Origin of the sequence: Candidatus Pantoea soli (assembly GCF_007833795.1) — a bacterium.
In the GTDB taxonomy this organism is placed as follows: Bacteria; Pseudomonadota; Gammaproteobacteria; order Enterobacterales; family Enterobacteriaceae; genus Pantoea; species Pantoea soli.
In genome coordinates this window covers 516,956-574,626 of record NZ_CP032702.1, presented here as the reverse complement: position 1 = coordinate 574,626, position 57,671 = coordinate 516,956, and the positions used below count along the sequence as shown (strand labels likewise).

47 protein-coding genes, 4 tRNA genes and 2 pseudogenes (2 of these 53 running past the window's edge) are annotated in these 57,671 nt (G+C 57.6%); 22 read left to right on the top strand and 31 right to left on the bottom strand.

All coding sequences use genetic code 11. From position 1 onward, the window contains the following. The 12 genes from tssC to D8B20_RS02560 form a co-directional block, all read right to left on the bottom strand. On the bottom strand, positions 1-992 hold the 5' portion of the coding sequence (tssC, locus tag D8B20_RS02615; RefSeq protein WP_145886861.1) for a type VI secretion system contractile sheath large subunit. Its footprint begins 508 nt before the window's first position; only the first 992 of its 1,500 coding nucleotides appear in the window; its start codon is at positions 990-992; the stop codon falls past the left edge of the window. Then, positions 992-1,522: a type VI secretion system contractile sheath small subunit gene (tssB, locus tag D8B20_RS02610; protein WP_145886859.1), complete on the bottom strand. Its 531-nt coding sequence runs from the start codon at positions 1,520-1,522 to the stop codon at positions 992-994. The genes tssC and tssB overlap by 1 nt, the downstream gene beginning before the upstream one ends. Before the next feature lie 79 nt (positions 1,523-1,601). After that, on the bottom strand, positions 1,602-2,618 hold the full coding sequence (tssA, locus tag D8B20_RS02605; protein ID WP_145890350.1) for a type VI secretion system protein TssA: 1,017 nt from the start codon (positions 2,616-2,618) through the stop codon (positions 1,602-1,604). A 17-nt stretch (positions 2,619-2,635) separates the two neighbouring features. Next, the gene (gene tagF / locus D8B20_RS02600; protein WP_145886857.1) at positions 2,636-3,346 is read right to left on the bottom strand and encodes a type VI secretion system-associated protein TagF; all 711 of its coding nucleotides are present in this window, start codon (positions 3,344-3,346) and stop codon (positions 2,636-2,638) included. Between the two features lie 14 nt (positions 3,347-3,360). Next, positions 3,361-6,990 (bottom strand): type VI secretion system membrane subunit TssM, encoded by a 3,630-nt coding sequence (gene tssM / locus D8B20_RS02595; RefSeq protein WP_145886855.1) that lies wholly within the window; start codon positions 6,988-6,990, stop codon positions 3,361-3,363. A gap of 3 nt (positions 6,991-6,993) precedes the next feature. Beyond that, positions 6,994-8,235 carry a DotU family type VI secretion system protein gene (locus D8B20_RS02590; RefSeq protein ID WP_145886853.1) on the bottom strand — a complete coding sequence of 414 codons (1,242 nt, stop codon included), beginning with the start codon at positions 8,233-8,235 and terminating at the stop codon, positions 6,994-6,996. A gap of 19 nt (positions 8,236-8,254) precedes the next feature. Continuing rightward, positions 8,255-9,595 (bottom strand): type VI secretion system baseplate subunit TssK, encoded by a 1,341-nt coding sequence (gene tssK, locus D8B20_RS02585; protein ID WP_145886851.1) that lies wholly within the window; start codon positions 9,593-9,595, stop codon positions 8,255-8,257. Positions 9,596-9,604: 9 nt separating this feature from the next. After that, positions 9,605-10,102 (bottom strand): type VI secretion system lipoprotein TssJ, encoded by a 498-nt coding sequence (gene tssJ / locus D8B20_RS02580; protein ID WP_145886849.1) that lies wholly within the window; start codon positions 10,100-10,102, stop codon positions 9,605-9,607. A gap of 26 nt (positions 10,103-10,128) precedes the next feature. Then, entirely contained in the window at positions 10,129-10,719 is a 591-nt protein-coding gene (locus D8B20_RS02575) for an SH3 domain-containing protein (protein WP_145886847.1), read from the bottom strand. 863 nt (positions 10,720-11,582) lie between these two features. Beyond that, entirely contained in the window at positions 11,583-12,263 is a 681-nt protein-coding gene (yjjG, locus tag D8B20_RS02570) for a pyrimidine 5'-nucleotidase (RefSeq protein WP_145886845.1), read from the bottom strand. A 19-nt stretch (positions 12,264-12,282) separates the two neighbouring features. After that, entirely contained in the window at positions 12,283-12,723 is a 441-nt protein-coding gene (gene rimI, locus D8B20_RS02565) for a ribosomal protein S18-alanine N-acetyltransferase (protein ID WP_145886843.1), read from the bottom strand. Next, positions 12,695-13,105 carry a DNA polymerase III subunit psi gene (locus tag D8B20_RS02560; protein WP_145886841.1) on the bottom strand — a complete coding sequence of 137 codons (411 nt, stop codon included), beginning with the start codon at positions 13,103-13,105 and terminating at the stop codon, positions 12,695-12,697. The genes rimI and D8B20_RS02560 overlap by 29 nt, the downstream gene beginning before the upstream one ends. A gap of 106 nt (positions 13,106-13,211) precedes the next feature. Here D8B20_RS02560 and rsmC point away from each other — a divergent pair, with 106 nt between their 5' ends. From rsmC to D8B20_RS02540, 4 genes are all read left to right on the top strand, one after another. Then, positions 13,212-14,243 carry a 16S rRNA (guanine(1207)-N(2))-methyltransferase RsmC gene (gene rsmC, locus D8B20_RS02555; protein WP_145886839.1) on the top strand — a complete coding sequence of 344 codons (1,032 nt, stop codon included), beginning with the start codon at positions 13,212-13,214 and terminating at the stop codon, positions 14,241-14,243. 144 nt (positions 14,244-14,387) lie between these two features. Beyond that, positions 14,388-14,474, top strand: a tRNA-Leu gene (locus D8B20_RS02550). A 30-nt stretch (positions 14,475-14,504) separates the two neighbouring features. Next, positions 14,505-14,591 (top strand) — tRNA-Leu (locus D8B20_RS02545). Positions 14,592-14,619: 28 nt separating this feature from the next. After that, positions 14,620-14,706 (top strand) — tRNA-Leu (locus tag D8B20_RS02540). Between the two features lie 85 nt (positions 14,707-14,791). On the opposite strand, the gene D8B20_RS02535 is transcribed toward D8B20_RS02540, so the two are convergent. Further along, entirely contained in the window at positions 14,792-15,076 is a 285-nt protein-coding gene (locus tag D8B20_RS02535) for a DUF1435 domain-containing protein (RefSeq protein WP_145886837.1), read from the bottom strand. Positions 15,077-15,303: 227 nt separating this feature from the next. Here D8B20_RS02535 and D8B20_RS02530 point away from each other — a divergent pair, with 227 nt between their 5' ends. From D8B20_RS02530 to D8B20_RS02520, 3 genes are all read left to right on the top strand, one after another. After that, complete coding sequence (locus tag D8B20_RS02530) at positions 15,304-16,398, top strand: GGDEF domain-containing protein (protein WP_145886835.1); 1,095 nt, start codon at positions 15,304-15,306, stop codon at positions 16,396-16,398. 147 nt (positions 16,399-16,545) lie between these two features. Beyond that, positions 16,546-17,340, top strand: coding sequence for a siderophore-iron reductase FhuF (gene fhuF, locus D8B20_RS02525; RefSeq protein ID WP_145886833.1), 795 nt, complete (start codon positions 16,546-16,548; stop codon positions 17,338-17,340). A 95-nt stretch (positions 17,341-17,435) separates the two neighbouring features. Continuing rightward, entirely contained in the window at positions 17,436-17,900 is a 465-nt protein-coding gene (locus D8B20_RS02520) for a YbaK/EbsC family protein (RefSeq protein WP_145886831.1), read from the top strand. Here D8B20_RS02520 and D8B20_RS02515 read toward each other — a convergent pair. From D8B20_RS02515 to D8B20_RS02500, 4 genes and pseudogenes are all read right to left on the bottom strand, one after another. After that, on the bottom strand, positions 17,897-19,117 hold the full coding sequence (locus tag D8B20_RS02515) for an MFS transporter (protein WP_145886829.1): 1,221 nt from the start codon (positions 19,115-19,117) through the stop codon (positions 17,897-17,899). The two genes, D8B20_RS02520 and D8B20_RS02515, sit on opposite strands and share 4 nt — an antisense overlap. Positions 19,118-19,332: 215 nt before the next feature. Beyond that, complete coding sequence (locus tag D8B20_RS02510; protein WP_145886827.1) at positions 19,333-20,322, bottom strand: nucleoside hydrolase; 990 nt, start codon at positions 20,320-20,322, stop codon at positions 19,333-19,335. Between the two features lie 12 nt (positions 20,323-20,334). Further along, positions 20,335-21,357 (bottom strand): annotated as a pseudogene (locus D8B20_RS02505) (LacI family DNA-binding transcriptional regulator). A 74-nt stretch (positions 21,358-21,431) separates the two neighbouring features. Then, entirely contained in the window at positions 21,432-22,823 is a 1,392-nt protein-coding gene (locus D8B20_RS02500; protein WP_145886825.1) for an MFS transporter, read from the bottom strand. A gap of 561 nt (positions 22,824-23,384) precedes the next feature. Between D8B20_RS02500 and D8B20_RS02495 the strand changes: the two genes are divergently transcribed. After that, a complete protein-coding gene (locus D8B20_RS02495; protein ID WP_145886824.1) occupies positions 23,385-23,939 on the top strand; it encodes a histidine phosphatase family protein in 555 nt (184 codons plus the stop codon). A gap of 13 nt (positions 23,940-23,952) precedes the next feature. On the opposite strand, the gene D8B20_RS02490 is transcribed toward D8B20_RS02495, so the two are convergent. Further along, positions 23,953-24,903 (bottom strand): beta-propeller fold lactonase family protein, encoded by a 951-nt coding sequence (locus tag D8B20_RS02490; protein WP_145886822.1) that lies wholly within the window; start codon positions 24,901-24,903, stop codon positions 23,953-23,955. Positions 24,904-25,318: 415 nt separating this feature from the next. Between D8B20_RS02490 and D8B20_RS02485 the strand changes: the two genes are divergently transcribed. After that, positions 25,319-26,338: a glycosyltransferase family 32 protein gene (locus tag D8B20_RS02485; protein WP_145886821.1), complete on the top strand. Its 1,020-nt coding sequence runs from the start codon at positions 25,319-25,321 to the stop codon at positions 26,336-26,338. On the opposite strand, the gene D8B20_RS02480 is transcribed toward D8B20_RS02485, so the two are convergent. Continuing rightward, on the bottom strand, positions 26,312-27,235 hold the full coding sequence (locus D8B20_RS02480; protein WP_145886819.1) for a LysR family transcriptional regulator: 924 nt from the start codon (positions 27,233-27,235) through the stop codon (positions 26,312-26,314). The two genes, D8B20_RS02485 and D8B20_RS02480, sit on opposite strands and share 27 nt — an antisense overlap. Positions 27,236-27,355: 120 nt before the next feature. Between D8B20_RS02480 and D8B20_RS02475 the strand changes: the two genes are divergently transcribed. Together D8B20_RS02475 and opgB are read left to right on the top strand one after the other, a co-directional pair. Next, entirely contained in the window at positions 27,356-27,745 is a 390-nt protein-coding gene (locus D8B20_RS02475; RefSeq protein WP_145886817.1) for a tautomerase family protein, read from the top strand. A 199-nt stretch (positions 27,746-27,944) separates the two neighbouring features. Then, on the top strand, positions 27,945-30,236 hold the full coding sequence (opgB, locus tag D8B20_RS02470; protein WP_261388049.1) for a phosphatidylglycerol--membrane-oligosaccharide glycerophosphotransferase: 2,292 nt from the start codon (positions 27,945-27,947) through the stop codon (positions 30,234-30,236). 43 nt (positions 30,237-30,279) lie between these two features. Here the strand turns inward: opgB and D8B20_RS02465 are convergent, their stop codons facing one another. Continuing rightward, positions 30,280-30,990, bottom strand: a complete 711-nt coding sequence (locus tag D8B20_RS02465; RefSeq protein WP_145886813.1) for a GNAT family N-acetyltransferase — start codon at positions 30,988-30,990, stop codon at positions 30,280-30,282. Positions 30,991-31,199: 209 nt separating this feature from the next. Then, entirely contained in the window at positions 31,200-31,694 is a 495-nt protein-coding gene (locus D8B20_RS02460) for an RcnB family protein (RefSeq protein WP_145886812.1), read from the bottom strand. Between the two features lie 260 nt (positions 31,695-31,954). Here D8B20_RS02460 and D8B20_RS02455 point away from each other — a divergent pair, with 260 nt between their 5' ends. Continuing rightward, positions 31,955-32,632 carry a YecA/YgfB family protein gene (locus D8B20_RS02455; protein ID WP_145886810.1) on the top strand — a complete coding sequence of 226 codons (678 nt, stop codon included), beginning with the start codon at positions 31,955-31,957 and terminating at the stop codon, positions 32,630-32,632. Between the two features lie 90 nt (positions 32,633-32,722). On the opposite strand, the gene D8B20_RS02450 is transcribed toward D8B20_RS02455, so the two are convergent. Then, positions 32,723-33,769: a DUF1176 domain-containing protein gene (locus tag D8B20_RS02450; protein WP_145886808.1), complete on the bottom strand. Its 1,047-nt coding sequence runs from the start codon at positions 33,767-33,769 to the stop codon at positions 32,723-32,725. A gap of 283 nt (positions 33,770-34,052) precedes the next feature. After that, positions 34,053-37,571: an AAA domain-containing protein gene (locus D8B20_RS02445; RefSeq protein ID WP_145886805.1), complete on the bottom strand. Its 3,519-nt coding sequence runs from the start codon at positions 37,569-37,571 to the stop codon at positions 34,053-34,055. 249 nt (positions 37,572-37,820) lie between these two features. On the opposite strand from D8B20_RS02445, the gene D8B20_RS02440 reads away from it, so the two are divergent. Together D8B20_RS02440 and D8B20_RS02430 are read left to right on the top strand one after the other, a co-directional pair. Next, positions 37,821-38,941, top strand: a protein-coding gene (locus D8B20_RS02440) for an IS3 family transposase (RefSeq protein ID WP_145886803.1) whose coding sequence is annotated in 2 segments (ribosomal slippage) — positions 37,821-38,079 and positions 38,079-38,941 — 1,122 coding nt in all. Because the reading frame shifts where the segments join, the coding sequence is not laid out codon by codon here. Positions 38,942-39,085: 144 nt separating this feature from the next. Continuing rightward, positions 39,086-39,385, top strand: coding sequence for a colicin immunity domain-containing protein (locus tag D8B20_RS02430; protein WP_186454394.1), 300 nt, complete (start codon positions 39,086-39,088; stop codon positions 39,383-39,385). A gap of 442 nt (positions 39,386-39,827) precedes the next feature. On the opposite strand, the pseudogene D8B20_RS02425 reads toward D8B20_RS02430, so the two are convergent. Then, positions 39,828-40,172: pseudogene (locus D8B20_RS02425) on the bottom strand (DUF6538 domain-containing protein); the annotation flags it as partial. 89 nt (positions 40,173-40,261) lie between these two features. After that, positions 40,262-40,346, bottom strand: a tRNA-Leu gene (locus D8B20_RS02420). 239 nt (positions 40,347-40,585) lie between these two features. On the opposite strand from D8B20_RS02420, the gene D8B20_RS02415 reads away from it, so the two are divergent. Further along, a complete protein-coding gene (locus tag D8B20_RS02415; protein ID WP_145886799.1) occupies positions 40,586-41,104 on the top strand; it encodes a YjjA family protein in 519 nt (172 codons plus the stop codon). Positions 41,105-41,217: 113 nt separating this feature from the next. Here D8B20_RS02415 and pdxR read toward each other — a convergent pair whose 3' ends face one another. Then, on the bottom strand, positions 41,218-42,630 hold the full coding sequence (pdxR, locus tag D8B20_RS02410; RefSeq protein WP_145886797.1) for a MocR-like pyridoxine biosynthesis transcription factor PdxR: 1,413 nt from the start codon (positions 42,628-42,630) through the stop codon (positions 41,218-41,220). Between the two features lie 198 nt (positions 42,631-42,828). Here pdxR and D8B20_RS02405 point away from each other — a divergent pair, with 198 nt between their 5' ends. From D8B20_RS02405 to D8B20_RS02395, 3 genes are all read left to right on the top strand, one after another. Beyond that, complete coding sequence (locus D8B20_RS02405; RefSeq protein ID WP_145886796.1) at positions 42,829-43,308, top strand: carboxymuconolactone decarboxylase family protein; 480 nt, start codon at positions 42,829-42,831, stop codon at positions 43,306-43,308. Positions 43,309-43,404: 96 nt separating this feature from the next. Then, positions 43,405-44,040 carry a hypothetical protein gene (locus D8B20_RS02400; protein ID WP_145886794.1) on the top strand — a complete coding sequence of 212 codons (636 nt, stop codon included), beginning with the start codon at positions 43,405-43,407 and terminating at the stop codon, positions 44,038-44,040. Positions 44,041-44,107: 67 nt separating this feature from the next. After that, positions 44,108-44,785 carry a MarC family NAAT transporter gene (locus D8B20_RS02395; RefSeq protein WP_145886792.1) on the top strand — a complete coding sequence of 226 codons (678 nt, stop codon included), beginning with the start codon at positions 44,108-44,110 and terminating at the stop codon, positions 44,783-44,785. Between the two features lie 89 nt (positions 44,786-44,874). Here D8B20_RS02395 and D8B20_RS02390 read toward each other — a convergent pair whose 3' ends face one another. Genes D8B20_RS02390 through D8B20_RS02380 form a run of 3 tightly spaced genes read right to left on the bottom strand, consistent with a single transcriptional unit; the run spans position 44,875 to position 48,662 of the window. Further along, a complete protein-coding gene (locus D8B20_RS02390) occupies positions 44,875-46,125 on the bottom strand; it encodes a c-type cytochrome (protein WP_145886790.1) in 1,251 nt (416 codons plus the stop codon). A gap of 4 nt (positions 46,126-46,129) precedes the next feature. Next, positions 46,130-47,899 (bottom strand): GMC family oxidoreductase, encoded by a 1,770-nt coding sequence (locus tag D8B20_RS02385; protein ID WP_145886788.1) that lies wholly within the window; start codon positions 47,897-47,899, stop codon positions 46,130-46,132. Between the two features lie 31 nt (positions 47,900-47,930). Beyond that, entirely contained in the window at positions 47,931-48,662 is a 732-nt protein-coding gene (locus tag D8B20_RS02380) for a gluconate 2-dehydrogenase subunit 3 family protein (protein WP_145886786.1), read from the bottom strand. 531 nt (positions 48,663-49,193) lie between these two features. On the opposite strand from D8B20_RS02380, the gene D8B20_RS02375 reads away from it, so the two are divergent. The 3 genes from D8B20_RS02375 to D8B20_RS02365 all read left to right on the top strand — a co-directional run bounded on the left by D8B20_RS02375 (position 49,194) and on the right by D8B20_RS02365 (position 53,732). Next, positions 49,194-50,765, top strand: coding sequence for an ABC transporter substrate-binding protein (locus D8B20_RS02375; protein ID WP_145886784.1), 1,572 nt, complete (start codon positions 49,194-49,196; stop codon positions 50,763-50,765). A gap of 132 nt (positions 50,766-50,897) precedes the next feature. Next, entirely contained in the window at positions 50,898-52,400 is a 1,503-nt protein-coding gene (locus D8B20_RS02370) for a helicase HerA-like C-terminal domain-containing protein (protein ID WP_145886782.1), read from the top strand. Between the two features lie 54 nt (positions 52,401-52,454). After that, positions 52,455-53,732, top strand: a complete 1,278-nt coding sequence (locus D8B20_RS02365; RefSeq protein ID WP_145886780.1) for a DUF445 domain-containing protein — start codon at positions 52,455-52,457, stop codon at positions 53,730-53,732. A 167-nt stretch (positions 53,733-53,899) separates the two neighbouring features. Here D8B20_RS02365 and lptG read toward each other — a convergent pair whose 3' ends face one another. Both lptG and lptF read right to left on the bottom strand, forming a co-directional pair. Next, the gene (lptG, locus tag D8B20_RS02360) at positions 53,900-54,976 is read right to left on the bottom strand and encodes an LPS export ABC transporter permease LptG (protein WP_145886778.1); all 1,077 of its coding nucleotides are present in this window, start codon (positions 54,974-54,976) and stop codon (positions 53,900-53,902) included. After that, positions 54,976-56,076 carry an LPS export ABC transporter permease LptF gene (gene lptF / locus D8B20_RS02355; protein WP_186454393.1) on the bottom strand — a complete coding sequence of 367 codons (1,101 nt, stop codon included), beginning with the start codon at positions 56,074-56,076 and terminating at the stop codon, positions 54,976-54,978. The genes lptG and lptF overlap by 1 nt, the downstream gene beginning before the upstream one ends. 267 nt (positions 56,077-56,343) lie before the next feature. Between lptF and pepA the strand changes: the two genes are divergently transcribed. Then, on the top strand, positions 56,344-57,671 hold the 5' portion of the coding sequence (pepA, locus tag D8B20_RS02350; protein WP_145886775.1) for a leucyl aminopeptidase. Its footprint extends 184 nt past the window's final position; 1,328 of the gene's 1,512 nt are visible here — the first part of the coding sequence; its start codon is at positions 56,344-56,346; the stop codon falls past the right edge of the window.

Genomic DNA, 57,671 nt, shown 5'->3' with positions numbered 1-57,671 from the left:
GGACACTTCATGTCTACGCCGCCATCATCGCTCGGGAAGGTGTGACAAGGCAGGTTTTCTACCGCGCCACCAGATTCCACGCCGCGGATCGCGGTGCACCAGCCGTACTCTTTAAATGAGCGGTTAATGTTCGCCGCCATCGCGTAGGCCGCATTGCTCCAGGTGTAGCCGTTGTGATCGGAGCCGTCGGTCTGCTCTTCAAAGTCAAAGCTGTCAACCGGGTTGGTGCGGATACCATACGGCAGGCGCGCCAGGAAGCGCGGCATCACCAGGCCGAGATAACGTGCATCTTCGGATTCACGCAGGCTGCGCCAGGCAGCGTACTCGGTGTTCTGGAAAATTTTGGTCAGGTCGCGCGGGTTTGCCAGCTCCTGCCAGGATTCCATCTGCATGACTGTCGGCGCGGTACCGGTGATAAACGGGCAGTGCGCAGCCGCGCCGATGCGCGCCATCTCACCCAGCAGCTCAACATCCTGCGGGCTGTGGTCGAAATAGTAATCCCCGACGAGGCAGCCAAACGGCTCGCCGCCGAACTGACCATACTCCTGCTCGTAGATTTTTTTGAACAGCGGGCTCTGATCCCAGCCCGCGCCCTTGAAGCGCTTCAGGTTCCGGCCCAGCTCCTGCTTGGAGATGCTCATAAAGCGGATTTTCAGCATCTCATCAGTTTCGGTGTTGTTAACCAGATAGCTCAGGCCGCGCCAGGCGCTTTCCAGCTTCTGAAACTCTTCATGATGAATGATCTGGTTGATCTGCTGCGACAGCTTCTCATCGATTTCCGCGATCAGCGCCTGAATGGTGCGGTACGTATCACTGGAGACGGTAACGGTGTTTTCCAGCGCCTGCTGCGCCAGCGTTTTTACCGCGCTCTCTACTGCCTCACGCGCCTGATCGCTGGTTGGCCGAAACTCTTTATTCAGCAGTGCGCTCAGTTCATCCTGGCTGAAGCTGGCAGCGCCCTGCGCCTGTTGCTGCTGTGAAGTCTGCGCCATTATTGCTCCTCCTTCTCTTCGGCGGCATCGCCCTGATTTGGCAGATGCGTCAGCGACTGCAGCAGAGTAGGATCCTGCAGGATTTTACCAATCAGCTCTTCTGCGCCGTTTTTGCCATCCATATATGTCAGCAGGTTGGAAAGCTGCGTGCGCGCCTCCAGCAGCTTGCTCAGCGGTTCAACTTTGCGCGCAATCGCATCGGGCGAGAAATCATCCATGCTTTCAAACGTCAGCTCGACGTTCAGCTTGCCTTCGCCATTCAGGGTATTATCCACCTGGAAGGCAACGCGGGGCTTCAGGGCTTTCATACGTTCATCGAAGTTATCGATATCGATGTCCATAAATTTGCGATCGTCGATGCTGGCCTGCGGCTCCAGGGGTTTCCCCACCAGATCGGCCATTACACCCATCACAAACGGCAGCTGAATTTTGCGTTCCGCGCCATAAATTTCCACGTCATATTCAATCTGAACGCGAGGCGCGCGATTGCGGGCAATGAACTTCTGCCCACTGGATTTCGTTGGTGCCATGGTTTTCTCCATTAATGATGCGCGGGTAAAGTCTCGCAGGAGGCGCGCAGGTCTCGCTGCGTTGAGGAGTTACGCTCGCTTAATCGCGGCGTCCAAAGATGGTTTCCAGCTGGTGCACGCCATCAGGGGCCAGATCGCGGATGATGTCCATGAAGTCACGTTCAATCAGCCGCTGTACGCGGTCGATCATCAGCGGAGCCGGATGGCTGGGCTCATGCTGGGCGAAGTACTGTTTTACTTTCTCCAGCATCAGCTGTGCGTCGGCACGTGAGCCGATCTGCACGCTGCGCCAGTCCTGCACGGCGCGGGCAGGCGCAGGGGCGGACGCGGCGGCGGCCGGCTGGTCAGCGCCCTCTGCGGACACCGTAACCTGCAGCGCGCTGAGATCCGTTGCCTGACAACGTTCAGCAATCAAAGCGATTTGCCTGCGCAGCTGCGTCAGTTCCGGTACCGCGCTGGCGTCCAGACGTTCTGCCAGGGTTTCACAGATAGTTTGCAACCGCTCACTTATCTGTAAAACCGCTTCAATACCGGGTTGTTCGCCGCGTGCCAGTTCATCTGTCAGGCGTGCCAGCCCGCCGGGATAGTCGGCGATCTCGGTTTTACTGCCGTCACAAAGCGCGGCTGCGTCGCGCAGCGTAATGCCGTCCGAGGCGTAGCGCAGCAGCCATGACTGGCGCACTGCGCTGGTCAGCGCGGATTTATCTCCCAGCAGCGCCACGGCGTTGATGCGATAGAAGGGATCTGTTTCGCCAAACTCCTCCAGCCGTGGCCACAGCGGCTCCCAGTAGAGCAGCAGTGATTGTTCAATCAGTTTTAATCCCTGCGCATAACCCGGCAGACCACGCAGCTCTGTCCATGCGTGAGTAAGTGCTAACATCACGCGCAGGTCTTTGCTGCGGCCAAGCAGGTCAATCGCCAGCTTCTCAACTTTATTCCAGTCGGCGGGTTCGGCCGGGATGATGGTATCGCCGAACTGCTGTTCGGCTTTGCCCTGACTGGCCTGTTCCATCGCCTGAAAGTCAGCATGGTATTCAAGGTTTTCCCCGCAGGGATTGTCACTGCTGACCGGTGCCAGCAGCGCGTCGGCATTCATTGTCATGGGCTCAGGTCTCAGGATTCAAACATCGGGGGATAAAGTCCGTTTCGTCCGGGTTTCGCCCCGCCGGCCGGGTCAAACAGCAGGGAGAACAGCTGAGCGGTAAAGTTGCCGCTGTGCACCTGCGTATAAAGCGGAAAGCCATCACTCTGGTTCGTCCACCAGAAGCTGGTGTAGAACTGCGGGTCGAAACTTTCGCCCGGCACTTTCCAGTTCAGCGTCGGAGCGGATTCGCCATTGCCAATCACATCCAGGATGTCCGACGGTTCGCCCTGCACCGGCTGCGGTTGCGGAATGCTGAGCAGCGCCTGATCCAGCTGTTCCGGCGTCCCCCCGTTTTGCACCACGCGCAGCAGGGTATTACCCATTTGCTGATACCACTCACCTGAGCGTGCCAGCAGCGCGGGTGACCACTCCGCCGGCGTGTAATGGCGCAACGCACACAGCGGATAGTTACGCCCTACGCTATCGCGTGCGGCAATCAGGCAGCCCATCTGAATCAGCTGGCTGCCGAGCATCGGCGGTACCACAAAATTCCATACCGGCGCTTTAAGAAATGCGCGCGCCGGGGCATTCTCCTTCTCTTCACTGCTCTGCCAGTGATGCAGGCCGATCTGAAACCAGCCGGACCATTGCCGGTAAAGCACATCAGGGAAACGGCGCTTCACAAAGTCACCCGAGCTGGGCAATTTGCCGTACCAGCCGGGCGCTGCGTAATGAGTCATTGTCGGGTCCTGTTTCAGGGGCAACTAAAGCCGGGAAGCTGGAACGGATTACGAATACTGCCAGGCGTAAACGACAGCGTGACCTGGTGGCCATCCACGTTAAAGCTGGCTTCACGCGTTAAGCCGCCGACGGAGGTCACGCGTGCACGATCAAAGAAACGGTTCAGCGCCCATGGGCCACTGGTGACCAGCGTAGACGTGGTGCCATTGGTCAGTCCAAGCTGCATGCGCACCTGGCTGGTGCCGCCCGGGCCGGGCCAGCTCACTATCTGCACGGCCTGTGGGCCGTGGCTGTAACGCAGTTGCTGACCGTCAACGTCCAGCGTCATGTTGAGGATATCGTTGTCCATTTTGACGGTGCGCAGCGTGACGCGGAATGATGGCGTGGTGGCACCGCTGGTAAAGAACGCATCACGAATCGCCTGCGCCTGCTGGAACGGACGCAGTAACGCTTCACCACCCGGCAGGGTTTTGCCGTCGATTCCCGGCGTGAAACGCCACGCCGTTCGGGTGGTATCCACTTTACTGGCGAGGTTATCGCGGAAGAAGCTATCCATCAGCCCGCTGCCGGGGGCGAACATACGCGCCAGATCGTCCGGGGTCACTTCACTGCGGGCACTGCGCACCAGCGGATAGCGACCGGCAATCGCCTGACGACAGAAGCTGCCCACTTCCATGGTGATGCGCTTGCGCACGTTGTCCATATCCCGGCGCTGCGCATCACTGCTGGCCCCTATCGCCATGCCCGACACCATATTCTGCAGCGATCCCGGCAGGCGACCGGCGCTGGCCTGCAGGCGGCTGATGGCATCACCTGCGGGAGGCGGCATGCCGCTATTGGCGGCGTCCTGCACCGCGGTGAGATAGCGATACAGATCGTCAATCTGGTGCAGGAAGTCATCCACCGCCAGCACCTTACTGCCCTGCTGCAGCGGCTGCGCCAGTTCAAGAAGCGGCGCAAAGTGCAGCGCGACCGCCTGCTCCGGTGCCTGCTGTGCCGCGCCCTGCCCGCTGGCAGCCCGGGCACCCGGGCTGCTGAACAGCGCTTCGAGAGTTCGGGTGGCGCTGTTATCGCTGGCGGATTGCGGTGGCGGCGTTTTGTCGTCTGGCTGGGCCTGGGTCAGCGTCAGCAGTTTGCTCAGGTTGATTACCAGCTGGCGCAGTGGCGAGTGCGTGCCGGAAAGCAGACGCGCCGTGTTAATACGCTGTGACAGATCGGCGCTGCTGTTAAGCTGAATATCGCTGAGGAACTGCTCCCACTGGCGGATGTAATCCTGTACATAGAGCTGCCGCACCGCGAGATCGGTCTGCTGGCTGTTTTCCTGCGTGGCGACAGCGCCCAGCACCCATGCATCATCGCGATACAGTGCCTGCGTGACCGGGGCGATTTGCTTATCCACGTGCTGCCAGTAACCGTCCGGCGTAAACAACCCCGGCACACCCTCGTTTATCGATTTACCACTTTTACGCGAGAACACCAGTTCACTCTGCGGCCCGCCCAGCGCCGAAAGCGTAACCGGTTGCAGGCTGCCGTCGCGTTGCAGCAGGCGTTTCAGGCGTCCGTAGACGCGCTGAGACAGCGGCATTTGGTTAATCAGCGCCTGCTCGCGCTTTACCAGCGCATCATCTTTCGCATACGGAGAAGACTGAATCTGCGTCTCCAGCAGCTGCTGCAGATGCCACGCCAGCTGCTTCACTTCCTGCTGCGTCACATTCTGCGGTAGCTCACGGGAAATATTGAGCATCAGCCAGGCGTGCAGGAATTTGCCGTCGTAATGTTTCGGCTGATACAGCATCTGGTAGGCTTTCAGCGCTTCGTAGCTGTAATCAGCGTCGCTGCCGTTATCGTTGCGCAGCCAGCGCGTGATGTTTTGCGCCACCTGCGGCATCAGCAGCTGTTTCAGCGCCTTATCGTACAGCGCCTGCGTGGCATCACTGACTTCCGTGCCGCGATACAGCCCCATGCGGCGCGTCAGCGGCGGATCCTCCAGCGAAAAATCTGCACTTTTCGGCAGCTGCAGCAGCGTATTCAGGTAGGGCACCAGCGCAAACAGATCGCCGCTGCTTTCACGCTGCAGCTGCGCGCCCAGCCGTTCCACCTGCGGCGTTTTACCTGCCATCTCCTGCAGATACGCTTTGTTTTTGCTGTAGCTGGTCAGCCATAGCGCACCGGCAATCAGCACCAGTACCAGCAGCGCCAGATAACCTGACCATAAGCCGGCACGATTGCGCAGTTCCCACCAGCGGTTACTGCCCGCCAGCCCCGCTTCCTGGAAGATAACGTTTTCCAGCACGCCCTTCAGGAAGAAGCTCTGGCCTTTGTTCGGCGGGATAGGCGCCTCTTTATCCACCTGATCCCAGCTGCCGGATTCACCCGGACGCTGTCCCGGCAGATGCAGCGCACGGCTCAGCTCGCCCATTACGCGGTCAAACGGCAGACCCTCCTGGGTGCCGCTGGCGAAGTAGATGCCGCGTGGTGCAAACTGGGTTTCGAAATCAGAACGGGCAAACAGCGTATCCAGCGCATCCGCCAGCAGCGGCCGCAGCGCCGCGAACTCCTGCGGGAACAGATAGCTTTCCGCACGCGACTGCGCATCGCTTTCGGCCAGCAGCGTATCAGCAAGCCCCGCCTCCAGCCGCTGCTGCAGCAGGGCATACTCCTGCTGAAACTGACTGTTAAGCTCGAAATCCGCTGTTGAAGCCTGCGCCCAGGGGAAAGTGAAGCCCCAGATTTGTTCGCGCTGCGTTTTATCCAGCGAAGCAAAATAGCTGCGGAAGCCTTTGAGCAGATCCGCTTTGGTCACCAGCACATACACCGGGAAGCGAATACCCAGCCGGTCATGCAGCTCCATCAGCCGCTGGCGCAAAGCGATGGCCTGATTGCGCATCGCCTCCGGTGACTGCGTGAGCAGATCGGAAACGCTCAAAGTGACAATAACGCCGTTAACCGGCTGACGTCCGCGGTATTTGCGCAGCAGATCGAGGAAGTGATGCCATTCGCTGGCATCGCGCTCCTGCTGGCTCTCCTGCGTGGTATAACGGCCGGCGGTATCCAGCAGAACCGCTTCGTTTGTGAACCACCAGTCGCAGTTGCGCGTGCCGCCAATGCCCCGCAGCGCCGCTTTGCCAAACTTATCCGCCAGCGGGAACTGCAGGCCGGAATTGACCAGCGCGGTGGTTTTACCGGCACCGGGTGCGCCGATGATCATGTACCAGGGCAGTTGATAGAGATACTGATGGCTGAAGCGCTGCGCCCAGAACGGCGCGCCTTTACCGCTGCTGCGCTGGAAATGCGCCTTTTTCAGCAGTTCCGTGGCTTCAGAAAAGCGGCTGGCCAGTACCTGCTCTTCATTGGTCAGTTGCTTGCGGTCCTGCGCCGGCGCGTCGCTTTTGCCGGCATCCAGGCTCGACATGAGCTTGCGATTCAGCCAGAAATTATACAGCCGCGGGATCGCCTGACTTAACCCCCAGACCAGGTACAGCAGAGCAATACTGATGATGCGATTCTGCTCCGGCTCAAGCGGACGCGAATCAACAATAGAGAACACCGGGCCAATCACCCAGATGATAAAGGAGAGTGCGGTAATACCCACAAAGCCCCACGCGAGGCGGCTGGTGAGCACCGCAAAAAGCATGTTCAGCATGGATTAGTTCCCTCTCGCCAGGCCGTTAAGTTCCGCTTGCGTTGCGTCCGGTGCCACCCGCAGCGTAATTTCAACGCGGCGGTTGCGGGCACGATTTTCTGCACTGGTGTTCGGCACCAGCGGATGGCTTTCGCCACGCCCTTCGGCTTTCACCCGTGCCGGATCGGCCAGCTGCTGTTGCAGCAGCATCTGCACTGACTGCGCACGCGCCAGCGAGAGTTCATAGTTCGAAGCAAAACGGGCGCTGCGGATCGGCACGTTGTCGCTGTAACCAATCACCAGAATTTTCCCGCTGACGTTGTTCATTGCCGCGGCGATGCGCTGAATTACCGCATCGTAACGTCCGCGCACTTCGGTTGACGCCGAAGCAAACAGGCCGTCCCCCTTCAGCGTCACGACGCTCTGGTCCGCTTCATCACGTACCGCCACCAGCCCGGCGTCGATTTCCGGTTTCAGGAACGCTTTCAGGTTAAGCGTGGCCGGCGGCGGTGGCGCTGGGTTACGAATCTGGACTTCCGGCAGTGTTGTCTGGTAGATGCTGGCCAGCACCGGTGAGGTGTAATCGCCGAGCCGCCAGTTGAGCACGATATAGAACAGGCAGGCAGCGAAGCCCGCCACGGCCGCGCAGGCCCACAGCGGGATCATCGGCCGCCACAGTTTGCGCAGCACCGGCTGATCGGCAGGATGAGGTGACAGCGCTGCGGCGTAACTGCCGCGCACGCTTTTGATCATCTGCAGCAGGCGCTGTTTGATGGTCTCCAGCTGCGAACGGCCGTTATCCAGCACGCGATAGCGCCCTTCGAAGCCCAGCAGCAGGCAAAAGTAGATCAGCTCCAGCAGCAGGATATGCTGGCGCGGGTTTTGCGACAGCTTCGCCAGCAGCTGGAAAAACTTCTCACCGCCCCAGGTTTCATTGTGGAATGTCACCAGCAAGCCATTGCTGGTCCAGACGCCACGGCTGCCCCACGGCGTCAGCGCAGCGGCTTCGTCCAGCGCGGTACACAGACAGTAGCGGGCACCGACGATCACTTCGTAACTCAGGCCCGCCTGCTGGCACTGCAGTTCAAAACGGCGGATCTGGTCGATCAGTTGCTGACGCAGCCGCGCCGGATCGTCATGCGACACGGAGTGGCGAATCTGCGGAATGGCATTGATGAGCGGGTTTGCGGCCGCAACCAGTCCATTCTGATGGCTGACATCCTGCTGTGTGACGTCACTGTTCAGTTTCTGTTGTTCCTGCATCATGCGGCGTGCTCAGTTTTGATTATTCTGACTGACTACGAATGGCCCAAAACTCCATGTTCAGGCCCGGAAACTCACCGGCCAGATGCAGCGCAAACGCTCCGGAGCGCTCCATCTCTTTCCACAGCTCGCTGTTTTTATCCAGCTCAAAGTAGCTGTAACCGGCATGCCACGGAATTTGCGGCGGTGCGCCCGGCATCGCTTTCATCGCCAGCCCGGGCAACTGCAGCTGTACCAGATCGCGAATGCGGGTTACCGGCGCAACTTTCATCTGCGCCGGGAAGTGGGTTTTCAGCGCCTCAGCAGGCACGCTGGCTTTTACTGCCAGCACAAACCAGAACTCGCGCACCATGCTGCTTTCCGGCACGGTGGCCACATTCAGCCCGTGGGAGCGCTGCGTCAGCGGCAGCTGAATAGCACTCTCTTCCATCACCTGTGACAGCCCCTGGCGCAGCAGCAGCGTCAGCCGGCTGAAACAGCCGTGCAGATCGTCATGATCGTAAAGCGGCAGGGTATCCGGCGTACGGGCCGGCATCCAGGTGCTGAGTTCTGCTGCCAGCTGCAGCCAGTGGCTGTACAGCGTTTCCGGATGCAGCAGCGGCAGGTGTTGCAGATGCGCATGCAGACCAAGCTGACGGTTCAGCAGGGCCAGCAGCATAAAATCCACCATGTCGGCGCTGTTAAAACGCCCGGTGCCCGGCGTGCGCTGGCTCAGCTGCTGGCTGCGCTGCTGAATCAGCCCGTGCAAATCGTTCAGCAGGCTTTGCAGCGGACGGCTGCCGCTAAGGCTCAGCATCGGCGGGATGTAGTCGCTATCAAGACGCACGTGGTTATCGCTGCGCTTTTCAATCACCTGCGCCACGCCCATGGCGGTCCACTCTGCGGTGAGATCCTGTTCCAGCATCAGCCGCAGTCGCAGCCTGCCAAACTGGACGGTGGCGGTGCCCACCGCCTGCGCGTTGTCATCTTCCACTTCGGCTTCCCAGGCAAGGTAGCGCGCCAGGGAGTCCTGCGCGTCCTGAAACGCTACCGCCTCGCGGCCGTTGCGGCGCGCCGGGATCGCCAGCACCACTTTGCTGCGGTCGACGTTCGCGGGCAGGTCCAGTGGCGCGGGGCCGTGCTGCGGCTGGCTGAAGGCGAAAAACGTGCCGTCGGGCAGGCAGCCACTGGCGGCACTCAGCGCCAGTTTGCCCTGACGCAGCAACGCCTCATCAAACTCCAGTTCAAAGAAGCCCCAGGTGTAGGCGCGCTGTGACTGGCCCCACTCACGCAGCGTGCTGTGCAGATAGTTTTCTGATTGCTGAAAATGATGAGGGCGTAAAAACATCCCCTCAGTCCAGACGACTTTTTCGGCTCTGTTCATAGGCATCCTTTACTGCTTCGCCACGCGAAGGCCGTTGATATCCGCCACAATGCGGGCGTTCAGCTCGCCGTCGTTGCTTTTCCAGAACTGCCAGAAGGCGCTGTTTTCACCCTCCGGGAACGGCAGTGCCAGACGCCAGACTTTGCCGTCCAGCGCCTGATACTCGGCCATAATGCCGATATAGCGCGCTTCCGGCAGACTTCTGGCATTGAGCGTTTTATCCAGCTGGCCTGCCATCAGGAAAAACTGCTGATTGTTCAGCAGCGTGCTGCCGAGGGCAGTGGCCGGCTGATTTTGCAGGGAGTAGAAATCGGCGGACATAAACTCCGCGTCTGAAGTCAGCAGCATCACCCGTACCTTGAGCGGCGCGCCGCCGTTGATCTGCGGATGCGCCTGAAAATGCAGGTTATAACGTGCAACGGCTTCCGGGCTGTGGCTGCTGCACGCGGTCAGCAGCAGTGCCAGCAACGGTAACCATGCATAACGCAGCCGTGTGAGTGTCATCATCCTTCCGCCCTCCCTGCTCCATGCGATTAATTAATGATCCAGGTGCCGCTGTTGCTGTTCTGGCAGGCTTTGCTATCGCCATCCACCGACACGCAGGTTTTCTTTTTGCTGCTGGCGCGGGCGCGACGCTTTGGCTGATCGGCTTTCAGGGTCTGATCGTACAGTTCGCTTTTCACCACGGCGCGGAACGGCACATAGCCAATCAGGCGTGCAGTAGCGGCTTGCGGTGCAGCGGTTTTGCTGTCGCTGCTTTTCGCGGCATCGTCCTGCGGCTCAGCAGCCTGCGCGGCATCGCCCAGCGCCAGCCAGTTATTCTCAACCTGACCAATCACGGTGTAGGTTTCACCGCTTTTCAGCGTATCCACGACTTTGCCGCCGAAATCAGGGCGCGTCATGATGGAAGCCGGATAAAGCGCGCGATAAGCCTCATTAACCGGTGTGAACTGCGCCGGCGGCTTCACCGCATAGCGGTGGCTGAACGTCACACCCTCCACCGTGCTGTTGACAATCGTGTCGTCGGTCATTTTCGGCGGCGCTTTACAGCCCGCCACAGCAAAAACAAACATCAGGCTCAACGCGATGCGAAGGTTCACCATTTTCTTCATGTTTAGTTCCATTAATGCCTAAAAGTGGCCGGAGGCCGGTTAACAGCACAATGAATCGCGCATACAGTTTTCACTGGCTGCGATTCAGTACCAGTAAAGAAAGCAATCGGTAAAAACCGCTGGCTGCCGCGCGCACTCTGCGCTGGAAAAATGATCAGCCTGAATTAAGTATGTCAGACGGCGTTTTTGTGACAGGGAAAATAACAAGGGGTATCTGATTTTCATGCTGAAGATCAGAAACATGATCGAATTTCTGCTAAGCGAAGCGGGTGTTGTGCGGAACAAACCAACTTTTCTTATGCCATCCCTGGTCCAAAAACTATCACGTTCAGTGAAACTGACTAATCGATTTCGATTAAGAAGATAACAGCAACAACTTACAGCATTTGCTTACAGGCGTGCTATTTATATAGATATATCAACTACATATAAAAGACTGGAAACATCATAGCTACCGCACGAGCCAGGTAAAACCTGCCCGCGAGTGCAAAATCATCATCCATTTGTTAATGCCTGACGGAAGTTTACATAACACTGACGAAATTACAACGCACCGCTAGCAGACGAAGTTAATTCAGTAAAGCTTAACAAAGATTTTTAATGCAAATATGTGTCACTTTTGCGCTACGGATTAGGAATACTCCTAAGAAATCATTAAAACCATGAAGGATTGTAAATGAGAGAGGGGTTTTCAGCCAAAATTTCATTAAAAAAAGTCATGAAAAAAATGGCACTGGTTTTTGCGCCATTAACCAGAGCAAAGCGATAATGCGCGGCGTGGTCTGATATCGGTTGGTAAAGAAAACCAGCAGCAAAAAAAACCAGCGACAGAGCGCTGGCTGGTTTTATTCACTAAAAAACAGCGTTGAGCATTGTTAAGCAGTGAGAATGGATTGCAGTGCGGGGAGGTTTTTAACCTGCCAGGTGGGCGTGATATGGGGTGGCAGCGGCCGGGTGCCGTGGTCGATCCAGCAGGTTTTCACCCCGGCATTCATTCCGCCGAGGATATCCGATTCCGGCGTATCGCCGACCATGAGCACGCGATTGCGATCCGGATTGCCCAGCAGCTGCAGCGCATGATCGAAAATGGCAGCATCCGGTTTGGGCACGCCCACCTGTTCGGAGATCACCAGTGCATCAAAGTAATCGCGGAAACCGGTGCGCTCCAGACGCGCCTGCTGCAGAGCGGTGAACCCGTTGGTAATAATGGCGATTTTGACCTTTCCTTTCAGGGCCTCCAGCAACGCTGCAGCTCCGTCGAGTGGCAGGCAGATTTCAGCCATGGCGTTCAGGAAGTCGCTGTTCAGCACTTCCGGCGCCACGCTGAGCTTTTCCCCCCACAGCGTGAAGCGGCGTGTCTGCAGCTGAACCGCAGAAATCGTGCCGTTCTGATAATCCACCCACAACGGCTTATTTACCGCCTGGTAGTCCGCATAATCCTGTTCAGTAAAGTGCACGTCGTAGCGGGTAAACATCTGCTGCAAACCAGCAAAGGCGTCAAAATGGAAAAGTGTATCGTCTGCATCAAACAGGATGCAGTCCCAGTCGTTTAACATAGTGCTCCTCGGTCAGACTCTACAGCGTTAAGGCCATGATGATGGCGTCTTCACGTCCGCTGGCGGTGGGGTAATAGTTGGGTCGTACGCTGACCTGATGAAACTCCAGCTGCTCATACAGCGCAATCGCCGCATGATTAGAGGCGCGGACCTCCAGCCAGAGCGTCATGACATCGCGCTTTTCCAGTTCGCTGATCAGATGCTGCAGCAGCTGTCGGCCATAGCCGCGCCGCTGAAAATCCGGATCGACCGCGATATTAAACAGCGAGGCTTCATCCAGCACCACCTGCGTGATGGCGAAACCGGCCAGTTTGCCGTCCGCCTGCAGGCGGTAATTCAGAAAGCGTTCACCCTGATTGCTGGCAAAGGTCTGTTCGCTCCAGGGAAACGCGTGCGCGCGGCGCTCAATCGCCAGCAGCTGCGGCTGGTCTTCAGGGGTGATGAAAGAGATGGCTGTCATGGTTACACATCTGTTGCCACAGCGCGCGTTTCGCCGCGCCGCTGCTGATCAGTTCATTGAAAACGGCGCTGGTAAGGATGACGCCGTTGAAAGGGTGGTCGCTGCTGACGCCCAGCAGCCAGCCGGCGCAATCCACCTGTTCAGGCAGCATCGGCAGCTGTTCCGGCGTCAGCGTCAGCACCTGTGCCGGCTGTATCGCCAGCGTGCGCAGGACATCACGCACCAGCGGCTCCTGCAGGTCCGGTGCATGTTCTGCCACCAGCACCAGACGCGTCTCCGGCCTGAGCGTCACCGCGATCTCCCCTTTCAGCACCCGCGGACGCCGCAGCTGGTACTGCATAATCCCCATTTGCTGCAAAAGCCAGTCGCGCCTTGTACTCATGCTATTACCCGTTATGCCGCCAGAATGCGACGCTATGCTAGCAAACCCATCGAACATGCGCCAACAAAGCACTATAATCGCCGCTCTGATTTAACAGGAGCGTTCCATGTCTGCTTTTACCCCGGCCAGCGAAGTAATTCTGCGCCACAGTGATGAATTTACCGCCCGCCATGTGCTCTTTGCTGGCGATCTGCAGGATGACCTGCCCGCCCAGCTGGAAACCGCGTCAAGCCGCGTGCATACCCAGCAGTATCATCACTGGCAGAACCTGAGCCGTCGCCTCGGTGAGCAGGCGGTTTACAGCCTGGTGGCCACAGCCGCTGACGTCGCAGGCTGCGATACCCTGGTCTATTTCTGGCCGAAGAACAAACCGGAAGCGCAGTTCCAGCTGCAAAACCTGCTCTCTCTGCTGCCCGCTGGCTGCGATATTTTTGTCGTCGGCGAGAACCGCAGCGGCGTGCGCAGCGCCGAAGGCATGCTGGAAGCCTGGGTCACGCTGGAGAAGATCGACAGCGCGCGTCGCTGCGGCCTTTATCACGGCCAGCTGGAACAGCAGCCAGCCTTCGACGCCAGCCAGTTCGGCAACACTTATCAGCTGGACGGCATGACTATCCACACCCTGCCGGGCGTGTTCAGCCGCGACGGCCTGGATATCGGCAGCGATCTGCTGCTCTCCACCCTGACGCCGCATACCAAAGGGAAAGTGCTGGATATCGGCTGCGGCAGCGGCGTGCTGGCCACCGCCCTGGCGCAGCATTCGCCTAAAGTGCGTCTGTGGCTGTGTGATGTACACGCGGCGGCAATAGAGGCGAGCAAGGCGACACTGGCGGCAAACGGACTGGAAGGCGAGGTATTCGCCAGCAACGTTTTCTCTGATGTCACCGGCCGCTTTGATCTGATTATCTCTAACCCGCCGTTCCATGAAGGGCTGCAAACCAGCCTGGAAGCAGCCAGTACGCTGATTCGTGGCGCGGTGAAGCATCTGAACAGCGGCGGTGAAATGCGTATTGTGGCGAATGCCTTCCTGCCGTATCCGCAGGTGCTGGATGAAACCTTTGGCAGCCATGAAGTGCTGGCGCAGACCGGCCGCTTCAAAGTGTACCGTGCGGTCTATGGCCGTGGCGCAAAAGCGCGCTGATTGCCCGTAATCCGGATGCGCGACGGTAAAAACGTTGCTTTTTGCAGCAGTCGTGTCACCGTCGCGAAATATGTGTTGACGCAATGAGTAAAATCTCTAAAATGCGCCTCCGTGGTTAGCAATACTGTAATGTATTGCCGGTATGCGAAGGTGGCGGAATTGGTAGACGCGCTAGCTTCAGGTGTTAGTGTCCTTACGGACGTGAGGGTTCAAGTCCCTCTCTTCGCACCATAATCACAACGTTTATATCGCGTGCACTGCGCGAAGGTGGCGGAATTGGTAGACGCGCTAGCTTCAGGTGTTAGTGTTCTTACGGACGTGAGGGTTCAAGTCCCTCTCTTCGCACCATGCGGTGATATAAACAGACAACAACGATGCGAAGGTGGCGGAATTGGTAGACGCGCTAGCTTCAGGTGTTAGTGTTCTTACGGACGTGAGGGTTCAAGTCCCTCTCTTCGCACCAATGTTGTCCTCACTTCCCGGTTACTCTTTTCCGTTTTTGCCAATGCCTTATCGCGCGCTGCGTGATTTTGTCGTTTCTGCGCTTCTCACAGCAGATGAAAGTTCATCGACACCGCCGCCAGGCCTCCCGCCAGCGCCAGGCAGGATGGCAGCAGCAGATAACGCCGCAGCCGGCGGTGAAACAGCATCACAACCGTCAGCAGCAGCGCCACGATCATTACCCCACGCCACTGGCTGAAGCCGGGTTCCCACCATGCAAACACCGGTAAAGCCGCACAGGGCAGCAGCACGCCCCAGCCGCTATCGAGTCGCTTGCCCATGCCCCAGCTCACCGCCCATAGGCCGCACGCGGCCAGCATCGCAAAGATCATCACCCAGCTCCATATGAGAAACGTTTACATTATCATATGATAATAAATCTCATTATGTAGCGCTTTTTTCTGTCAGGTCTGTCAGATGACAGAATTACTGGAAAATGCTAGATTGCCGCCGATAACGCTTTTAACAACACAGTAAAAATGTACTCACTATCCGCACGGGTCTATATTTCCTGCGGATAGCGCTTTGATATTTCAGGGCTGTCACGAGTTTAATAATAATGAAATTACAATCTTATGATGAGTTGAAACACAGCAAGTATCGGCTCTCGCTCATGCTGTTTTTGTTTTTAAATGTGGCCGTTTCGCTGTTTTGCCTGCTGCCGTTTTCAGGCCGTGCTGCGCCAGTGTATTCGCCGCCGGTGCTACTGGTGACAGGCTTTAGCGTGGCGCTGCTGTCAGGGATGATTATCACGCGCAAACAGAAACTTCCGCTGTTAAATCCTGTTGCCCTGATATTAGGGGCGCTTTGGGCGTGGCATATTGATCATCGCTATCATGAAGTTTTTTATTTCGATGGCAGCTTTTTAATTATCAGCCTGCTGAGCGTATTCTTTATCAGCGCCATCGCTCTTAGCGACTATTTGATCGCATTCTGTTTGCATATTACCCCGCCGGTTATCACCGTATTGCTGCTGGATGACGGTCAGCATTTAATGACCATCCTCTTCACGATCACGCTGCCGCTGATTGGTTTCTCGCTGCACCATCTGATGCGCCGCCGCTTTGATACCTTTACCCGTCGGCTGGTGCGCCAGCTGTATGAGGAAAAAGAGAGTTTCAGTGATTTAAGTATGCTGGACCCGCTGACCGGTCTTTATAACCGGCGCGGGCTGAAAAACCGTCTGGATACCCTTCTGGAGAACCACGCCGGCAGTCATTACGTGCTGCTGCTGGATATCGACCACTTCAAAGCCTACAACGACAATTATGGTCATGCGATGGGCGATCAGGCGCTGGCGCGGGTCTCAGTCGCGATTCGTGACGCCGTACGTTCCAGAGATGTGGTCACCCGCTACGGCGGTGAAGAGTTTCTGGTGCTGCTGACTAACGTCAACGCCTCGATGGCGATGAAACTGGCCGAGCGCATCCGGCAGCATGTGGTTGATCTGAAAATTCCGCATCGCTTCAATACGCAGGTTTCCACCCACGTGACCCTCAGTGCCGGTATTGCGCCCATTTTTGAAGATGATTTTGACCGGGCGGTGGCGAATGCTGACCGCGCGCTGTACGTGGCGAAAAATCAGGGACGCAACACGATCCTCGCCTGGGAAGCGCTGCCAAAGCTGACCCAGCCTTCCGGCAGCCTGGTGTAGCACCGCGCGGGCAGGCCGGAGAGGCTGCCCGCGGTTGCCCGCCCTGCACTTCTCTGCCCCTGCACCTATTCTCTGCTGCGATCTTGCTCAGTTAAGCGGTAACGATTATCATTTGTTTTTCGCTTCCCATTTTCATGCAGGAGCCGCATGGCTGGTATCACGCGTCAGGAACATCGCTTCAGCACCCATCCGGTGATTTTCATGCAGCGCGACCGCAGCTTAGCGGCTGCGCTGCAGGATCTGCTGCGTGAACAGCCCGACTACCTGGCAGACAATGTGAAACTGGGTCAGCCCGCGCCCGCCGCGACGCTGACGCTGGCAGAGTGGTCACAACCGGCACACTATCGCCGTCTGACGCAGCGCTACGCTGACTATCTTTATCGTAACCATCCAGAGGCGCAGCAGGAAGCGAAGCCGCTGCAGTCGCTCTGGGCGCAGTGGTATTTTGGCCTGTTGCTGCCGCCGCTGATGCTGGCACTGCTACTGGAGCCGCGCGCACTGGATTGTTCGCCCGATCGTATTCACGTTGAATTTCATGAGCACGGGCATCCCTGCGCCTTCTGGATCGATGTGCATGAAGATGAAGAGGCGCGCTATCTCGGCCCGCTGCAGCGTATCGATCGCCTGATTCAGCAGACGCTGTTGCCGGCAGTAAACGGCATGACGCAGCACGGCGACATCAATGCGAAACTCATCTGGAACAACATGGGCTTTTCGTTTTACTGGTTCCTGGGCGAGCTGAAAAACACGCTGCCGCAGCACACGGTGCTGCAGCTGGAGCAGGCGCTGTTCTTCAGCCGTACGCTGCGCGATGGCAGCGACAATCCGCTTTACCGCACCATGATTCCGCGTAACGGAGAGCTGGTGCGCCGCAGCTGCTGCCAGCGCTACCGTATCCCCGATGTGGCACGCTGCGGCAACTGCACCCTGCCGGCAGAGTAAAACCCGCGCATTCTGTTACAGATTCTCCTTTTCTCCCGTTTACAGCTTTCCTGCCTTATGGCAGCTTTTACGCACTGTTTTTACCGGAGAAAAAAATGAGCCTGGAGTCGGTACGGCACTTCTTTGCCGAACACGCACCGGATATCGACATCATCGAAATGCCGGAAAGCACCGCCACCGTTGAACGCGCCGCACGCGTCCATGGCGTTGCGCCAGGGCAGATTGCCAAAACCCTGTCGCTGAAGGTGAAAGAGAGCGTAGTGCTGATCGTCACGCGCGGTGATGCCCGGCTGGATAACCGTAAACTAAAAGCGGCACTCGGCGCGAAAGCGCGCATGCTCAGCGTGGATGAAGTTGTGAACTGGACCGGTCATCCGGTCGGCGGCGTCTGTCCGTTCGGACTGGAAAACCCGCTGACCGTGTACTGCGATGTCTCGCTGCGCAGTTTTGATGAAGTCCTGCCCGCAGCCGGTTCCGTTTACAGCGCGGTACGCATTTCGCCGCAGCGCATGGCTGAACTCACCGCGGCGAAATGGATTGATGTCTGCGAGCCGCTTTAACGCGACTCCGGCGCGGCAGCACCGGAAATTTTAATGCCGCGCGTCTCCCTGCCAAAGGCCACAAACAGGCAAATCAGCACGGCCACGCTACCGGCCACCAGCGCCATCCCCAGCCCGTAATTACCGCCGTGCGCCTCCGCAATGCGTGACTGCAGCGTGGCGTTGACGGATGCAATCAGATTTCCCAGCTGATAAACAAAGCCCGGCAGCACGGCGCGCGCGTTCGCCGGAACCAGTTCAGTGAGATAAGTGGGCACCACGCCCCATGCGCCCTGCACCATAAACTGCATCAGAAACGCCCCGATGCCGATGGCCCATGAGCCGCTGGAGAAGGCCCACAGCGGCAGCACCGGCAGCGCAAGGAAAGCCGCCAGCATGATTGCCTTTTTGCGGCCGATTCGCTCTGAAAGGGCACCAAATGTGATGCCGCCCAGCATCGCCGCAATGTTATAGCTGATGGCGATCAGGCTCACGGTGTGCGCGTCAAACTGATGCTGTACTTTCAGGAAGGTGGGATAGAGATCCTGCGTGCCGTGACTGAAAAAGTTAAAGCAGGCCATCAGCAGCACCATATAAATGCAGATTCGCCAGTGCTGGCGGATGATCGGCAGCAGCGCGTTGCTCTCTTTACGCTCGCGGGCGGCCAGCCATACCGGCGATTCCGGCACCTTAAACCAGATAAACGGCAGCAGCAGAATCGGGCAGGCACCAATCAGGAACATGCCGCGCCAGCCCACCATCTCAAAGAACAGCCCGAAAATTACCGAAGCCAGCAGATAGCCGCACGGATAGCCCGCCTGGAAAATGCCGGACATCAACCCGCGCGAGCGGTCCGGAATGGTCTCCATCGCCAGCGACGAGGCAACGCCCCAGATGCCCCCCATCGCCACACCGTAAATCACGCGGAAGGTCAGAAATGCCGTAAAGCTGGGTGACCACGCGGACAACAGCTCAAACAGCGAAAACATCACGATATTCAGCATCAGAATCGGCCGGCGGCCATATTTCTCCGCCAGGCGGCCAAACAGCAGCGCGCCAATCGGCCGCACCGCCAGCGTCAGCATAATGGCCACGGAAACGTCGGTGACGCTGGTGTTGAAGTAATGCGCCAGATCGCTCAGCACAAAAACCAGAATGAAAAAGTCGAAGGCATCCAGCGTCCAGCTGGCGAAGCTGGCAAAAGCCACGTTGCGCTGGGTCGCAGTCCAGTTAAACATAGGCGTATCCTGTCTGATGGCGTCCGGCTGTGCGCCGGCGGCAAGGGAAACGTTATCCAGCGAATGGTTGCACTGGTTATTATTGTGTTAACTGTTTGTATATAGCATGGCAGAAAGGCGCAGCGCGGCGGGGAATTGTCAGCGAGTGCTTCGCGATGTAAGCAGCCGTGTCGGCGGGCGTCACAGGGCCGCGGTAAATGGCCCTGTGACGGTAATCAGCGCGGGGAAGGCAGGTCGTTAAATGCCTGCTCGATCAGCGCCAGCAGCAGCGTATTGTTCACGTTTTGCATCACGTGTACCAGCGCTCCGCTGTCCGGCGGTACGCCAATATCCAGCCGCAACGGCGTGCGATAGCGCCAGCTTTTACCGCGCGTGGCACCGGGACGCAGTTCAATATCAACGTGATAATCCACCCCCTCGGCAACGTGCTGATTCAGCAGCCAGGCGACCACCAGCGCATCATGGATCCAGCAGCCCGGCAGATGGCGGGTACGCATCGCATAATCGATCCACGGGCGCAGCGTTTCACGCACAAACTGCGTCAGCGGGTGGTCGCGCGCGGTGAGCCGCGTCAGATCCTGATGCGTCAGCAGCGTCTGCGTGGTGGCATCCATCGGCACCAGGGTGATGGTTGCTCCGCTGTGCAGCACCTGATGCGCGGCTTCCGGATCGAGGCCGAAATTGGTGTCTTTGATGTAATCATCCAGCGCAAACACGCCGCCCATAATCACGATCTCCGCCACCGCATCCGCCATGGCCGGATAGCGCTGCAGCGCCTGCGCCACGTTGGTCAGCGGACCCAGCGCCACCAGCGTAAACTCACCGGGATTATCGCAAATCAGCTGGCCCATTACGCCGGCGGCATCGTTGCCATCGGCGGCAATCACCTGCGGCTTACGTACGCCCTGCCACAACCCTTTCAGGCTGTCATCGGCGATATGATCCAGCCGTGCCCGCCACGGCGTCGGGTCTTCCCGCAGCGCCTGCAGTGCGCCCTGCACCACCGGAATCGTCAGCCCCAGCCGCTGCAGCAGGTCTTTGGCAACCTGTGCACCGATGGCGCTCGGCGTGTTTCCGCTGACGGTGGTAATCAACTCCACCGACAGCGATTTTGCGGCTAACGCCAGCGCCAGCGCGAGGCCGTCGTCAGTGTTTGCCCCGGCAATACCGTTTCCCGGATCGCAATCAATAATTAGTCTTTTCATATTGTTATAAGGTTATTTTTGTTGATGCGGCTGGCAACCGCAGGACTCACCGATCTCCAGATAGTGAGGAAATTCAGCCAGTTTTGCCTCGCCGTCCCAGCTTTTCAGCATAGCAATGGCGCTGCGGGCCATGTCGCGCAGCGGCTGACGCACTGTGGTCAGCCTCGGCACATGAAACGCCGCCTGATCGGTGCCGTTAAAACAGACCAGCGCCACATCCTGCGGCACGCGCAGCCCATGCTCCGCCAGCGCGCGCAGAGAGCCGATTGCCTGCCCTTCGTTACTGGCAAACAGCGCGCGCGGCAGGCGCTGGCTGGCAATCATCTGTTTTGTCGCCTCGTAGCCGCCCTGACGCGTGTAATTCGCCGGGAAGATCAGCGTGTCATCAACCGTCAGCCGCTGATCGGTCATGGCGTCACGCCAGCCCTGAATACGATCCTACGCGTTCAGCATGTCCAGCGGTCCGCTGATCATGCCGACCTGCTGGTAGCCGTGGCTGAGCAGATGGGCGGTCACCTGGCGCGCCGCCTCGCGCTCATTGACGCGCAGCATGCTGACGCCGGGACGCGGTTCAATGCGGTCCAGCATCACCAGCGGCGTTCCGCTGGCCTGGATAACATCAATGTAAGGGTGGCGATCAACGCTGGTGTAAAACAGGCCATCGACCTGCCGGTTAAGCAGCCCCTGAATCAGCTCCAGCTCGCGCTGGCGATCGTCGCCGGCATCGCCCAGCAGCATGACGTGGCCGTGATTAAGCGACTCCTGCAGCAGCATGTGGGCCATCGCGGCCACGAAGGGGTTGGCAATGTTGGGCACCACCAGACCAAAGGTTTTTGTGCTGCCCGAGGCCAGCGCGCGCGCCACCGCGTTCGGACGGTAGCCGGTTTGCCTGATCGCCTCCAGCACGCGCTGACGCGTGGCTTCTGCCACCGGGCGCGGGCCGTTATTAATGACATAACTCACCACCGCAACCGAGGTTCCGGCGGCTTTGGCTACATCGCTGCGTGTGACATTTCCATTCGGAGATTTCGCCAATGTTGCCTCTTTTTACGTGCCGCTGGCCGGAAGAACCGGCCAGCGTGGAAAGTTGTCTGCCTCCGCCGTGTGCGTCAGACGGCGTCCTCCGGCAGATTGAGATCGCGTCCCCGCGTTTCCGGTGCCACGAAGGTGGTGAGAAAACCGATGGTCGCCATGGCCGAGAAATAGACCGCAATCGCCCACCAGTGCCCGGTAAACGACAGCAGTGCCGCCGCCACTAACGGCGCGGTGCCTCCGGAAAGAATAGACCCCAGCTCTTTGGCGACGGCCATTTTGGTGTAACGGTGTTTTACGCCGAACATCTCAACGCCCCACGCCGCCTGCACGCCGAAGATGCCCAGCGACGCCAGCGCCATGCCCACGACCATCACCGGAATGACAATGGCCGGCTCACGGCTGTCCATCAGGCTGAACGCCGGCCAGGCGTAGATCATCAGCAGCAGGCAGAAACCGCGATAGGTAATGCGACGTCCAAAGCGGTCGGACAGCCAGCCGGCCAGCGGAATGATCAGAAAGCCCAGCAGCGAAGCGATAAACACCGCGGTGGTCGGCACTGATTTATCCAGCATCAGTACTTTGGCGACATAGCCCACGATAAAGCCCTGCGCCAGATAGGAAGGGCCGTTTTCGCCGATGCGCAGGCCCACCATGGTCCAGAACGCGCGGCTGCGCTGCCAGACGCTGCGGGTATCGCTGGCCGTCGCCGCCTGGGCCAGCGTGGCGTGGCGCTCAGCCTGCAGAGCCGCCTGCTGGCGTTCAAATACCGGCGTTTCACGCAGATGACGACGGATCCACAACGCCACCAGCGCAATCAGCACGCTGCTGAGAAACGGAATGCGCCAGCCCCACTCCAGCAGCGCCTGCTTGTCCATCTGGATCACCGCCAGCCATACCAGTGAGGCAATCAGCGTGCCGCTGTTAGAGCCAAGCGCAATCACCGACGAGACCAGCCCGCGGCGCGCTACCGGCGCGTATTCGCCCAGCATCACGGTGCCGCCGGAGAGCTCTGCGCCGGCGCCCAGCCCCTGCGTGAAACGCAGCAGCACCAGGCAGGCAGGTGCCCAGACGCCGATAGTGGCATACGAGGGAATCAGCCCGATGAGCGTGGTGGACGCGCCCATCAGAATAATGGTGCTGATCATCACCACCCGGCGGCCTTTACGGTCACCGATCCAGCCAAACAGCAGCGCACCAATCGGCCGGGCAATAAACCCGACAGACCAGGTAGCGAAACTGGAAAGCAGCGCCATGGCCGGCGTGGCCTCGGGAAAGAATACATCGCCAAAGATAATGCCTGCGGCCAGGCCATACAGCGCAAAATCCGCGTATTCCATCGCGGTGCCAAGCCAGCAGGAGAAGGTGGCGCGCCAGAAATCTTTGCGCCCGGAGGGGGTGTCCAGCCGCTCATCGGCGGCTGAGGATAGAGGCGTAGCGTGTTGCGGAACGGAGTGATCTACCGTCATAACCATTTCCCTGAATGAGGTGAAAACAGTAAACGCCCATCCGTGGGTCGGTTCCCTTGCAACAAGCGGAACTCCCCGGTGGCGACGTTTGTGGGCTTACCTGGATGAAAGGTCAGTAATGAATTCCCTGGTGTTGGAATTCGTCTCTTTGCCTGATTTCGCCGATGTTATGGTCATCGGTCGCATTAGCAGTGCAAATGTAACTGGGTCATCTCAAGGCCACGTCGTCTCTGGCACCGTGAGTTTTCACTGTGGACACAGTGTATCTACGCGCGTAGATAAATCAAGCGATCGCAGTGAAAATTATTAATTTATCTTCACTATAACTCAGGGTTAGCAGGAAAAACTGACGTTAATTCATGAGATTAGGTATGCTCTGCTTTGCCGAAAAAAACATCTCTGGCACCGCAATACAGCTGTACTGCTTATCATTGAGCGCAGACTAACTGACCATTCACGCGTCGTTTTTCGCATACTTCGGTGAAGTTTTGATGACATATCCGCACTATGCTTAGCGTGAATGTTCGCTGCGGCAGCTCAACCCTACCTTGCAGGAGTGTTATGACCATCATCCTTATGCGCCACGGCAAGCCGGACCATCCGGCCACCGGCCGCGTCAGCGCCCGGGCGCTGGCAGAGTGGTGCGCCGCCTACGATCGCGCCGTTATCTGTGATGTCCCGCCGCCGCGCAGCCGGGCAATCGCACATCAGGCCAGTGTAGTGGCCACCAGTCCTTTGCCGCGAGCCCGCGCCTCCGTGACGCGCCTCGGGCTGCAGGCGGATACGGTGGACGCGGTATTTCAGGAGGTGGCGCTCCCGCTGCTGCCGCATGCACGTCCGCAGCTGCCGCTGACCCTGTGGCTGGCGCTGTTACGGCTGCTGTGGCTGTGCGGCTATGCCGGACAGGTGGAATCGGTGCAGCATGCGCGCGCCCGCGCCTGCCGGGCGGCTGACCGGCTGGTGGCGCTGTCGCAGCACGGCACCGTACTGCTGCTGGGGCATGGCATCATGAATAAACTGATCGCGCGCGAACTGCGCCGGCGCGGCTGGCAGGCAGAAAAACACGCCAGCAGCCGCCACTGGAGCAGCGCCATCTATCACCGCCCGTTTATCTGACGCGCGGCCGGCGTTAACGCAGCTCGAAATAACTCAGCACTTCACAGCCGGTGCCCGCCTGCGGTGTGGCAATCACCTTCATCTGCGCCAGGTCGATCAGGCTCAGCGAGCCATCGCCTTCATTGGCAATCAGCAGGCTGCGGTTATCGGCGCTGAAGCAGCCATCCATCGGCCGGTGGCCCACCGCAATGTCGCCCAGCGGATTCAGCAGATCGTCAAACAGCGTCACCACGGGCTCCTGATCGCCTATCGCTACCAGCCGATCGCCGCTGGCGCTGAAGCGCACCACCTGGCAAGGCTTCTGGTGGCCGGGCAGCGTGATGCGCTGGCGAATGCGGTGACTCTGGCGATCCACCACATACAGCAGCGGGGCATCTGCCGCGCTGGTTACCAGATACGGGTGCTTTGGCGAGGCGGCGATGCCGGCAATTGGCCCCGGCAGCAGAATATTATCGATAATGCGGCCTTCGGCCTCACACAGATCCACCACCGTGATGCTGGCATCCTCCTCATTTTCCGTAAACAGTTTGCGCCCGCTGGGGGAAAGCGTCAGCCGGTGAGCGTTATGCGAGGGCAACGCAATCTGCTTCTCCAGCGTATCGGTGAGCGGATCAATCACCGCCACCGCCGCGCTGTTTTCACAACAGAGATACACTTTACCGTCACGTCCCAGCTGGCCGCTGTGCGGCGCGCGCAGCGGTGACAGATCGATAAATCCCTTAATGGTGCGCTGGCGTAAATCAATCACGGCAATCTTATGGCCGGGATGGGGATTGTCACCGTGTACGCCATCGCCATAAATCGGCACATAGGCTTTTTCCAGCGCGGGCAGCATCAGGAGTTCATGCGGGCGCGGCGGCAGTGCATTCAGCTCCTGCTCAACGGCAAAGCTATCGGGATTGAGAAACAGGACGCGGTTGCCCTGCTTATCAACCGCCAGTAATCCACGCTTGTGGTGCGGCATAGTGCCTCCTTGGGTGGTTTATCTGGTTTAAGCGTAGCTAAATCACCCCATCCGTGAGAACTCTGCCGCCAGGCCAGCGAAAAATACAGCGCGCGTAATCTGTGCGGCAGCACAGGTTTTTAATCCGTGCCGCCGCCGGTGTGCCTGCGCCGGTATTTTATTAGGAATAATCCTGGTGCGCGTAAAATAAAAAACGCAGGACCGATAAATTTATTTATCCGGAAACTTTTTCAGCGCGGCACCGGCTTTTTCCGGTTTATCTGAAAGCGCAAGAAAGTATTCGCCTTACTGCCGTAAATGCTTTATTAAGCAGTGGCAGGACGTTTTACACACAGCCGTCAGGACAAAGAAGCGCGCGTCAGCCGCCAGCATCAGGGAACCCTTGCTTCCCATAATCACAATAATCAGGTGCATCATGAACAAACAACGTCTCCAGCCAGCGCGCCGGCTCTGGCAGCACTGGAAAAGAATTGCCTTTACCAGCCAGACATTTTTTCATAAAAAACAGCATAATGCGCTCTGCGCGCCGGAATATGACCCCAGCGAAGAGGACAATATCGTGTTGTTTTCTGGCGAAAAGGCACTGCCCGAGATCCCGCGTCAGGTCTGGATGTACTGGGAGGATGAATATTTACCGAAATCGCTGCAGTTAAATATTGAAAAAATACGCCGGGATAATCCAGACCATCGCGTTCATTTATTAAATCGCGTCACGGTAAAAGAAGTACTGCCGGATTTTATTTTCACTTCTGTGCAATTAAGCGCGCAGCAAAAAAGTGAAGTCATTCGGCTGGAGTTATTATTGCGCTATGGCGGTATTGCCATTGATTGCAGCACGCTGTTATTTGAAGATCTCAGCTGGGTGCACCAGACGCATCAGGCGCGCGGGATGGACGTAATTGGCTATTATCGCGAAAACGCTACGGCAAATTATCTCAGCCCGGTGATTGAAAACTGGTTTATTGCCGCCGCGCCCAACAATCCGTTTATCCGCGAGTGGCAGAAGCAATATGCCCCGGTGAAACACCTTGGTGAGCAAAACTACTTCAGCGAGCTGTCGAAGCGCGACGATTTTGCCCTGCTGCAGCAGAAAATGACAGAGCCACAGCAACAGCTGGGCTCGCTGGCGCAGCAGGCCGCGATGCGCGAATACCGCCGCGTTAACCTCTATCTGCGCAAGTGTGAAGCCAATGCCTATTACTATCAGCGGCTGAGCAACTGGCAAAGCGAAGCGTTTGCACGCGCCGTGCTGTTTCACCAGCGGCCCCACACGCCACCGCCGGTGATCAAGCTGAGCGGCAATGAACAATTGCATCTCGACTTTAACCTGCGGCTGGGGCACTACAACCGCAGCAGCCTGCTGGGCATGCTGATGCAGCCGCTGGCGCCGCTCAGCGCACCGCTGGCCTCATCCATCAGCAAAGCGCGCGCGTAGCCAGTGAATAAAGGTGGTGACGGCGCGCGGTATCTGCGCGGCATACGGGCGCACCACCCACAGGCGGTCGGCAAAGGCATCGACCGCCTGCCACTGCGGCAGAACCTCCTGCAGGCTGCCGCTGGCCAGCGCAGCGCGCGCGCTGAAATCCGGCAGCATCGCAATGCCCAGCCCCTGCAGCGCGGCATCGCGGATCGACTCGCTGTTGTTGGTGGCAAAATTACCCTGAATTTTTACCTGCACGGTTTCACTGTCGCTGCTGATCAGCCGGAAGCGCCACTGCGGTGACTCCAGCCCGCGCGGGTAGTAAAGACAGTTGTGCTGCTGCAGCGCCTGCGGCGTCTGCGGCAGACCGTTACGCGCCAGATAGTCGGGCGAGGCCACCAGCAGCGCCCGCGTTTCACACAGCGGCAGCGCGACGTGGGTTTCCGGCAGCGTCTGGCTGTGGCGGATGGCCAGATCAAAGCCTTCACTGCCCAGCGATACCAGCCGGTCAGTGACGTTGAGCTGCAGGCGCACCTGCGGATATTCACGCAGAAAATCGCCGACGATCGGCACCAGCTGCTGGCGGGCAAAGGCCACCGGCGCGCTGACCCGCACCAGACCGCGTACCGGCCCGGCTTCATCGCGTACGCTGAAAAAGCTTTGCGCAATGCGGGCAAAAGGTTCACGCAGCTCATCCACCAGCTTTTCACCGGCCGATGTCAGCCGCACGCTGCGGGTGGTGCGCTGCACCAGCGCCACGCCCGCCATCTCTTCCAGTTCCTTAATTTTCTGGCTCATTGCCGCTTTGCTGACATCCAGCCGTTCAGCGGCACGGGTGAAACTGCCCAGTTCTGCCAGCACCGTAAGCCAGTGCAAATGCACCCAGAGGGCATCAGTTTTTATGTCTTTCATCAGGATTGTTCAAAATAATAAATAATCATTTTTTTCAGCGCGCTTTTTCTTTCCGGCAGCAAGCGGCAGCATGGTGCTTCATCCTACTCTTTCCATCCGTACAAAAACGAGGGTTAATTTATGCCGCTGCTGACATTTGACGTAATTCAGGGCCGTTCAGAATCAGAGATTCGCACCTTACTGGATGCCGCCCATCGTGCCGTATTAACGGCGTTTAAGGTTCCGCCGCGCGACCGTTATCAGATTGTTCATGAAAATAAAAGCTATCAGATGGTCTTTCAGGACACCGGCCTTGGCTTTGAGCGCAGCGATAAGCTGGTGATGGTCCGGGTCTATACCAGCCCGCGCAGCGAGGCGCAGAAGACGCTGTTTATGGCAGAACTGGCGCGTGAGCTGCAGGAAAACTGCGGCGTAGGCGGCAATGATTTAATGATCAGTTTTATTACCAACAGCAAAGGTGACTGGAGCTTTGCCGATGGCGAAGTGCAATACCTGACCGGCAGACTGTAACGGCTCCGCCCTTTCCTGCGGGTTGCTGCCAGTCCGGACTGGAGGCCGCCTGCACTGCCCTTCGACGATCCGCAATGCATCGCACAAATCTGGCGGGATAGGTTGCAGCGCTGTGACAGCCAATATAGATTGACGCAAAACCCCCGCAGAGGGCCGCTGGCGCAGGGACCGCGTTGTCATCTATTGTGAGGATCTGCCGTTGGAGTTGCTGTCGTTAGTGCTCTTTCTGGCTGCAATTGCAGTCTATTCATGTAAAGCCGGGCGAAACACCTTTTGGTTCATCCTGATTCTGCTGCTGCTGACGCTGTTTATCGTGCTCAACGCCACGCTGTTCGCCAGTAACTATTTTACCGGCGAGGGGATCAATGATGCGGTGCTCTATACCCTGACCAACAGCCTGACCGGTGCCGGCGTCAGTAAATACGTGGTGCCGGCAATTGGCCTGATCACCGCGCTGTTCCTGCTGTTCTGCTTTCTCTCCTGGCTGCTGCGCCGCCGGCGCCGGCCCCATCACCTGGGCTGGAGCCTGCTGGCCATCGCCTGCGCAGCCGGTTCGGTGCAAACCACCCCGGCTTTTCGCCAGGTGAAAGATCTGCTTGCCTCGCATACGCGGCTGGCGGATTCGGATTTCGAAAGCTGGTACAAAGTGCCCGGGAAGCGCATTGCCCAGCCGAAGCTGAACCTGGTGTATATCTACGGGGAAAGTCTGGAGCGGACCTATTTTGATACGCAGGCGTTCCCTGGCCTGGCACCGGAACTGAATCAGGAAAAAGCGCAGAGCATGGATTTCAGCAACACCGAACAGCTGCCCGGTACGGATTACACCATTGCCGGGATGGTGGCTTCGCAGTGCGGTATTCCGCTGTTTGCCCCGTTCGATGGTAATGCCTCGGCTTCGCTCTCCAGTTTCTATCCGCAGACGCTCTGCCTGGGTGACATCCTGAAAAACTCCGGTTACGAGAACTGGTTTATTCAGGGGGCCGATCTGCGTTTCGCCGGCAAGGACACCTTTCTGCTGTCGCACGGCTTTAACCCGGAAAACCTGTATGGTTCGCAGGAGCTGAAAAGCCGCGTCGCCGATCCCGCCTACCGCAACAACTGGGGCTATTACGACGATACGGTGATGGACGAGGTGTTTAAACAGTACGAAGCGCTGTCGCGCCAGCAAAAACGCTTTGCCCTGTTTACCCTGACGGTGGATACCCATCATCCGGATGGATTTATCTCGCGCAGCTGCCAGCGCAAAAGCTACAGCTATGCCGGCAAACCCAACCAGTCTTTCAGCGCGGTGGCCTGCTCGCAGGAGCACGTGGCGCGGCTGATTGCCCGCATTAAGGCCTCGCCATGGTTTAAAAATACCGTGATTGTGGTCAGCTCCGATCACCTTGCCATGAACAACACCGCGCACCCGTATCTGATTAAACTGCCGCGACGCGATCTGTTTATGATCATTCGCGGCGATCAGCCGCAGGCGGAGGTGCTGGACGGCCGGCGCAGCACGCTGGATAACGGCGCCACCGTGCTGGACCTGCTGGGTGGCGATAAGGCGCTCGGCCTGGGCCGCAGCAGCCTTTCTTCTGCCTCCCTCTCCAGCCAGTTTGATGACATGGCGAAGAAGATCACCGCCTGGAAAGCCGACATCATTCAGCTGTGGAACTTCCCGGACAAAATGGACAGTTTCACCATCGATCAGCCGAAGAACACCTTCAGCTTCTCCGGTGCCACCTTTAAGCTGCCGATTCTGTTCCGCATCGGGGATAAGCAGGTGGAACCGCTGCCGGAAGGCGAATATGCCGCCCCGCTGCGTTACCAGCTGGCCGACTTCGCCGCCAGCGATAAGTTTGTCTGGGTCGATCGCTGCTTCAAAATGGGCCGGCTGTGGCAGCCGCAGCTGGCGCTCTCTACCGATCTTTGCCTGGCGATGGGCCAGACCGGCGGCCATCCGCAGGTGACGCGCATTGATAAGCCGGTGTGGCAGGGTAAAGCGCAGTTCCCGCCGCAGACGGTCAGCGCCGCCACCTATGCGCTCACTACTCAGCAAATGCGGGTGGAAGACAACGCCATTCGCTACCGTGCCGACAGCTTTTTGCTGACGCTGCCCGGCGCGCCGCAGAGCGTGAAGCAGTTCAGCGGCATTTCGCGGCCGGAAAGCTGGGGACGCTGGTCAAACGCCAACCTCGCCCCGGCCGTGAACATTGAGTATGTCGACCCGCTGCCCGCCCGTTTTGACCTGGTGATTACCGCGCGCGCCTTTGGTGCCAACGCGCACCGCCCGATCCCGGTCCGGGTGGGCGATCAGGAACAGCTGCTCCAGCTGAGCGACGATTTCTCGACGACCACGCTGCACTTCACCAACCCGGGCGGCAGTCATCAGCTGATCATTACGCCGCCGGAACCACAGCTGACCAACGTCGGCAACATCCCTGGCCAGGATCCACGCAAGCTGGGGATCGGCATGGTGGAGATCAAAGTCATCCCGCAGGCGCAGTAATCATTGCTATGCAGGCAGGCCGGGCACGAGGCCCGGCGCCTGCTCAGGCCTCGCGCAATGCCTGCAGCCGACTGCGCTGGGTGCCATCAGGAGAAAAGTTATCGGTCGCCAGCCAGCGCTCAAAGCCCTGTTTCAGCTGCGGCCATTCGCTGTCGATCACAGCGTACCAGCAGGTATCGCGGCTGCGCCCTTTGTACACCAGCGCCTGCCGGAACGTGCCCTCATACTGAAATCCCAGCCGCAGCGCCGCCTGGCGCGACGGCTGATTGCAGCTGTCGCACTTCCACTCGTAGCGGCGATAGCCAAGCGTGTCAAAGGCGTAACGCATCAGCAGATAGTGCGCTTCGGTTGCCATGCGCGTTTGCTTCAGCTGCGGCGAAAATATCACAAACCCCACTTCCATCACGCCATGCTGCGGCTCAATGCGCATCAGCGCCAGCGTGCCCACGGCCCGCCCGGTCTGCAGGTCTATCACCGCGAAGTGCAGATACGCCGGGTTGTGCTGGCAGTCACGGGCGAAGGCCAGATAGTCCGCTTCGTGGCAGAAGCGCGTGACCGGCAGCCACGTCCAGTCGCGATCGTCGGGGGCGCTGGCGTAGGCGGCAAACAGCTCGCGGCCGTGACGCGCCGCATCCAGCGGTTCAAGACGGCAATACTGACCGCTGAGAACGACCGCCTGCGGTTGCGGGCGGGGTTGCCAGTCAGGCAGTGCCGCACCCAGTGGCTGTCCATAGAGGTTGGTTGGCTGTGACACAGGGCACTCCTTTTGTGAGGGATCGTGCCAGACAGCGTGCCACGAGAGCGGCCGGTGCAAAAGCACCTGCCGGCAGAAAAGCCTTTGCGAGAGAAAAAGACGGGAAGGTAGTGAAGCGACGCCGCAGCGCGCGGTGCCGGTTTTAGCACGGAGAGGAAGAGCCCCTCTCCGGCCGGTGCCGGCGGACAGGGCGTCCGCCGTGCATCCGCTTAACCTTTAAAGAAGATATCGCCGGATTTACCCATCACGATCTTGCCGCTGTCGTCGGTGATGAGGATGTAGTTGGCGTTAATGTAAGCCCAGTGCGTGCCTTCCTGCGGCGCAGGCAGATGACGCGCCTGCCATTCGACGATGGTGTACTGCTTTTTGCGGTACTCGTCCGGCACCACATCGCCCACTTTGTACTCTTTGTAGTCGATGATGATCACTGGCAGATCGTAGTTATTCGCGGCAGATGAAGGCTGGCCGGCGCCATTCTGTGAAGGTCGGATCGGCGCGACGTCGCCACTGGACTCGGCTGGCTCGTTGTTGGCCGGGGTTCCGGCAGCGGGATCCTGGGCGGGTGCCGCCGGCGCGCTCTGCTCAACCTGCGGTGGCGGTGGAACGTTATCCGTTTGCTCGCCTTCAGCCAGGGCTGCTGGCGTCAGGCTTAAAGCGCCCAGAAAAAGGCCTGCGGAAAGAAGGGTGACGTGTGTCCTGCGCATGGGTGATTTCCACTCTGGTTAATTATTTATTGTCCACTTTACTGACAAGCCCGGCACGCAGAAGGTTCCCGCGCCGCGCTTTGCGCGTCAATTTTCGTTCCACAGCATACCTCAGGCCGGGCTTTTTCCACCCGCTAAAATTGCAAATAAGCATGTGAAAAGCGCAGGCGGGCGTGACGCATCAGGGGAAAAGCCGCGCGCTTCCCGCTATAATCGCGCCGATTAATTTTGCCCACCACCACACCGCAGGAGAATGCCGGATGAATCAGGGTCCGTTAACCGAAAAAGAGCTGAACTGGCTGGAAGATATGCTGGAAAAATACGGCAATGAACAGTCAGTGGTGGACACCTCTGAACTGGATGGCATGCTGACCGCGCTGCTCTCCGGCCCGAACGATATTGAGCCGAGCGAGTGGCTGGTGGCGCTGTGGGGCGGACAGAAACAGATTCCGCAATGGGCAAACCCGCGTGAAAGGGATCGCTTTATGGCGCTGACCTTCCAGCACTTCAATGACATTGCCGAGCGGCTGGCGGAGTATCCGGATCAGTTCGAACCGCTGTTTGGCATGCAGGAGATGGAAGGACAGGAATTTACCGTGGTGGAAGACTGGTGCTATGGCTATATGCGCGGCATGGCGCTGGACGCCGACTGGGCGCTACTGCCGGAGACGCTGCAGCCCGCCTTACAGGCCATTGCCCTGCACGGCAGCGAAGCGCATCTGGCCGAACGTGAAGCCTTTACCCCGGAAGCGTATGAGGCCAGCATTGACGCGATTCGTCCGGCGGCGCTGGCGCTGCATGAGTACTGGCAGGAGCAGCGCATGGCGCAGCCCGATCCCGAGCCGCAGCTGCCCTACTTCGCTGGCGAAAAAACCGGTCGTAACGATCCCTGCCCGTGCGGCAGCGGGAAAAAATACAAACAGTGCTGCGGTAAGTAAACGCGCCGCTTTATGCTGCGGCGCAATGACTGCTGTCGCGCGCGGCGGCAGACGCTGACGCGCGACAGCGTCGTGAACGGCGGTGCCGGATTACGGTGCCGCTTTTACCTCCGTTACCCAGGTGGGTAACTGCCAGGCACCGCCGGCACGGATGGCGCGGCACATGCCGGTGGTGGCATCGCTGCTCTGCACAAAGGTTTTGCCATCCCACACCCAGGCCGCCGTGCTCCAGCAGTCACCGATGCCGCGCCCTTTCTGCGCTTCGGTAATCTCACCTTCGCTGTAATCAGAACCGGAATCCGTGATCAGCTCCGGCTGGCCCTGCAGCGCACGATCCATCAGCCAGAAACCGTACCCTTCGTTATAGGCACCGCGCCAGCAGAGGGCGGCGATCAGCACGTGGTGATCGTCAACCGGCGTCAGCGTCGGCGGTTCCGCGCCCTCTTCCGGCTGGTCATCTCCTGGTGCCAGATTATCGCAGCTGTCATCATCGGTGAGAGAGGCGACAAGCTTCGGTTTCACGCTTGCCAGCTCATCTGCCGTCAGCGGACGCGGCGCGGCTTTCGCCACTTTCACCCGCTGGATCACCGGCAGCGCGACGGCGGGCGGAACGCTGCTTTCCGGCTTATCACCTTTGCGCAGCAGTGCGCCCGGCGTACCGATCCGCCCCTGCGCCTCGTCCATTTTCAGCAGCACGGCAAACGCCCCGTTGCCGGAGAGCTCGAACGGCTCTTCACCGCCGCGAAACTCTACTTTGCCGCTGGCTTTGATCGCGGCGATCAGCGCCTGTGTTTGCGCATCAGTCAGCGTCCATTCATCGTTTTCTGCTTTGGTCGCTTCCCCCAGCGCCCGATCATCGATCCACAGCGACAAAGTATCGACCTGCTTTGAGTCATCATCGCCGGTATCCGCCAGCACCACGCGCCCGTGCGTTGGCGCATCCGGCCCGCCGGCGCGCGTCAGCAGGACGGAACCGCCTGCGCCCTCTTCCGCACTGTAGCCCGCGGCGCGGCAGGTGCGGGTGTTATCACACGCCAGCTCCCAGTCTTTGTGGCTAAAGGAGACGCCATCATCGGCCAGCAGCGGCGCACTCAGGCTGGCGAACAGCGACAGCGCCAGCAGCAATCGGGTTTTCATGCCATCTCTCCATAATGGTTAAGGCAGCTAGTGTGATGATTTTTACGGCGCGGGAGAAGTGAATTTTTTGCGCAGGGCGGTGCCGGGAGAAGGTGTGGGTCTGGGTGTGGGTGTGGGTGTGGGTGTGGGTGTGGGTGTGGGTGTGGGGGCCAACTTTATTGGAGTATCGGATATTTATGTATCTACAATAAATAATGCTTTGAATAATTACCTGGCAGCATCACTATGCCGATGATGCCAGGTAATGTTTGCAAAACCCTATCAGAAAAATATTATGACGCAATTACAGCTGACGCTGTTCCAGACTGGAATATATCGTTTTAATTTCATTCTTTAAGCTTCCACCACGATATACCATTGACGTATCGTAACGTTGAAATTTTTCATGCCGTGTAGCACTAAACCAGTTGAACGATCCGATACATAATAGATCTTCATCACCAATCACAATTTTACTGTGAACACGATTGACCAGCTTCGTCACGATGCCTATATCATTAAGTTTATTTACTGCAACATTAAGGCGCTGCTGTTTTTCTTTATGCTTCTCATAATCGGCATCTTCAGTATTGAAACTTTTATCCGTTACCACGGTGATATCGATGCCACGAGCGCGAGCCTGCATCATTGAAATCAGAAAACCGGTTTGCTCCAGCTTGTGCCAGGTCAACCAAGGTGAAACAATAGTAATACTCTTACCGATAGCTTCAAAAGTCTGATTTAGAAACGCATCATGCTGCTCAACGCCATGTAAAGTAGAGACCAGGGTTTGTCCTGTATGAAGATCAGGGCGCTCTTTGTATTCAAATTGCAGGGCATTTCTGGCAGACGCAAAGAGGTATTTTGCGAGTAATCCTCGCGGCGAAGAGCCAGGCTGGATTTCAAACAGATCCATATCGCCAAAGACCAGGAAACTATCTTTAGCACGCGAGACGGCAACGTTCAGCATGCTGCTGTCGCTGTCGATAAACCCGCCATCTTCATGCTTCGAATAAACCGGAGAGAAAAGCACAATCGCCCTTTCCGCCCCCTGCAATGAATGGACAGTACCGACTGTCAGCGAATTTTCATCGCCACTACAATTAAAATCCAGCTTACGTAATGACGATTTAATCGTACTGACTTGTGCCGAAAATGGGGTAACAACCCCCACTACTTTATGTAGAGGTTCACCATAATGACGCTCGATTTCCTCTTTATGCGCCGCAAGCCACGCAACTATCGTCTCAGCTTCAAAGGCGTTATAACGGCTTCCTCCATTGCCCTGCACACCTTTACCATCAATATGCAAATATCCCATTGCAGGAAATATTGTCTCTTTTTCTTCGCCTCGTTTGGGCTGCAACTTACCGTGATAGCAGAGGGTGTTACAGTAGCCAATGATGTTATCGAAGCAACGACGGTGTTCATACAGATACATTCCTCTCGCAAAGTCCGGATCATATTGATAGCGCGAATTAAACTGAGCAACCTTCATGACACTGCCAGATGCAGCACTCTTTCCTGAGTCACACACCAGGGCATAAGATTCGGTAAGTTCTTCTTGAGTACCAACAGGAAGGATGTTCTCCTCAACCATGTTGCCGATATCAATACCGGGCAAGCTATTCCAGATAGGCGCAATCTGCTCTGTGTCACCAATCACCAGGGCTTTCTTCGCCAGCGCGAAGGAGGCTGCGGCAACCTCAGGTAGCACCTGCCCCGCTTCGTCTACAATGAGTAAATCGGCAAAGTTATATAAATAGTTATCGTCGAATTTCTTATTGCCGCCGACAAACTCGCTGGTTTTCATATGGTAAGGAAACATGAAGCACGTCATGACTACACAGGGGGTTAGCTTCATTCTACGCTGCCAGCGGGCCTTTGTACTTTTCGCACCAGTACGACCTTTTTCTTTTTGAATATTATCTATGGCAGCCATATCCATCAGCCACCGACCTTCCCAATAATGCGTCGCCAGCAAAAACATTGGGAAACGGAGCTGTGTATCGGCAAGTTCATCGGCTTCGTGCAGACTCAACTCTGTTTCGCCCGGATTTTTCAGTGAATAAGTAATATCATGCCAGCGTTTAGCTGCTTCGCTTTCACGTCGGGAAATGTCCTCAGCAAGATCAATTTGCTGTTGATAGCCGGCCTGCTCTTTATGAGCTTGTTCAATCAATCCATCGATAAAGGCATCAATTCCATCAGGCTGAGATCCCTTGAATGCTGTCATTCTTTCGCCAAACGTAGCCTCCAAAAACAGCTTCATTTGATAGTGACGCTTAGTACGAACGGCGGGAAGCCAGGAGAAAAGAGCGAACAGTATCGACTCACCGGCTCGATATTGTTCCCACTGTTTTTTGCCCTGCGTTAATAGCGAGATTTCATTTGTGCTATTGAGCAATGACGTTCTCTTATCCTGAATATACTGTTCGAGATCGTCACTGATGGCATGTCGCTTCTGGCGGATTGCGTTCAGGTCATCCCACGCAGGCTCAATTTGCTCAAGCTCTGCAGAGAGTTCAACCAAACGCTGATGCAGGAGCTCCGCAACCTGTTCAGGTGAATCACATTCCTCATTCGGAAAAGCTGCCCTTGCTTTTTCAAGGAAGAAGTACCGGGCATCTTCAACATATTCAAGGGATTCAACACGGTTAAAAAAATCTTCTGTCTGATATTTTTTTGCCGCCTCAGCCTTTCGACCTGAAGATGGAAAGTAAGCGCCAAAGCTTTTCACCTCAGGTAGCCAACGCCCGGCCATAGGCCCGGTGCCAGCGGAAAAATCTTTGCCGAAGGCTTCGATAATGTTAGTTACTGCCTGATTGTTAGTGGATGTTGCAATCACAACCGGTGGCTCGGTTTTCTTTAAAGCTGCTCTCGCCCACTCAGTCGCAATAATAGAAAGCACTAGGGTGGTTTTCCCTGTTCCCGGCGGACCATTCACTGCAAGAATATCACCCGGCTGTTGAGTAAGATAATGGCTCAGTGCGTCGCGCTGCGCTAAAGCCAGCGGGAACTTATCTCCGGAATGTCCCAGACGCTCACTGAACATGGCGTTACTGGTCAGCAGTGACTCAACAGGCACTTTTTCTTTTGAGGCAAAACGCCTTAGTAACGGGACCTCTTTTTTGCACGAGAGTAAATGATCGTACATAGGCAAAATGTGGATACTGGCCCCACCGGGCTGGTTAGCTTTTACGATGTAGCCATATTCGGCTGATTCATATTGATCAGGTGATACAAGCCATTGGCCAGCGACGTATCTTAAAAGTTCGTCAGTATCTTTAAGATATGTATGCCATAACTGCTGATAATGTGCATGTCGTTCCGCCCGTTGCTCTTCTGTTTCCTGGATGTGTTCATTCTCATCTTCCGGGCTAAAACTGATTGAATTGTTTACAGTTTTATATTTGTCATATTTGGCCATTTCACCAATTGCAAAGCTTCCTTTGGGAAGTGGTTCAAGTAAATCACGAGGAATGGTAGCAGGTGCAGAGGGGAACAAAAAACCTTCACGATTCAATAAAGCAGCAGTAACCAGCGGGGTAATAATACCTGGAGCCCCAGCGGTTCGCTCTTTGCCATGCTTGAATTGACGAATCCATACCTGAGGTCTTAATAGCACCTCAATTGTCTTAACTTTTTCTCCTTCATTTTCAAAGAGGGATTTGACAGTCGTCTCGTCCAGTCTTCCGGACTTAACGCCCCGCCATTTTGTGAATGAGTCTTCATCTTTACGCTCAAATGCACCTTTTCCAGACTCGGCATCAGCCAAAGTGTTACGCCAGTATGCAGTGAATCCCTGAGTATTACTGTCCATTCTCCATCCCGTGATTTAAGAGATTATTAGCTTGTTTGATATAAATTTTAATCAGGGTTAAACATTGTGCATGATGAGAGCGTAATCGCAATAATTTGTTTGTATCAGCGATAAATCTAAGTTACCCAGCATAATACAGGAGGGAAAACCAGCCTTGTCCCGGTGACCTGACATCATATGACCTGCTCCCCGTTGATTAATACACCGTGATGTTAGTAATGTCTTCATAAGTCACATGAGGACGTCCCCATGAAGAAGCGATTTTCCGACGAACAGATCATCAGTATTCTCCGCGAGGCAGAAGCCGGGGTTTCGGCCCGGGAACTCTGCCGCAAGCATGCTATTTCAGACGCCACCTTCTACACCTGGCGCAAGAAGTTTGGCGGCATGGAAGTCCCCGAAGTGAAGCGGCTCAAGTCGCTTGAAGAGGAGAATGCCCGCCTCAAGAAGCTGCTCGCTGAAGCCATGCTGGATAAGGAGGCGCTTCAGGTGGCTCTGGGCCGAAAGTTCTGACGACAGACCAGAAGCGGGAAGCCGTGGAAGTCATGTGTGAGGCCGCAGGTCTGTCGCAACGTCGTGCCTGCAGGCTGGCAGGCTTGCCCCTGTCGACCTGCCGTTATTCGGCTCAGCGTCCGGCTGCTGACGCGTTGCTGTCCCTACGCATTACAGAGCTGGCACTTGAACGCCGCCGCTTTGGCTACCGGCGCATCTGGCAGTTACTGCGCCGGGAAGGCCTTCACGTCAACCACAAGCGGGTATACCGCATCTATCATCTCAACGGCCTGGGTGTAAAGCGCAGGCGACGCCGCAAGGGGCTGGCGACTGAGCGGCTTCCGCTTCTTCGTCCGGATGCGCCGAACCTGACATGGTCAATGGATTTTGTCATGGATGCTCTTGCCAGCGGCCGCCGGGTTAAGTGTCTGACCTGCGTGGATGATTTCACGAAGGAGTGTCTGACGATCACCACGGCATTCGGGATTACAGGCGTTCAGGTGACACGCATTCTGGACAGCATTGCGCTGTTTCGTGGCTATCCTGCAACGATAAGAACTGATCAGGGTCCGGAGTTTACCTGCCGTGCGCTGGATCAATGGGCCTTTGAACATGGTGTTGAGTTGCGCTTAATCCAGCCAGGCAAGCCAACGCAGAACGGATTTATTGAGAGCTTCAATGGCCGCTTCCGGGATGAATGTCTGAATGAACACTGGTTCAGCGATATTCTTCATGCCCGGGAAATCATTAATGACTGGCGGCAGGATTATAACGAGTGTCGACCACATTCATCTCTGGATTACCAGACGCCAGCTGAATTTGCAGCAGGCTGGCGAGACGGGAAATATGAAGAAAAACCAACCGACATTACTAACTGAAGGTTGTATCTAATCCTGGGGGCAGGTCATATCACTACTACAATCCAGAAACCAAACTAAATGTTATGACAAAAACTGATGGCAACTTCATTTCCGGATGGAAGCTGTCAGATACTCAATCATCCGACCTAATAGGTAATGGCAATGTCTTTTAATCAAAATGAATCGGCGATTTTGGATCTTATTGACGCATTTACGTGCGGTAACATTGCTGCACCGGATTTTGAACAAGAATACTCCGCCGCATGGCGAACTTACAGGGATTCAACTGATATAAAAAAAGCCGATATAGCCACCCAGAGGTTTTTTGACTCAGTTTTCTCATTAGTCGATTCTTACTGTTCAGATCCTGAGTTAATCGACGAAGATGATTTAAACGAGGATGAATTACTAAGTGAGGTATTACGCCTTAAAGCCAGTTGGGAAAACGCCATACTCGCTTGACCTAATTCATCATGATAACGGAGATATACTCATTAACCACTACAGAACTCAATGTCTTGAAAGTCAGGGCAGAAAAAGACATCTACTGAACCTGGATGAGGCTAGATCGCACCCTTGCTATATGGGGTCTTCCCGGGTTTAGCAATGTTGCGAACATAGTAACCAACTTGATGAACGAGGGGATGGTCGATACTGTTTATAACGAAAACTCATCGAGACCACGTTATCGCGTATCAGAGCAAGATCATCAGTAGTTGGGACAAATCAACGAGGTTACAAGGCATTACGATATCTCATGATCTTTTGCAACACGCTGCTCCATGGCTAAGGTAAAACGCCACCGTAACGCACCTGTATTTCGATGTTTTTCGCCCTTTTAGAAATAAGAAGAATATTCAATTGGGGATGGTCAATCGTCTAAACATACTGCTTATTCACACAGCAGCCAGAATACCGGGAGGTTACGATTAATCACCTCTCGAATCAATTGCGATACAGGCAACTCGATTGACTGAGCAAAGTTAGAAAGCGAGATCATACCCTCACCATCAGGCAGTGGGGCGCAGTCACTTAAAGCTCGATAATTCAATTGTTCATACGCTTGTAAGGTCTGATACCAGACCGTCAACAGGAGCGCGGACTTCTGCTTTGCTTCATAAAGGTCATGAGTGCCTGTTGAAGTGGGAATCTCACACTGTCCTGCGTATCGACGAAAACGTTGGGGAACGCTGATGCGGACAACATAAATGCCACTGGTTCGACGATAGAGTTTATATCGCTGAGACATCGCCTCGTATAGCCTTTTGTAGTAGGGCTACGCAATTACAAGCGAAAACATAGAGAAAGTTACTTAGAAACAACTAATTAGATGAGTCTTGGTGCCGAAGGCCGGACTCGAACCGGCACGTATTTCTACGGTTGATTTTGAATCAACTGCGTCTACCGATTTCGCCACTTCGGCACTGAAGAGGATGCGGAAAACGCTGGCGATTATACCGTGACGGGCAAGCCGCGCAACCGGAATCGACGGCGATGTGCGCTAAGCGTTGAAAAAAGCAGCGTCGCGGTTTATCCCGCGCCACCGCTGACCAGAACACTCTCAAACTCCCCTTAATGCGCTCTTTCTCCGGAACTTTCTTAAGCCAAATCCCTCTTACCCTCACCTGACGCAGTCAGACCAATAAGCACAACGAGGTTGAAATGAAACAGGCAACACAACGCATGATGTGGGGATGGGGCATCGCGGCGGCCCTGATGGCGGGCAGCGCATCGGCGGCCAGCTGGCAGGATCAGCTGAGCAGCGCCGCCTCACAGCTGTCGCAGCAGAACAGCAGCAGCGGCACCGCCACCAGCAGCGCGCAAAACGGCGGACTGTCGCTCTCTACGCTCACCGGCCTGCTGAACGGCGGCAATAAAGCGGTCAGCGCCAACAGCATGACCAACGCCGCTGGCGTGATGCAGTACTGCGTGCAGCATAACGTGGTGGATAACAACGTGAAGTCGGTGAAGGAGCAGGTGCTGAACAAGCTCGGCCTGAACAGCACCACCGCGCAGGAGCAGAAAACCGATTACCAGCAGGGGCTGGCCGGCCTGCTGAACACCGGCAACGGTCAGCAGCTCAATCTGCAAAGCCTGAGCAACTCGCCGATGGGTGAGAAGCTGAAAACCAAAGCCTGCGATGTCGTGCTGAAGCAGGGCAAAAAATACATCGGCATGTGATTCATTCGCGCGGGTTCAGGGGCCGCCTTCCTGCCGACTGAATCGCCGCAGATTCACCTTATGCCAGCCGGCGCGGGCTGTCCCCCGCGCCCTCTCCTCTCGTCACCTTGCCGCTATACCGCCAGCAACGCCCACGTCGCATCTGCCACACGCGCCAGCAGCGCCCTCGCCTGTTCAAACGACTGGATATTGGTGTAGCCAATCACCAGCCCGTAGCGCTTCTGCGTCTGTACATACCAGGCCGACAGCGGCCGGACAAACAGCGCATGCTGCGCCCACAGGCTGGCGATGGCGTGATCGGCGGTGCCGCGCCGCAAAAACGCCACGATGTGCATGCCGCCGTCGGCCCGCTCCACCTGAAACAGACCGGGAAAACAGTGCTCCAGCGCCTGCAGCATCATGCTGCGCCGCTGCTGATAGAGAATACGCATCTTTTTGATGTGGCGGTAAAAATGCCCTTCGCTGAGAAACTGCGCCAGGATTTTCTGCGGCAGCAGCGGCAGGCCGGTTTCCAGCATTTCGCCCAGCTCGCGAAAGCGCGCTATGGTGGCCTGCGGCATCATCAGATAACCAATACGCAGCGCAGGCATCACCGTTTTACTGAAGGTTCCGGTGTAGATCACCCGGTCGTGCGTATCCAGGCTTTTCAGCGCCGGAATCACCTTACGCGTGTAGTGAAACTCGCCGTCGTAATCATCCTCAATGATCCAACTGTGCTGCTGCTGCGCCCACGCCAGCAGCTGATGCTTGCGCGGCAGCGAGAGCGTGACCGCCAGCGGGCTCTGATGCGTGGGCGTCACCACGGCAAAGCGCGCATCGGCGTGATAGCGCTGCAGGTAATCCACATCCACGCCCTGCTGATCCACCGGCACAAAGTGCAGATGCGGCGTGATGCGTTTCAGCAGCTGCTGACCAAAGAAATAGCCGGGGTCTTCAAACAGCACCTTGTCATGCGGCTGCGCCAGTACCGCCAGAATCAGCCGCAGGTTGGCGCGATAGCCGCTGGTGATAAACACCTGCTCAGGCTGGCACTGCAGGCCACGCGAGATGTTGAGATAGCTGGCAATCGCGCTGCGCAGCGGCTGATACCCCATTACCGGCGGCGTGATCATCTCTTCCGGCCGCAGACTGCGCGCCACTTTGCCGGAGATCAGCAGCCATTTTTTTAGCGGAAACGCATCCAGCGCCGGAATGCCGAGCCGCAGTTCACCGTGATTTTCAATCACCGGCAGATGCGCCGCCGCCGCCGGCGGGGCGTCCGGCGCGGTGGCAGGCGCGGCCAGTTTCAGCTGCGGATTCACGCGCGTGCCTTTCGCGCCCTGACTGACAAAATAGCCTTCGCCGCTGAGGATCTCATAGGCGGCCTCAACCGTTTTCCGTGCCACCTGCAGCTCGCCCGCCAGCACGCGGATTGACGGCACGCGATCGCCCGGCTTCAGGTGTCCGGCCAGAATCTGCTGGCGAAAGTGCTGGTAAATCGCTTTGTATCCCACGCGGTTCTCCTCAACCCATCGTGCCGACGGCATCTTGTCCTGCCTGTTTTGAGCGGTTTTGACCCTTTTCGCTCAGACATCGCAGTTTAAGATGCACGCATCAGCCACACAATGCGCAACCCGGAGAGCACGATGCTTTTTTCCCGACGCGTGCGGCCTGCGGCAATCGCCCTTTGTCCGCGCTGCGCAGGTCTGTCCCGGCGCCCGTTTACTCAACAGGAGAACACCCTCATGTCATCACGCGTGAATCTTTTTACCAGCCTGCCAGCGATGGCAAAAAACCTGAGCGCACTCTCGCTGGCGCTGAGCAACGCCTCGCTGGATAAGCAGCTAAAGTACCTGACCGATGTGCGCGCCTCCCAGCTTAACCACTGCGCTTTCTGCCTTGATATGCATGTCAAAGAGGCGAAGCTGCACGGTGAGCGCGAACTGCGCCTGCATCATGTGGCGATCTGGCGTGAATCACCGCTGTTCAGCGCCAGGGAAAAAGCGGCGCTGGCGCTGACGGAAGCCCTTACCCGCCCCGACGCGCACGGCGTTAGCGATGCGCTGTACAGTGAGCTACAGGCGCACTTCTCTGAGACAGAGATAGCAGAGCTGATGTTCAGCCTTGCCACTATCAACGCCTGGAACCGCCTGATGGTAGCGACCAAAGTCACGCCGGGCTCGCTGGACAGCGCCTATGGGCTGGATCGTGCTGATTTACGTTAATTTTTACCGCCGGTAGCGCAAGCTGCTGGCGGCACCATGTTCATCTTTGCTGCCTGACGCTATAGTGAGATTTTGCCCCCTTACAGGACAGCGCGCATGAAAGGCATCAACATTGCGATTTACTTCGATCCCGACCTGATTCGCATCAGCGTACACCAGCCGGATGACAGCTCTCTCAGCCAGACCTTTGATTACGCCGACAGCGTAATCGAAGAGATTTATCAGTGGCTGGAGCAGTTCCCCCCTAATCGCACCCACATCTGCCTGATTGAGCACGACACCGCCGATATTCTTGCCGATGAGCTGGTCGACAACGGCTATCACGTTCATCAGGTGAGCCAGCACGATCTGCTGAGCTGGTTCGCCAGCGAGCCGCCCGCCACGCCGGATGGTTCCCCGGTACGCGCCCTGCTGCGCTATCTGGAAAGCGAGCGTCCGCCGGAGTACCAGTCGCGCACGCCGCAAATCGAAGCGCTGATGGAGCTGCTGGACGAGCTGGACGATCTGGAAGGCGTGGACGAAGTGGAAGATGAAGACGGCCTGCCGGATAACGTGCTGCGCATGATGAAGCAGAAGAAAATCACCGCCAGCGAGGCGGCCGGGCGGCTGCTGCCGGACGTCAATGAGCGTATCCGCGAGCACTTAATCAATTACCCCGAACTGATGACCCCGGAACTGCTGGAAGACTTCTTCCCGGAGATGCTGGAAGCGCTGGAAACCCCTAAACATTGATCGGTGAAACCGCTGCGCCCGGCCGCAGAGCGGTGCGCAGCGGGCCCTTTGTCAGAGAGATGTGATAATGCTGGAACTGATAAAAGCTGTCGGGCTGGGACTGGTGGTGATCCTGCCGCTGGCGAACCCGCTGACGACCGTGGCGCTGTTTCTCGGTCTGGCGGGCGACATGAATTTTGCGGAACGTAACCGCCAGGCGTTTCAGGCCTCGCTCTACGTTTTCCTGATTATGATGGTGGCGTGGTACGCCGGTAACGCGGTGCTGCACACCTTTGGTATCTCGATTCCCGGCCTGCGCATGGCGGGCGGGCTGATTGTGGCGTTTATCGGCTTTCGCATGCTGTTTCCGGCGAAACCGGTGGGCCATTCGGTGGAAGCGCGCCACAAGCAGGATGAACTGGACGCGAACGACGACCCGCAGGAGACAGTCAACATCGCCTTTGTGCCGCTGGCGATGCCCAGCACCGCCGGGCCGGGCACCATTGCGATGATCATCAGTTCCGCCTCAACGGTTAAAGCCGGCGTCGATTTTCCGGCGTGGGTGGTAACGGTAGCGCCGGTGCTGACGTTCCTGGTGGTGGCGGTGATTTTGTGGATCTCCCTGCGCAGCTCCGGTGCCATCATGAAGCTGGTGGGCAAAGGCGGCATCGAGGCGATTTCCCGCCTGATGGGGTTTCTGCTGGTGTGCATGGGCGTGCAGTTTGTGATTAACGGCGTGCTGGAAGTGGTGCATACCTTCCACTGAGTCAGGGCAGCGCACCACACAGCGGTAGTGCGCTATCCCGCGCGTTGCCCGCGCAAAGCCGGCAACGCGCGCCTTAACCCAGCCTGTGTTTAGTGCAGCTTTTTACGTACCTTAGCCACCTCGTCCGGCGTGACGGCCGTCGCCTGGTTGCTCCAGCCCTGGCGAATAAAGGTCGCCAACTGCGCTACCTCTTCATCACTCAGACGCTGCGCAAACGGCGGCATCGCCAGCATGGAAGGCGCTTTTGCCGTGGAAGGCTGCTGCGCGCCGGCAAGAATGGTGTGGATCAAACCGCTCGGATCGCTGGCGTTTACCAGCGTGGCCTGATCCAGCGCCGGAAAGACGCCCGGTGCGCCTTTGCCGCTAACAAAGTGGCAGGCACCGCAGTTATCCAGATACAGCCGCTCGCCTTCTGTCAGGTTCTTCGCCGCCGTCAGCTTCGCGGCGGTCTTCTGCTGCGCCTGCACGTCGTAGGCCTGCAGCGGCGGATTGCCACCGAGGAACTTCAGGTAGGCAGCAATGGCCTGCAGATCGGCATCGGTCATGTGCGAGCTGGAGTGCTCGACCACTGAGGTCATCTCACCGCCTACCGCGGCTTTATCGTTACGCCCGGTTTGCAGGTAATCCACGATCTCCTGCTCGCTCCAGCGCGGCAGCCCGCGCAGCGACGGCACCTCCCACTGGTTCAGGCTGCCACCCGCCAGGAATTGATCGTCGCGGCTGTCCAGCGCCTTCTCGTTCATGCCCAGTCCGCGCGGCGTATGACAGCTGCCGCAGTGGCCCAGACTCTCTACGATGTAAGCACCGCGATTGACCTCTGCCGAAGCCCCGCCAATCGGCTGGAACGGCTTGTCAGACGTAAAGGCCCAGTTCCAGAAGCGCATTCCCCAGCGCTGGCTGAACGGGAAGCTTAGCTTTGTCTCCGCTGACGGCTCGCTGACCGGCTGCACGCCTTTCATAAAGTAAAGGTACAGCGCGTGCATATCGGCATCGCTGGTTTTGGCGTAATCCGGGTATGGCATCGCCGGGTACAGGCGCGAGCCGTCCGCGCGCACGCCTTTGCGCACCGCATCGGAGAACTGCTGCTCGCTGTAGTTGCCAATGCCGTGCTGTTTGTCCGGCGTGATATTGGTGGAGTAAATGGTGCCAAGGCTGGACTCAATCGCCAGACCGCCGGCGTAATCGGCTTTCCCGGGGACCGTATGGCATGCCATGCAGTCACCGAGGCGCGACAGATACTCGCCCTGTTTGATCAGCGCGGCGTCATCTGCCGCCTGCGCTGAACCGGCAAGCGCACCCAGCAGTAGCGCGTGCGCGATGAACAATGATTTTATTTTCATGGGGTTATGCCTGTACCAGTGGGCCGGGGTTCTTCAGATACTGCTCTTTGATCGCCTGTGCCGCCATCAGGGTAATCGCGCCGATGGTATCGGTCGGGTTTGCCTGGAAGTTCTGCGGGAAGGCGTTACCGCCCGGTACAAACACGTTGTGCACGTCCCAGCTTTGCAGGTATTTGTTCAGCGCTGACGTTTTCGGGTTGTCGCCCATCACCGCGCCGCCGACGTTGTGCGTGGAGACATATTTGGTCAGGTCGAAGTCGGCCCCCATCGGCAGGAAGCTCATGCTCATGCTGTCCGGGTTCAGCTCTTTGGCGATATCCCCCACAATGCCCTTCAGGTGCTGCTGCAGGCGCAGCTCATTCTCTTTCCAGTTAAAGGTCATACGCAGCAGCGGCAGACCGCGATGGTCAGTGTAGTGCGGATCCAGATCCAGATAGATATCGCGATACGACTGGCAGGTGGTGGTGATACTGATCTTCATCGAATGGTTGTACCACTGCTCCAGCCCCTCTTTGTAGCCCATGCCCCAGGAAGGCGTGCCTTTCGGCAGCGACGCGGCGATCGGGGTGCCGGTAGCCTGCGAGCTGTGGATCTTCGCGCCGCCGAGGAAGCCCAGCCCCGGACCGTCAAAGTTGCCCGGCGAAATGTCGTTAAACATCTGCCCGGTCGCGCCCGCGGTGGCATACGAGTTGAAGTTTTTGTCTTTGAAGAACAGCGTCGCGCCGCCGTTGGAGAGGAACGCATAGTTACGTCCTACCACACCCTCTTCGGTAATCGGGTTATAAGGCTTGCCGATACCGGAAAGCAGCATCAGGCGCACGTTGTACAGCTGGAAGCTGGAGAGCACCACAATCTTCGCCGGCTGGAACACTTCATTGCCGTCTGCGTCGAAGTAGATCACCCCTTTGGCCGTTTTGCCATCCTCATGCAGCACCACTTTTACCACTTCGGCGTGCACTTCATAAGAGAAGTTCGGCATGCGCTTCAGGGCATCCATTACCGCCGTCTGCGGGGAGGCTTTCGAGTAGTTCAGGCAGGGATATTTAGAGCAGTAGCCACAGTAGTTGCAGGGGGCAATCTGGTTGCCGTACAGGTTTTTCCACGCGCGGGAGACACAGGCTGACGGGTTCGGGAACGGATGGTAGCCCAGCTTTTTCGCCGCGTCCTTAAACATCACGTTATTCAGCGTATCTTCCAGCGCCGGCAGCGGATAGGGCTCTGAGCGCGGGCCTTCAAACGGATCGCCGCCTTCGAGGATCTGTCCGCGCAGGTTACCGGTGTTACCGGACTGGCCGCAGATCAGTTCAAACTTATAGTAATACGGCTCAATCTCTTCCCAGGTGAACGGGAAATCCATCACGCGCATGTCGTCCTGCAAAATGCCCGGCTTGTAGGCCTGATCGACATAGGTTTTCAGCTTGATGTCGGTTGGCGTCGGACGAATCAGTACCGCCGTCCAGTGCATACCGGCGCCACCCACGCCGGTGCCCGGCGCAAACGCGCCCCATTTACGGGTGGGCAGCGCCGTCTGGTCCATGTTGTAACGCACGGTCACCGCCACTTCTTTCGGCGTGGCAAACACTTTATTGCGCACGTTATAGGCGTATTCATCTGCCGGTTTCGGATAGGCAAAATCCGGGTAATCGCGCTCGCCGCCGCGCTCTAAGGCGCGTACGTCCAGCCCGGCCAGCGCCAGCTCGATACTCATCAGCGAGCCAGCCCAGCCAAGGCCGCATACGACGACATCGACTTCTTTCTTTGTAATCTGTGCCATGTTTTTTTGTCTCATCTACCAAATACGGAGGTCAGGCGCGCGCGCCTGCCAGGCTGACCGGGCCAAGCGGATACGGCACGTTATGCTGCGTCACCCATTCGGTGAAGCTGGCACGTGCCCCCGGGAAGCCGATGGCGATCCAGGCTTTCATGCCTTTGTTGCCGCCGTACATCGGATCGGCGAGGTAACCGTGTTTGGTATCGGAAAGCAGCTGGCTGAAGAACTGCGAGGCTTTCAGGTTCGGCTCACCGAGGGCGGCGAAGTCGATACCGTCGTTTTTGTTCATTTTGGTCAGCACCGCATCTTTCCCGGCTGCGCTTAAGTCATGGAACGCTTTCTGATAATGACTCTGCGTCCACTGCGTCACCAGCTTAATGCCGGTGCGGTACATCTGCTGCGGCGTAAACGGAATCTGATAGCCCATCGTGGCCGGCGCATGCACGTCAAAAGGCCCCTGCAGATAGATCTCTGCGCCAAATTCCGGGCTGTGCAGTTGCTGGTCGATAAAGATCGGCACGTTGGTTTCCAGCGCGCCCGGTGCTTTGCCATTGCCGCCGGCAGGAATTAACCGATCGGTGGCGGCCAGAATAAATTGCCACTCATCGTCGCTGAAAAAGATCGGTTTATAATCGGCGAGTTCCGGGGCGGCCATTTCTGCAGCCTGCGCGGCGGTCAGTCCTTTTAATACCAGGTCCGTTAATGGCAATGCCAGTAACGACCCGAGTAAAAATTTACGTCTGGTGGTGGGTTTTTCTAACAGCATGGCGTGACAGCTCTCACTTGCTAAGAAAGGTAATTATTTTTTGTTAATAGATTTATAAATCGGCAGACAACCTGGCAATCTTATGGATACAAATATTTCAGGATGTAAGAATTAAATTAATAATGTGTTTTGATGAGAATCTGTCATCCGGCGCAATTTGGCTTAGGGAGTGCTAAGCGCCTGTTATCGCAACAAACCCTGCTCAGACCGGACAAATGCCCGGTGATTCCCATGCTTTTTCAGGCAAAGCACTGAAACTGTGCGAAAGCAGAAATAATCGCTACGCTGAATTAAGCAATAAAAATCATACTTCCATACCAGTACCGCTGACGGCGCTTGCCTGGTAATCAGGCCGCCTCAATCAGCAGATGAAACTTTTATTTCCGCGCCGTGATCAATTGCGGATTAAATAACCTATTAATTAATGACGGGACGCAATTGTTATTTCCGGCACAGCTCAGAACAAACTGGCATTTAGCCGCCCGCATGACAGCGATACAGTGGTGAAATTGATCACTCAGGAAGCGAATTATGCGCGCAGTCCTCTTTCTTTTTACCCTGTGGAGCAGTGCGTTTGCCCTGCAGGCGGCTACCCCCAAAGAGACGCTGGTGGTGGCGGTGCCGCTTGATGGCATCATCAGCTTTGACCCGGCAGAAAGTTTTGAAACCGTCAGCAACAGCGTACAGCGCAACCTGTATCAGACGCTGGCAGAACCCGATCGCACCGCGCCGCAACGGCTGGCGCCGCTGCTGGCCACGGCATGGCAGCCCGGCGCTGCGCCGCACAGCCTGCGTTTTACGCTCCGGCCGGACGCACGCTTTGCCAGCGGCAATCCGGTGACGGCAGAAGATGTGGTGTTTTCCCTGACGCGCGCGGTGCAGCTGGGTAAAGCGCCTTCGTTTATTCTGGCCGAATTTGGCTGGACGCCGGATAACATCGCGCAACAGTTCAGCATCCTCAATGACCATCAGCTGGAGATGCGCTGGCCGGCGCAGATTGGTCAGGATCTGGCGCTGCGTCTGCTGACCGCGCCGGTGGCCTCCATTGTGGATCGTAAAACCGTGCTGCAGCACAGCGTGAACAACGACAGCGGCAACGGCTGGCTGCATACGCACTCGGCCGGCAGCGGCGCGTTTGTGCTGCAGCAGTATGTGCCGCAGCAGGCGCTGGTGCTGACTGCCAGCCCGCAGGCACAGCCGCAGCCAGCGCTGAAACACGTGTTGCTGAAAGGCGTGGCCGATGCCGGTGCGCGGCGTCTGCTGGTTCAGCAGGGCGATGTGGACGTGGCTTATCAGCTGGGGCCGGATCAGATTGATGCGCTGAAAGGGGATAAAAGCCTGCGCATTGAGGCTTTCCCTTCCAGCCTGATCTACTACCTCGGCTTTAACACGCAGGATGGCACGCAGCCGGCGCTCGGTAATCCGGCGCTGTGGCAGGCGGCACGCTGGCTGGTGGATTACCACACCCTGTCCGCCGCGTTACTCAAGGACCAGTACCGCGTGCACCAGAGCTTCCTGCCGGCAGGGTTTGACGGCGCGCTGACGGATCAGCCCTTCCACTATGATGTGGCGAAAGCCAAAGCGATCCTGGCGAAAGGCGGCATTCCGCCCGGCACCACCTTTTCGCTGACGGTGATCAACCAGCCGCCCTATATTGATGTGGCGCAGGCGCTGCAGGCCAGCTTTGCGCAGGCCGATGTACACATTCAGCTGCAGCCGGTGGCGGAATCCACGCTGTGGAGCAAAATGCGCGGCCGGGATTTTCAGTCGATCTTTATCTACTGGGGCGCCGATTATATCGATCCCAACTCCAATGCCAGCGCCTTTGCTTACAACGTACCGGGCGGGGCAAAAACGCTGGCCTGGCGCACAGGCTGGAACATCCCGGCGCTGAGCGCCAGCACGCGCGCTGCCGCCGGTGAAAGCGATGCGGCACGGCGTCGCGCCCTGTATCGCGATCTGCAACAGCGCGTGCAGCAGGATTCGCCGTTTGTGGTGATGCTGCAGGGTGCGCAGCAGGTGGCGGTGCGCAATAACGTCACCCATGTGCAGCAGGGCATCGGCGTAAGCCTGCTGTTTTTTGATACGGTACAGAAGCAGTAGCCTTTTGCCTGCCGCTGCCCCGCTTCCCGGTGCCGCAGCGGCAGGCCGCGCTTTCAGCGTAATCTTCTGCCCGTGGTGGCGCCCCGCTTGCTATCCTTTCTCTCATCACGTCCTGCCGGAGAGCTAACCACCATGACCCGCCCGTTGCTGATCGCCCAGACACCTGAGATTCAACTTCACCTGCTGCCGGAGATGGCCAATCGCCACGGCCTGATTACCGGGGCCACCGGCACCGGGAAAACCGTCACGCTGCAGAAGCTGGCGGAGTCCTTTTCTGATATTGGCGTGCCGGTGTTTATGGCCGACGTCAAAGGCGATCTCACCGGCATCGCGACCGCCGGCGAAGCCTCGGACAAGCTGCTGGCGCGCCTGGCGCAGATCGGCGTTAGCGACTGGCAGCCGCAGCAGAATCCGGTGATGGTGTGGGATATCTTCGGTCAGCAGGGGCATCCGGTGCGCGCGACGGTGTCCGATCTCGGCCCGCTGCTGCTGGCGCGGCTGCTGAACCTCAACGAGGTGCAGTCCAGCGTACTGCAGATCATCTTCCGCATTGCAGACGACCAGGGGCTGCTGTTGCTGGATTTCAAAGACCTGCGCGCCATGACGCAGTATATCGGCGACAATGCCAAAGCGTTTCAGACGCAGTACGGCAACATCAACAGTGCCTCGGTGGGCGCCATCCAGCGCGGGCTGCTGTCGCTGGAGCAGCAAGGCGCGGAGCACTTCTTTGGTGAGCCGATGCTGGATATCCATGACTGGATACGCTGCGATGCGCAGGGCAAAGGCTTTATCAACATTCTCTCGGCAGAGAAGCTGTACCAGATGCCCAAACTGTATGCCACCAGCCTGCTGTGGCTGCTGGCGGAGCTGTATGAGCAGTTGCCGGAAGCGGGCGATCGGGATAAGCCGAAGATGGTCTTCTTCTTTGACGAGGCGCACCTGCTGTTTAACGATGCACCGCCGGTGCTGCTGGAGAAGGTTGAACAGGTAATGCGCCTGATCCGCTCCAAAGGCGTGGGCGTCTATTTTGTCACCCAGAACCCGGCGGACATTCCGGATAACGTGCTTGGGCAACTCGGCAACCGCGTGCAGCATGCGCTGCGCGCCTTTACGCCCAAAGACCAGAAAGCGGTAAAAAGCGCCGCCGACACCCTGCGCGCGAACCCGGCCTTTACTACCGTGGAGGCCATTCAGGCGCTTGGCACCGGCGAAGCGCTGATCTCCTTCCTTGATGAGAAAGGCAGCCCCTCAATGGTGCAGCGCGCCATGGTGATCGCGCCCGGCTCGCGCATGGGACCGCTGAGCCAGGATGAGCGTAACGGACTGATTAACCACTCGCCGCTGTACGGCAAATACGACAGCGCGGTCGATCGCGAATCGGCGTTTGAAATGCTGCAACAGGGCGTACAGCAGGCACCGCAGCAAAGCCATGCGCCGGAAGCCAAAGGCAACAGCGTGGCGGTGGATGAGGGTATTCTGGGCGGCCTGAAGGATATCCTGTTTGGCAGCACCGGCCCGCGCGGCGGCAGGCGCGACGGCGTGGTACAGAGCGTGGCAAAAAGCGCGGCGCGCCAGGTGACGAACCAGATTATCCGCGGCGTACTCGGCAGCCTGCTGGGTGGACGCCGTCGCTGAAGGCGACACGGGAACCGATCCGCGCGATAATCAGCGCTCTGCTAAACTGGTGCTATGGATAAACATCAACAACTTAAACGCAGCAAGCGGCTGGCGCTGGCGCTGCTGCTGGTGGCAGCCGCCATCTTTATCATCACCCTGTTCCTGCCCGCTAATTTCTGGGTGCTGGGTATCAAAGCCATTGCTGAAGCGGCGATGGTCGGGGCGCTGGCGGACTGGTTTGCCGTGGTGGCGCTGTTTCGCCGCGTACCGGTGCCGTTTATCTCCCGCCATACGGCGATTATTCCACGCAATAAAGATCGCATCGGTGAGAATCTGGGCCGCTTCGTGCAGGAGAAGTTTCTGGATACCGATTCGCTGCTGGCGCTGATTCGCCGCCACGATCCGTCGCACATGCTGGCACAGTGGCTCACCCAGCCGGGCAATGCCGATCGCGTGGGCCACCATCTGCTGCAGGTGATGCGGGGTTTCCTGGATTTGACCGACGACGCGCGCATTCAGGCGTTTATTCGCCGGGCGGTGCACCGCGCACTGGATAACGTTGATCTCACCCAGTCCAGCGCCATGATGCTGGACAGCCTGACGAAAAATAACCGTCATCAGGCGCTGCTGGACGCCGCCGTGGAGCAGCTGCTGCGCCTGCTGGCAAAGCCAGGCACGCGCGACATGATCGCCACGCAGATCGTGCGCTGGCTGAAGCGCGAACACCCCATCAAGGCCAAAGTGCTGCCCACCGAATGGCTGGGGGAACACAGCGCGGAGCTGGTGACAAACGCGGTAAACTCGATCCTGGATGAAGTATCGCGCGACCAGGGACACGAGCTCCGTCAGGGCTTTAACCGCGCAGTACAGCGGCTGATTGAGCGACTGAAAGGCGATCCGGAGATGGCTGAACGCGCCGAATCCATCCGGCGCTGGCTGAAAGAAGATGAAGCGCTGAATCGGTATATCGGTGAGCTGTGGCAGGACCTGCGCAGCTGGCTGAAAGCAGATCTCAGCAGTGACGATTCGCGCGTACAGGCGCGGGTACGGTTGTCCGCGCAGTGGCTGGGGGAAACGCTGGCCGCCGACGAGGCGCTGCGCCGCTCCATGAACCAGCATCTGGAAGAGGCCGCGCGCAGCGTTGCGCCGGAATTCGCCGCGTTCCTGACGCGCCACATCAGCGACACGGTAAAAAGCTGGGATGCACGCGAGATGTCGCAGCAGATCGAACTGAATATCGGCCGCGATTTACAGTTTATCCGCATCAACGGCACGCTGGTGGGCGGCAGTATCGGCCTGGTGCTCTACTTGCTGTCCCAGCTGCCGCTGCTGGTGCAGGCGATGCGGTAATGCGGGCTATGGCGTAAAGGCGGGTGGTGAACAGGTGAAAGGCTCTGCTGCCGTTTGCCTGCCCGCTGCGGCGCGATGACTGGCGTCATCCACTGCGCCGCAACGGGAAAGGCGTCATGCAGGCCGCGGCTGATCCGGGCGGCCCGCCTGCCGGCTGAACGCCGCGCTTAGCGGCGCTTCAGCAGCAGATAGAGGCTGATTGCAAAGAACGCGCCGCTCGGCAGGATCGCACCCAGCACCGGCGGCAGGCCGTACACCAGGCTGAGCGGACCGAAGATCTGATCGAGGACGTAAAACAGGAAGCCGAAGCTGATGCCGGTGACCACGCGCACGCCCATCGACACGCTGCGCAGCGGGCCGAAGATAAACGACAGCGCCATCAGCATCATCACCGCCACGGAGAGCGGCTGGAAGATTTTGCTCCACATGTTCAGCTGATAACGGCCCGATTCCTGGCCGCTCTGCTTCAGGTATTTGCTGTAGTTGTAGAGACCGCTGATCGACAGCGCGTCCGGATCCAGCGCCACCACACCCAGCTTGTCCGGCGTCAGGTTGGTTTTCCATTCGCCGCCGAGGCTTTGTGAGCCGGTGATCTGCTTTGGATCGTTCAGGTCAGATTCATCCACCTGCGAGAGCTTCCACACCTTCTGATCTTTATTCCAGGTAGCGGTGGCCGCGTAGCGCACGCTCAGCAGACGGCGCTGATCGTTAAAGCGATAGATGCTGACGCCGTCGATTTCGTTATCCCCTTTGATGTGCTCAATGTAGATAAAATCGTTGCCGTCTTTGGCCCACAGCCCGTTCTGCGTGGACACCAGTGAACCGCCATACAGCTGCTGCGCACGGAAATTACGCGCCATCTGCTCACCCTGCGGCGCCACGAATTCCCCCACTGCCATGGTCAGCAGCACCAGCGGAATGGCGGTTTTCATCACGGCCAGCGCCACCTGCAAACGGGTAAAGCCGGAAGCCTGCATCACTACCAGTTCGCTGCGCTGGGCCAGCGTGCCCAGGCCCAGCAGCGCCCCCAGCAGGGCCGCCATCGGGAAGAAGATCTCAATGTCTTTCGGCACGCTGAGCAGGGTGTAGTAGCCCGCGTCCAGCGCGGTATAGGCGCCCTGCCCGGTTTTACGCAGCTGATCAACAAACTTGATGATGCCGGAGAGCGACACCAGCATGAACAGCGTCATCATGATGGTGTTAAAGATGGTTTTACCGATGTAGCGGTCAAGTACCTTAAACATCACACCGCCCCTCCACGGCTGAAGCGCGCGCGCAGGCGGCGCATCGGCACGGTATCCCATACGTTGAGCGCCACTGCCAGCCCCAGATAGGCGAAGTTAACCACCCACATCCAGATGGCCGGGTCAAAGCGCCCTTTCGCCGCGTTGGAGCGCAGCGAGCTCTGCAGCAGGAAGAAGATCAGGTAAAGCAGCATCGCGGGCAGCATTGAGAGCACGCGTCCCTGACGCGGGTTCACCACGCTAAGCGGCACCACCATCAGCGCCATCACCAGCACGGAGAAGATCAGCGTTAAGCGCCAGTGCAGCTCGGCCTGGAACGACGGGGTTTTGTTGGCATAAAGCGTGCGGATGCCCGCCTGGTCGGCATCGTTAGGATCCAGTACCGCCTCTTTATAGCCCACAATCGCCTGATAGTTAACGAAATCCGTAATGCGGAAATCGCGCAGCATGGCCGTGCCTTCAAAGCGCGTGCCTTTATCCAGCGTCACAACCTGAGAGCCGTCCGGGCGCTGCGTCATATGGCCGCTGTCCGCCAGCACCACTGAAGGCCGCGCGTTGCCTTTCGGCCGCAGCTGCGCCAGGAACACATTGCCGAAGGTATTGCCCTTCACTCCTTCCACGAACAGTACGGAGTTGCCGTCGCTGGAGGTCTGGAACTGACCGGCCGCCAGCGCGGCTGCGCCCGGGTTCGCTTTGGCGTTCTGCGTCACTTCGTCCTGATAGCGCGAAGACCAGGGCCCCAGCCAGATGACGTTCACCGCTGCCACCAGCGAGGTGAACAGCATCAGAATCATCGCCGCTTTAATCAGCACGCCTTTACCTAACCCGCACGCGTGCATCACCGTGATTTCACTTTCGGTGTACAGCCGCCCAAGGGTCATTAAAATTGCCAGAAACAGGCTCAGGGGCAGGATAAGTTGTGCCATTTCAGGCACGCCAAGTCCTAACAATGTCAGAACCAGATTTGTTGGGATTTCGCCATCCACCGCAGCTCCCAGAATCCTCACTAACTTCTGACAAAAGAAGATCAGCAGCAGGATGAACAGGATAGCCAGCTGGCTTTTGAGCGTTTCCCGAACCAGATATCTAATGATGATCACGCTTAGTACGCCTGTGATAACTTGTCTTTTTGCAGGAAAATCGCTAGTTTCAACGCTTATCAGCCATTTTTCTTCATCAATGGCCGTCATGGTAGCTAAAATAGTATGACGAACGCGTTAGGGTGGTGAAAAAACAACACATTGTCACCCATCTCATTATGGCCGCCGGCGTTAAATTGTCATGGCGTCGCAACAAACTAATGGGTTACGAACGCGCTACATTCTAACGACAGCTTAGGCCGTTGTCTTTAAGATTCAGGAGAGTGCATGGAGTTCAGTGTAAAAAGCGGTAGCCCGGAAAAACAGCGCAGCGCCTGCATTGTAGTTGGCGTTTTCGAACCGCGCCGCCTTTCACCCATCGCCGAGCAGCTGGATAAAATCAGCGACGGCTATATCAGTGCGCTGCTGCGCCGCGGCGAACTGGAAGGCAAGGTGGGCCAGACACTGCTGCTGCACCATGTGCCGAACATCCTTTCTGAACGCATCCTGCTGATTGGCTGTGGTAAAGAGCGCGAGCTGGATGAACGCCAGTACAAGCAGGTGATCCAGAAAACCATCAACACCCTTAACGACACCGGTTCCATGGAGGCCGTGTGCTTCCTGACCGAGCTGCACGTAAAAGGCCGCAACACGTACTGGAAAGTGCGTCAGGCAGTAGAGACCTCAAAAGAGGCGCTTTATAACTTTGATCAGCTGAAAAGCAATAAAGTTGAACCGCGCCGTCCGCTGCGTAAGCTGGTGTTTAATGTGCCAACCCGTCGCGAACTCACCAGCGGTGAACGTGCCATTCAGCACGGCCTGGCGGTCGCGGCTGGCGTGAAAGCCGCCAAAGATCTGAGCAACATGCCGCCAAATATCTGTAACGCCGCCTATCTGGCTTCACAGGCGCGTCAGCTGGCGGATGCGTACAGTAAAAATGTCACCACCCGCGTCATCGGCGAACAGCAGATGAAAGAGCTGGGCATGAACGCCTATCTGGCCGTCGGGGCCGGTTCCCATAACGAATCACTGATGTCGGTGATTGAATACAAAGGCAGTACCGATGCGGACGCGCGTCCGATCGTGCTGGTGGGTAAAGGCCTGACCTTTGATTCCGGCGGTATCTCCATCAAGCCGGCGGAGGCGATGGACGAAATGAAATATGACATGTGCGGCGCCGCGTCGGTGTATGGCGTAATGCGCATGGTCGCCGAGCTGAACCTGCCGCTCAACGTGGTGGGCGTGCTGGTGGGCTGCGAGAACATGCCGGATGGCCGCGCCATGCGTCCGGGCGATGTGCTGACCACCATGTCCGGCCAGACCGTTGAGGTGCTGAACACCGATGCCGAAGGCCGCCTGGTGCTGTGTGACGCCCTGACCTATGTTGAACGCTTCGAACCGGAAGTGGTGATTGACGTCGCGACCCTGACCGGGGCCTGCGTGATTGCGCTGGGTCATCACGTCAGCGGACTGATGTCGAACCACAACCCGCTGGCGCATGAGCTGATTGGCGCTTCCGAACAGTCCGGTGACCGCGCCTGGCGTCTGCCGATGGCGGATGAGTATCAGGAGCAGCTGGAGTCCAATTTTGCCGATATGGCGAACATTGGGGGTCG

Excerpts from the sequence above, each read along its gene's own strand:
- D8B20_RS02590 (WP_145886853.1), bottom strand. The coding sequence starts at position 8,235 with ATGATGCAGGAACAACAGAAACTGAACAGTGACGTCACACAGCAGGAT.
- D8B20_RS02500 (WP_145886825.1), bottom strand. The coding sequence starts at position 22,823 with ATGACGGTAGATCACTCCGTTCCGCAACACGCTACGCCTCTATCCTCA.
- D8B20_RS02385 (WP_145886788.1), bottom strand. The coding sequence starts at position 47,899 with ATGGCACAGATTACAAAGAAAGAAGTCGATGTCGTCGTATGCGGCCTT.
- D8B20_RS02415 (WP_145886799.1), top strand. The coding sequence starts at position 40,586 with ATGAAACAGGCAACACAACGCATGATGTGGGGATGGGGCATCGCGGCG.
- D8B20_RS02530 (WP_145886835.1), top strand. The coding sequence starts at position 15,304 with ATGAAATTACAATCTTATGATGAGTTGAAACACAGCAAGTATCGGCTC.
- rimI (WP_145886843.1), bottom strand. The coding sequence starts at position 12,723 with ATGACAGCCATCTCTTTCATCACCCCTGAAGACCAGCCGCAGCTGCTG.
- D8B20_RS02450 (WP_145886808.1), bottom strand. The coding sequence starts at position 33,769 with ATGAAAACCCGATTGCTGCTGGCGCTGTCGCTGTTCGCCAGCCTGAGT.
- tssA (WP_145890350.1), bottom strand. The coding sequence starts at position 2,618 with ATGAATGCCGACGCGCTGCTGGCACCGGTCAGCAGTGACAATCCCTGC.
- D8B20_RS02485 (WP_145886821.1), top strand. The coding sequence starts at position 25,319 with ATGAACAAACAACGTCTCCAGCCAGCGCGCCGGCTCTGGCAGCACTGG.
- tssM (WP_145886855.1), bottom strand. The coding sequence starts at position 6,990 with ATGCTGAACATGCTTTTTGCGGTGCTCACCAGCCGCCTCGCGTGGGGC.
- lptG (WP_145886778.1), bottom strand. The coding sequence starts at position 54,976 with ATGTTTAAGGTACTTGACCGCTACATCGGTAAAACCATCTTTAACACC.
- D8B20_RS02380 (WP_145886786.1), bottom strand. The coding sequence starts at position 48,662 with ATGCTGTTAGAAAAACCCACCACCAGACGTAAATTTTTACTCGGGTCG.
- D8B20_RS02365 (WP_145886780.1), top strand. The coding sequence starts at position 52,455 with ATGGATAAACATCAACAACTTAAACGCAGCAAGCGGCTGGCGCTGGCG.
- pdxR (WP_145886797.1), bottom strand. The coding sequence starts at position 42,630 with ATGCCGTCGGCACGATGGGTTGAGGAGAACCGCGTGGGATACAAAGCG.
- D8B20_RS02560 (WP_145886841.1), bottom strand. The coding sequence starts at position 13,105 with ATGAGTACAAGGCGCGACTGGCTTTTGCAGCAAATGGGGATTATGCAG.
- tssJ (WP_145886849.1), bottom strand. The coding sequence starts at position 10,102 with ATGATGACACTCACACGGCTGCGTTATGCATGGTTACCGTTGCTGGCA.
- tagF (WP_145886857.1), bottom strand. The coding sequence starts at position 3,346 with ATGACTCATTACGCAGCGCCCGGCTGGTACGGCAAATTGCCCAGCTCG.
- D8B20_RS02395 (WP_145886792.1), top strand. The coding sequence starts at position 44,108 with ATGCTGGAACTGATAAAAGCTGTCGGGCTGGGACTGGTGGTGATCCTG.
- D8B20_RS02455 (WP_145886810.1), top strand. The coding sequence starts at position 31,955 with ATGAATCAGGGTCCGTTAACCGAAAAAGAGCTGAACTGGCTGGAAGAT.
- D8B20_RS02405 (WP_145886796.1), top strand. The coding sequence starts at position 42,829 with ATGTCATCACGCGTGAATCTTTTTACCAGCCTGCCAGCGATGGCAAAA.
- D8B20_RS02445 (WP_145886805.1), bottom strand. The coding sequence starts at position 37,571 with ATGGACAGTAATACTCAGGGATTCACTGCATACTGGCGTAACACTTTG.
- D8B20_RS02430 (WP_186454394.1), top strand. The coding sequence starts at position 39,086 with ATGTCTTTTAATCAAAATGAATCGGCGATTTTGGATCTTATTGACGCA.
- D8B20_RS02370 (WP_145886782.1), top strand. The coding sequence starts at position 50,898 with ATGACCCGCCCGTTGCTGATCGCCCAGACACCTGAGATTCAACTTCAC.
- D8B20_RS02510 (WP_145886827.1), bottom strand. The coding sequence starts at position 20,322 with ATGAAAAGACTAATTATTGATTGCGATCCGGGAAACGGTATTGCCGGG.
- D8B20_RS02520 (WP_145886831.1), top strand. The coding sequence starts at position 17,436 with ATGAGCCTGGAGTCGGTACGGCACTTCTTTGCCGAACACGCACCGGAT.
- D8B20_RS02515 (WP_145886829.1), bottom strand. The coding sequence starts at position 19,117 with ATGTTTAACTGGACTGCGACCCAGCGCAACGTGGCTTTTGCCAGCTTC.
- D8B20_RS02390 (WP_145886790.1), bottom strand. The coding sequence starts at position 46,125 with ATGAAAATAAAATCATTGTTCATCGCGCACGCGCTACTGCTGGGTGCG.
- D8B20_RS02480 (WP_145886819.1), bottom strand. The coding sequence starts at position 27,235 with ATGAAAGACATAAAAACTGATGCCCTCTGGGTGCATTTGCACTGGCTT.
- rsmC (WP_145886839.1), top strand. The coding sequence starts at position 13,212 with ATGTCTGCTTTTACCCCGGCCAGCGAAGTAATTCTGCGCCACAGTGAT.
- D8B20_RS02490 (WP_145886822.1), bottom strand. The coding sequence starts at position 24,903 with ATGCCGCACCACAAGCGTGGATTACTGGCGGTTGATAAGCAGGGCAAC.
- tssK (WP_145886851.1), bottom strand. The coding sequence starts at position 9,595 with ATGAACAGAGCCGAAAAAGTCGTCTGGACTGAGGGGATGTTTTTACGC.
- D8B20_RS02475 (WP_145886817.1), top strand. The coding sequence starts at position 27,356 with ATGCCGCTGCTGACATTTGACGTAATTCAGGGCCGTTCAGAATCAGAG.
- D8B20_RS02495 (WP_145886824.1), top strand. The coding sequence starts at position 23,385 with ATGACCATCATCCTTATGCGCCACGGCAAGCCGGACCATCCGGCCACC.
- fhuF (WP_145886833.1), top strand. The coding sequence starts at position 16,546 with ATGGCTGGTATCACGCGTCAGGAACATCGCTTCAGCACCCATCCGGTG.
- yjjG (WP_145886845.1), bottom strand. The coding sequence starts at position 12,263 with ATGTTAAACGACTGGGACTGCATCCTGTTTGATGCAGACGATACACTT.
- D8B20_RS02375 (WP_145886784.1), top strand. The coding sequence starts at position 49,194 with ATGCGCGCAGTCCTCTTTCTTTTTACCCTGTGGAGCAGTGCGTTTGCC.
- D8B20_RS02575 (WP_145886847.1), bottom strand. The coding sequence starts at position 10,719 with ATGGAACTAAACATGAAGAAAATGGTGAACCTTCGCATCGCGTTGAGC.
- D8B20_RS02400 (WP_145886794.1), top strand. The coding sequence starts at position 43,405 with ATGAAAGGCATCAACATTGCGATTTACTTCGATCCCGACCTGATTCGC.
- D8B20_RS02535 (WP_145886837.1), bottom strand. The coding sequence starts at position 15,076 with ATGATCTTTGCGATGCTGGCCGCGTGCGGCCTATGGGCGGTGAGCTGG.
- tssB (WP_145886859.1), bottom strand. The coding sequence starts at position 1,522 with ATGGCACCAACGAAATCCAGTGGGCAGAAGTTCATTGCCCGCAATCGC.
- D8B20_RS02460 (WP_145886812.1), bottom strand. The coding sequence starts at position 31,694 with ATGCGCAGGACACACGTCACCCTTCTTTCCGCAGGCCTTTTTCTGGGC.